Origin of the sequence: Bacillus sp. RAR_M1_44 (assembly GCF_020165935.1) — a bacterium.
Lineage (GTDB): Bacteria > Bacillota > Bacilli > Bacillales > Bacillaceae > Bacillus > Bacillus altitudinis.
The window spans coordinates 1,776,336-1,834,006 of sequence record NZ_JAIUKX010000001.1; the positions used below are offsets into that span (position 1 = coordinate 1,776,336).

General features: G+C 41.6%; 54 protein-coding genes, 1 pseudogene and 1 riboswitch (2 of these 56 cut by a window edge). Of the genes and pseudogenes, 16 read left to right on the top strand and 39 right to left on the bottom strand.

From position 1 onward, the window contains the following. From licT to LCD34_RS09515, 9 genes are all read right to left on the bottom strand, one after another. Positions 1-678: the 5' portion of a BglG family transcription antiterminator LicT gene (licT, locus tag LCD34_RS09475; protein ID WP_017358647.1), read on the bottom strand. The gene continues 156 nt to the left of window position 1, outside the view; 678 of the gene's 834 nt are visible here — the first part of the coding sequence; its start codon is at positions 676-678; the stop codon falls past the left edge of the window. A gap of 224 nt (positions 679-902) precedes the next feature. Next, positions 903-1,718: a YwqG family protein gene (locus tag LCD34_RS09480; protein ID WP_224558839.1), complete on the bottom strand. Its 816-nt coding sequence runs from the start codon at positions 1,716-1,718 to the stop codon at positions 903-905. A gap of 173 nt (positions 1,719-1,891) precedes the next feature. Continuing rightward, entirely contained in the window at positions 1,892-2,731 is an 840-nt protein-coding gene (locus LCD34_RS19645; RefSeq protein ID WP_224558840.1) for a methyl-accepting chemotaxis protein, read from the bottom strand. 149 nt (positions 2,732-2,880) lie between these two features. After that, positions 2,881-3,615 carry an energy-coupling factor transporter transmembrane component T family protein gene (locus tag LCD34_RS09490; protein ID WP_045033732.1) on the bottom strand — a complete coding sequence of 245 codons (735 nt, stop codon included), beginning with the start codon at positions 3,613-3,615 and terminating at the stop codon, positions 2,881-2,883. Further along, a complete protein-coding gene (locus tag LCD34_RS09495; RefSeq protein WP_224558841.1) occupies positions 3,605-5,203 on the bottom strand; it encodes an ABC transporter ATP-binding protein in 1,599 nt (532 codons plus the stop codon). The genes LCD34_RS09490 and LCD34_RS09495 overlap by 11 nt, the downstream gene beginning before the upstream one ends. Continuing rightward, on the bottom strand, positions 5,178-5,777 hold the full coding sequence (locus tag LCD34_RS09500) for an ECF transporter S component (protein ID WP_019743666.1): 600 nt from the start codon (positions 5,775-5,777) through the stop codon (positions 5,178-5,180). The genes LCD34_RS09495 and LCD34_RS09500 overlap by 26 nt, the downstream gene beginning before the upstream one ends. Next, a complete protein-coding gene (gene tenA / locus LCD34_RS09505) occupies positions 5,774-6,460 on the bottom strand; it encodes a thiaminase II (RefSeq protein WP_224558842.1) in 687 nt (228 codons plus the stop codon). The genes LCD34_RS09500 and tenA overlap by 4 nt, the downstream gene beginning before the upstream one ends. Before the next feature lie 87 nt (positions 6,461-6,547). Beyond that, positions 6,548-6,651: riboswitch (TPP riboswitch) on the bottom strand. A gap of 56 nt (positions 6,652-6,707) precedes the next feature. Continuing rightward, entirely contained in the window at positions 6,708-7,835 is a 1,128-nt protein-coding gene (locus tag LCD34_RS09510; protein ID WP_025208237.1) for a hypothetical protein, read from the bottom strand. Between the two features lie 141 nt (positions 7,836-7,976). Continuing rightward, a complete protein-coding gene (locus LCD34_RS09515; RefSeq protein WP_017358640.1) occupies positions 7,977-8,633 on the bottom strand; it encodes a type 1 glutamine amidotransferase domain-containing protein in 657 nt (218 codons plus the stop codon). Positions 8,634-8,860: 227 nt separating this feature from the next. On the opposite strand from LCD34_RS09515, the pseudogene LCD34_RS09520 reads away from it, so the two are divergent. After that, a pseudogene (locus LCD34_RS09520) lies at positions 8,861-9,052 on the top strand (hypothetical protein); the annotation flags it as partial. 143 nt (positions 9,053-9,195) lie between these two features. Here LCD34_RS09520 and LCD34_RS09525 read toward each other — a convergent pair. From LCD34_RS09525 to LCD34_RS09575, 11 genes are all read right to left on the bottom strand, one after another. Then, the gene (locus LCD34_RS09525; RefSeq protein ID WP_007498006.1) at positions 9,196-9,567 is read right to left on the bottom strand and encodes a DUF1304 domain-containing protein; all 372 of its coding nucleotides are present in this window, start codon (positions 9,565-9,567) and stop codon (positions 9,196-9,198) included. Next, the gene (locus LCD34_RS09530) at positions 9,564-9,827 is read right to left on the bottom strand and encodes an ORF6C domain-containing protein (RefSeq protein ID WP_008345710.1); all 264 of its coding nucleotides are present in this window, start codon (positions 9,825-9,827) and stop codon (positions 9,564-9,566) included. Before LCD34_RS09530 ends, LCD34_RS09525 begins: the two co-directional genes overlap by 4 nt. A 207-nt stretch (positions 9,828-10,034) precedes the next feature. Further along, the gene (locus tag LCD34_RS09535; RefSeq protein WP_050826756.1) at positions 10,035-12,416 is read right to left on the bottom strand and encodes an immune inhibitor A domain-containing protein; all 2,382 of its coding nucleotides are present in this window, start codon (positions 12,414-12,416) and stop codon (positions 10,035-10,037) included. A 189-nt stretch (positions 12,417-12,605) separates the two neighbouring features. Then, on the bottom strand, positions 12,606-12,899 hold the full coding sequence (locus LCD34_RS09540) for a putative quinol monooxygenase (RefSeq protein WP_008345714.1): 294 nt from the start codon (positions 12,897-12,899) through the stop codon (positions 12,606-12,608). A 25-nt stretch (positions 12,900-12,924) separates the two neighbouring features. Next, the gene (locus tag LCD34_RS09545; protein WP_008345716.1) at positions 12,925-13,563 is read right to left on the bottom strand and encodes a nitroreductase family protein; all 639 of its coding nucleotides are present in this window, start codon (positions 13,561-13,563) and stop codon (positions 12,925-12,927) included. Between the two features lie 14 nt (positions 13,564-13,577). After that, positions 13,578-14,021, bottom strand: a complete 444-nt coding sequence (locus LCD34_RS09550; RefSeq protein ID WP_008345718.1) for a MarR family transcriptional regulator — start codon at positions 14,019-14,021, stop codon at positions 13,578-13,580. 547 nt (positions 14,022-14,568) lie between these two features. Further along, positions 14,569-15,870: a pyrimidine-nucleoside phosphorylase gene (locus tag LCD34_RS09555; protein WP_017358633.1), complete on the bottom strand. Its 1,302-nt coding sequence runs from the start codon at positions 15,868-15,870 to the stop codon at positions 14,569-14,571. 24 nt (positions 15,871-15,894) lie between these two features. Continuing rightward, positions 15,895-17,076, bottom strand: coding sequence for a NupC/NupG family nucleoside CNT transporter (locus tag LCD34_RS09560; RefSeq protein ID WP_017358632.1), 1,182 nt, complete (start codon positions 17,074-17,076; stop codon positions 15,895-15,897). Positions 17,077-17,243: 167 nt separating this feature from the next. After that, entirely contained in the window at positions 17,244-17,915 is a 672-nt protein-coding gene (deoC, locus tag LCD34_RS09565) for a deoxyribose-phosphate aldolase (RefSeq protein ID WP_017358631.1), read from the bottom strand. A gap of 84 nt (positions 17,916-17,999) precedes the next feature. Further along, on the bottom strand, positions 18,000-18,944 hold the full coding sequence (locus LCD34_RS09570) for a sugar-binding transcriptional regulator (protein WP_048002487.1): 945 nt from the start codon (positions 18,942-18,944) through the stop codon (positions 18,000-18,002). 60 nt (positions 18,945-19,004) lie between these two features. Next, a complete protein-coding gene (locus LCD34_RS09575) occupies positions 19,005-19,880 on the bottom strand; it encodes an aldose 1-epimerase family protein (RefSeq protein WP_224558843.1) in 876 nt (291 codons plus the stop codon). A gap of 239 nt (positions 19,881-20,119) precedes the next feature. Between LCD34_RS09575 and LCD34_RS09580 the strand changes: the two genes are divergently transcribed. After that, positions 20,120-21,943 carry an acyltransferase family protein gene (locus LCD34_RS09580; RefSeq protein ID WP_017358628.1) on the top strand — a complete coding sequence of 608 codons (1,824 nt, stop codon included), beginning with the start codon at positions 20,120-20,122 and terminating at the stop codon, positions 21,941-21,943. Positions 21,944-22,072: 129 nt separating this feature from the next. Here LCD34_RS09580 and LCD34_RS09585 read toward each other — a convergent pair whose 3' ends face one another. The 3 genes from LCD34_RS09585 to LCD34_RS09595 all read right to left on the bottom strand — a co-directional run bounded on the left by LCD34_RS09585 (position 22,073) and on the right by LCD34_RS09595 (position 25,339). After that, the gene (locus LCD34_RS09585; RefSeq protein ID WP_046526804.1) at positions 22,073-23,344 is read right to left on the bottom strand and encodes an MFS transporter; all 1,272 of its coding nucleotides are present in this window, start codon (positions 23,342-23,344) and stop codon (positions 22,073-22,075) included. Positions 23,345-23,537: 193 nt separating this feature from the next. After that, on the bottom strand, positions 23,538-24,635 hold the full coding sequence (locus tag LCD34_RS09590) for a saccharopine dehydrogenase family protein (protein ID WP_224558844.1): 1,098 nt from the start codon (positions 24,633-24,635) through the stop codon (positions 23,538-23,540). Next, a complete protein-coding gene (locus tag LCD34_RS09595) occupies positions 24,632-25,339 on the bottom strand; it encodes a class I SAM-dependent methyltransferase (protein WP_224558845.1) in 708 nt (235 codons plus the stop codon). Before LCD34_RS09595 ends, LCD34_RS09590 begins: the two co-directional genes overlap by 4 nt. Positions 25,340-25,464: 125 nt before the next feature. Here LCD34_RS09595 and LCD34_RS09600 point away from each other — a divergent pair, with 125 nt between their 5' ends. Next, a complete protein-coding gene (locus LCD34_RS09600; RefSeq protein WP_099496958.1) occupies positions 25,465-26,472 on the top strand; it encodes a helix-turn-helix transcriptional regulator in 1,008 nt (335 codons plus the stop codon). A gap of 35 nt (positions 26,473-26,507) precedes the next feature. Here the strand turns inward: LCD34_RS09600 and yidA are convergent, their stop codons facing one another. Then, entirely contained in the window at positions 26,508-27,320 is an 813-nt protein-coding gene (yidA, locus tag LCD34_RS09605) for a sugar-phosphatase (RefSeq protein ID WP_007498032.1), read from the bottom strand. Between the two features lie 311 nt (positions 27,321-27,631). Between yidA and LCD34_RS09610 the strand changes: the two genes are divergently transcribed. Beyond that, positions 27,632-27,991 carry a MerR family transcriptional regulator gene (locus tag LCD34_RS09610; protein ID WP_007498034.1) on the top strand — a complete coding sequence of 120 codons (360 nt, stop codon included), beginning with the start codon at positions 27,632-27,634 and terminating at the stop codon, positions 27,989-27,991. A 144-nt stretch (positions 27,992-28,135) separates the two neighbouring features. Further along, complete coding sequence (locus LCD34_RS09615) at positions 28,136-29,119, top strand: Gfo/Idh/MocA family protein (RefSeq protein ID WP_181891615.1); 984 nt, start codon at positions 28,136-28,138, stop codon at positions 29,117-29,119. Positions 29,120-29,162: 43 nt separating this feature from the next. Here LCD34_RS09615 and LCD34_RS09620 read toward each other — a convergent pair whose 3' ends face one another. Next, the gene (locus LCD34_RS09620) at positions 29,163-30,677 is read right to left on the bottom strand and encodes a PAS domain-containing methyl-accepting chemotaxis protein (RefSeq protein WP_060781575.1); all 1,515 of its coding nucleotides are present in this window, start codon (positions 30,675-30,677) and stop codon (positions 29,163-29,165) included. Positions 30,678-30,995: 318 nt separating this feature from the next. Between LCD34_RS09620 and LCD34_RS09625 the strand changes: the two genes are divergently transcribed. Beyond that, positions 30,996-32,333, top strand: coding sequence for an amino acid permease (locus LCD34_RS09625; RefSeq protein ID WP_017368372.1), 1,338 nt, complete (start codon positions 30,996-30,998; stop codon positions 32,331-32,333). A gap of 219 nt (positions 32,334-32,552) precedes the next feature. On the opposite strand, the gene LCD34_RS09630 is transcribed toward LCD34_RS09625, so the two are convergent. The 10 genes from LCD34_RS09630 to LCD34_RS09675 form a co-directional block, all read right to left on the bottom strand. Next, a complete protein-coding gene (locus tag LCD34_RS09630; RefSeq protein ID WP_058213431.1) occupies positions 32,553-33,653 on the bottom strand; it encodes a DNA alkylation repair protein in 1,101 nt (366 codons plus the stop codon). A gap of 108 nt (positions 33,654-33,761) precedes the next feature. Beyond that, positions 33,762-35,090, bottom strand: a complete 1,329-nt coding sequence (locus LCD34_RS09635; protein WP_008347326.1) for a GntP family permease — start codon at positions 35,088-35,090, stop codon at positions 33,762-33,764. A 24-nt stretch (positions 35,091-35,114) separates the two neighbouring features. Beyond that, positions 35,115-36,659 (bottom strand): gluconokinase, encoded by a 1,545-nt coding sequence (gntK, locus tag LCD34_RS09640; RefSeq protein WP_224558846.1) that lies wholly within the window; start codon positions 36,657-36,659, stop codon positions 35,115-35,117. A 185-nt stretch (positions 36,660-36,844) separates the two neighbouring features. Further along, positions 36,845-37,678 (bottom strand): MurR/RpiR family transcriptional regulator, encoded by an 834-nt coding sequence (locus tag LCD34_RS09645; protein ID WP_034646848.1) that lies wholly within the window; start codon positions 37,676-37,678, stop codon positions 36,845-36,847. Positions 37,679-37,794: 116 nt separating this feature from the next. After that, entirely contained in the window at positions 37,795-38,730 is a 936-nt protein-coding gene (locus LCD34_RS09650) for a nucleoside hydrolase (protein WP_224558847.1), read from the bottom strand. Between the two features lie 93 nt (positions 38,731-38,823). Next, positions 38,824-39,306 (bottom strand): DUF1433 domain-containing protein, encoded by a 483-nt coding sequence (locus LCD34_RS09655; RefSeq protein ID WP_025208255.1) that lies wholly within the window; start codon positions 39,304-39,306, stop codon positions 38,824-38,826. 44 nt (positions 39,307-39,350) lie between these two features. Continuing rightward, positions 39,351-39,830, bottom strand: a complete 480-nt coding sequence (locus LCD34_RS09660; RefSeq protein ID WP_024720433.1) for a DUF1433 domain-containing protein — start codon at positions 39,828-39,830, stop codon at positions 39,351-39,353. An 81-nt stretch (positions 39,831-39,911) separates the two neighbouring features. Then, positions 39,912-40,397, bottom strand: a complete 486-nt coding sequence (locus LCD34_RS09665) for a DUF1433 domain-containing protein (RefSeq protein ID WP_224558848.1) — start codon at positions 40,395-40,397, stop codon at positions 39,912-39,914. 63 nt (positions 40,398-40,460) lie between these two features. Next, positions 40,461-40,940, bottom strand: a complete 480-nt coding sequence (locus LCD34_RS09670; RefSeq protein WP_024720435.1) for a hypothetical protein — start codon at positions 40,938-40,940, stop codon at positions 40,461-40,463. A gap of 83 nt (positions 40,941-41,023) precedes the next feature. Then, entirely contained in the window at positions 41,024-41,530 is a 507-nt protein-coding gene (locus LCD34_RS09675; protein WP_024720436.1) for a DUF1433 domain-containing protein, read from the bottom strand. Between the two features lie 130 nt (positions 41,531-41,660). Between LCD34_RS09675 and LCD34_RS09680 the strand changes: the two genes are divergently transcribed. The 3 genes from LCD34_RS09680 (at position 41,661) to LCD34_RS09690 (ending at position 45,327) form a co-directional block, all read left to right on the top strand. Beyond that, positions 41,661-43,145, top strand: coding sequence for a lipase family protein (locus LCD34_RS09680; RefSeq protein ID WP_263490689.1), 1,485 nt, complete (start codon positions 41,661-41,663; stop codon positions 43,143-43,145). A gap of 12 nt (positions 43,146-43,157) precedes the next feature. Then, on the top strand, positions 43,158-43,568 hold the full coding sequence (locus LCD34_RS09685; RefSeq protein ID WP_224558850.1) for a hypothetical protein: 411 nt from the start codon (positions 43,158-43,160) through the stop codon (positions 43,566-43,568). 82 nt (positions 43,569-43,650) lie between these two features. Continuing rightward, positions 43,651-45,327, top strand: a complete 1,677-nt coding sequence (locus LCD34_RS09690; RefSeq protein WP_041092640.1) for a hypothetical protein — start codon at positions 43,651-43,653, stop codon at positions 45,325-45,327. Positions 45,328-45,343: 16 nt separating this feature from the next. Here LCD34_RS09690 and LCD34_RS09695 read toward each other — a convergent pair whose 3' ends face one another. Then, on the bottom strand, positions 45,344-46,243 hold the full coding sequence (locus LCD34_RS09695) for a LysR family transcriptional regulator (protein WP_017359912.1): 900 nt from the start codon (positions 46,241-46,243) through the stop codon (positions 45,344-45,346). Positions 46,244-46,415: 172 nt separating this feature from the next. Between LCD34_RS09695 and LCD34_RS09700 the strand changes: the two genes are divergently transcribed. From LCD34_RS09700 to LCD34_RS09730, 7 genes are all read left to right on the top strand, one after another. After that, on the top strand, positions 46,416-47,411 hold the full coding sequence (locus tag LCD34_RS09700; protein ID WP_007497269.1) for a LacI family DNA-binding transcriptional regulator: 996 nt from the start codon (positions 46,416-46,418) through the stop codon (positions 47,409-47,411). Between the two features lie 172 nt (positions 47,412-47,583). Further along, the gene (locus LCD34_RS09705; RefSeq protein WP_008347347.1) at positions 47,584-48,849 is read left to right on the top strand and encodes an extracellular solute-binding protein; all 1,266 of its coding nucleotides are present in this window, start codon (positions 47,584-47,586) and stop codon (positions 48,847-48,849) included. Between the two features lie 145 nt (positions 48,850-48,994). Next, positions 48,995-50,233, top strand: coding sequence for a carbohydrate ABC transporter permease (locus LCD34_RS09710; protein WP_007497272.1), 1,239 nt, complete (start codon positions 48,995-48,997; stop codon positions 50,231-50,233). 1 nt (position 50,234) lies between these two features. After that, positions 50,235-51,077, top strand: a complete 843-nt coding sequence (locus LCD34_RS09715) for a sugar ABC transporter permease (RefSeq protein ID WP_007497274.1) — start codon at positions 50,235-50,237, stop codon at positions 51,075-51,077. 11 nt (positions 51,078-51,088) lie between these two features. Next, on the top strand, positions 51,089-52,297 hold the full coding sequence (locus LCD34_RS09720) for an arabinogalactan endo-beta-1,4-galactanase (RefSeq protein WP_025208263.1): 1,209 nt from the start codon (positions 51,089-51,091) through the stop codon (positions 52,295-52,297). A 23-nt stretch (positions 52,298-52,320) separates the two neighbouring features. Beyond that, positions 52,321-54,387, top strand: coding sequence for a beta-galactosidase (locus LCD34_RS09725; protein WP_224558851.1), 2,067 nt, complete (start codon positions 52,321-52,323; stop codon positions 54,385-54,387). A 294-nt stretch (positions 54,388-54,681) separates the two neighbouring features. Continuing rightward, positions 54,682-56,010: a CitMHS family transporter gene (locus LCD34_RS09730; RefSeq protein WP_046344821.1), complete on the top strand. Its 1,329-nt coding sequence runs from the start codon at positions 54,682-54,684 to the stop codon at positions 56,008-56,010. Positions 56,011-56,054: 44 nt separating this feature from the next. Here the strand turns inward: LCD34_RS09730 and LCD34_RS09735 are convergent, their stop codons facing one another. The 3 genes in view from LCD34_RS09735 to LCD34_RS09745 are tightly spaced (at most 26 nt apart) and all read right to left on the bottom strand, a layout consistent with a single transcriptional unit that may run on beyond the window. Beyond that, positions 56,055-56,483, bottom strand: coding sequence for a DUF4064 domain-containing protein (locus tag LCD34_RS09735; protein WP_007497283.1), 429 nt, complete (start codon positions 56,481-56,483; stop codon positions 56,055-56,057). Between the two features lie 26 nt (positions 56,484-56,509). Next, a complete protein-coding gene (locus tag LCD34_RS09740; protein WP_224558852.1) occupies positions 56,510-57,460 on the bottom strand; it encodes an ABC transporter permease subunit in 951 nt (316 codons plus the stop codon). Beyond that, on the bottom strand, positions 57,457-57,671 hold the 3' portion of the coding sequence (locus LCD34_RS09745) for an ABC transporter ATP-binding protein (RefSeq protein ID WP_008347360.1). 715 nt of this gene lie beyond the right edge of the window; the window shows 215 of its 930 coding nt (coding positions 716-930); its start codon lies beyond the right edge, outside the window — the gene reads right to left on this strand; it ends in the stop codon at positions 57,457-57,459. Before LCD34_RS09745 ends, LCD34_RS09740 begins: the two co-directional genes overlap by 4 nt.

Below are 57,671 nucleotides of genomic sequence, written 5' to 3' on the forward strand. Positions count from 1 at the left end.
CTCATTTTGATTTTCCATTTGTGTTTCGTTAAACAGACGCTGTCCAAAAAACTTCAAATGCGTGACAAAACGGAAATAATTTAATGATTCTTCGTCCAAATCAATTTGGAAATGATACTTTACGATGTTCAAAATATCTTGAATCAGTTTTGTAATTTGAATGACATTCGGCATTTCCTCATTCAGTTCTGCATTGACAATATGCATCGCAATAAAGCCTGCTTCATCCTCGGGTAGGTGGATGTTGAGCTTGTCCTGTATGATCCGAATCGCTTCTACACCACACATGAATTCCTCTTTGTACAGCCGTTTGATTTCCCAAAGCAAGGCATTTTTTATGTCCATTCCTTTTTGATGACGTTCAATAGCAAAGGTAATATGATCCGTTAATGTGACATAGATGCTGTCATTTAAATTTTTGTTAAGGGTCGTTCTCGCGTAATCGATAATTGCCTCACACACTTGCATATACTCGATCGGAATATCATAAAGCAGGGTTTTGAATTTTTCTGATATATCTTTATTTTGAATGGAAAATACTTTTTCGATACGTTCTTCGTCAATTGGGTCTCCGCTTTTCTTTTGAAACGCAATCCCTCTGCCCATAATGACCAGCTCATGCTGCTCGTCATCATACGCACTGACCACATTATTGTTGATTACTTTCGAAATGATCAATTGATCCCCCCCAGTACATTCCGCTTTTTCGAGCATTTCATTGTTGATTGATATGTCATTTTATTATTATTTTCAAAAAAGAGGACTTTAAGATGATTTTACATTTTTTTTTGATACGGTCAACTAGAAAGAATGACATATTACCTCTCAGAAATGACGATTTAGGGGCAAAAAGGCTAAAAATAGACAAAAAACACTCTTCAAAAAGAGTGTTTTTTACAAAATTAGGAGCAATCCCAATTATAGACGACATTTTCGAAATGTTTTCGTTTGAGGTCTTCTGGTTTGATAAAAAAGTTAGCAATGCCGCAATCTCCCCACAACATGTCCACTTCATCATCTGAGTCAATTTGCAATAATAGCACACTATGTTCTTGGTCTACATAGGTACGCGGGTCTTCTTGTGTAAAACCTGGGTATCCGCCTACTTTGTGGCCAAAGCCACTTGCTGTCTCATAAAATTCATCTAGTAAAGTATCTGCTTCATCACCATCAATACCAACAGCATCTTCGAATAGATCCCAGCTTTGCTTTCCTGTGACTTTTTCAAAGCGGAAATCTCCTACACTGATCGTTTCGCTTGATAATTCACCTGTAATCGCACCTTCCTTCGTAACTGGAAAATAAAAATCGTCAGGAATTTTCACGAATGAAAAATCAGTCAATAAGTCTTCTTCAGCTAAGAAAGGTTCCTCAATAAATTTGATCCGAAAATCTTTTTGCTCTGTTTTATGGTCAATATTCATCCCATAAAGATCATCATGTACAGAAATAAACACTTGCAAAAGTCCTGTTTCTGGGTAATCTTTCAGCTTTGGCAGCTGGCCGAAATTGATTTGTGCCAGCAGCTTCATAGGATGGCCTTCTCCATCAACGGGATATTCGTCGTTTTTTGGGAAATAAGGATCACCTGATATTTTGCTGTCATATGGTCCTGTTTTTCCTTGTTTTATCTGTAATTGAATCAGTGGTTTTTCAGTTTGATCTAACAATGGACGGTAAGGCGCAAGTACTTCTTGCAGCTTTGCTGATTGTGTCAAGATGGGCTTCCTCCTTATGTATAGGTCTAATGATCAAAACAGGTCTCTCTTTTTCTATCATACAGAAGTGTAACTTCCCTGTCAGTGAAAAACCGGTCAATATCATGACAAAAAACTCACTCCAACACGTTAAAAAACCTCCGATACGGCTGGAGGTTTTGTGATTCGTTTATTTATTTCACTTGATAATTCACTAAGTCTGTTGCCAATGATTTCATCGTTTCGTTCGTTTCGTGCAGCCCCTCAATAATTTTTGTGAAAGTGCCAACGAGTTCTGCTTGATGTTCAGATGAAGCCACGATTTGTGCTATTTCTTCTTCCATTCCTTTGATAGAGCCTTGCACATCTTTTAGCGCTGTTTCAATATCAGTCGTTGCTTGCTTCGCGTGAGTAGACAGCTTTCTCACTTCCGTAGCAACCACCCCAAAGCCTGCACCTGCTTCACCGACTCTTGCAGCCTCAATGGATGCATTGAGTCCAAGTAAGTTCGTTTGATCAGAGATACCTTTGATGAGATTAGACACTTGATTGATTTTAGAGGAATTTTCGACAGTGGTTTTTGTATTTTGTAGAATTTGTTCACTTGTCGCTTGTAGTTCCTCTGAATGTGCAGCCACTTGCTGTACCATCGCGACCAGTTTTTCGGAAGCATCGTTACTTTCCGTCATAATGTGTTCTAATCGTTGTTGATTCGTTTGGTCATATGCTACACAGAAGGCAGCGATTACTTGACCATTGTCATCTTTAATCGGGACGGCGACGATGTCCATAGGAATTCCGTACACCTCTTTAGGAATCTGGATAAATGATGGCTCTCTCCCATTTTTCAACATCGAAAAGTTTTGGAACCCGGGAGCTACAACGTCCCCTGCTTTAAACCCTAAGTCAATGTTCCCGTGCTGCTGATAATAAAGAACCTTCTCTTTCCCTAATACAGAAAAGGTTAGCTGCTCTCTCATAGCTAGTCCAACGATTGGTAAAGCGTCTATTATGTTATTAATTCTCTGTGACATTCGCTCACGTTCATCCTCTCTTTTTCTCAGTACACTCTCTTTATCGGTTCTTTATATGATCTATTACAGCCTGCAATGTGTACTAATATCAACCAAATGACCTAAGACATATAAAACAGCCACATTCTATCAAGAGAATGTGGCTGTTTTTAAAAAAAGAACATGCATATCAACACACTGATGACGATGAAAAAAAGATACATGCAGTCGATCCATGAAGTGCTGATGACATGATAATATGTTCTCTCCCTCGTCCCTGTGAAGCCTCTTGCTTCCATCGCAATGGCTAGTCGTTCAGATTTCCGTACGCCTTGCGTGAAAAGGGGGAGTGCATAACGTATAAAGGCTTTCCAGCTGTTTTTTTGCTTGTAACCTCTAATTTTATGTGCAGCCTTCATTTGCTTCAATTCACTTTGAAACAACGGGATAAACCGGAAGCCTGCCAGCATCCCATATGCCCATTTGGGTGACATTCGGCATTGATGGATTAAGCTCATCATAAAGGCCGTCAAATCAGTTGTTGATGTAAAAAGGAGACCAAATGTCACAAACCCAAGCATTCTAAAAGAAATGGTCAGCCCATTTCTTAAACTCTCCTCCGTGATATGAAACCATGCCCACTTCCAAACTGTATGATCTCCCTTGCCAAAGGCCGCCATCATCCAAAACACGAGAATGAAAAAGAGCAGATAAGGTACAAGTCTGGTGATGAGGTATTTCAAATTCCAGCCGCCTAGGACAAGTCCAATTCCAAGTGCAAACAGCCAGATGATGAACGTCGTTTTAGGATCAGAAATAGCCATCAGACAGCACATCGCAAGGAGATGGGCGAGTAATTTCATGACTGGATTTACAGTGGATAGAAAGGAGTGATTACTTTGCAATCGTCATCACTTCCTTTCTTTCAGCCATATAGCGATAATGTAACGGCACTCTCAGCTCACACGAAGTGACAAGTTCCTGATGAGAAAATAAATCAAAAGGCGAACCATCATATACATGCTCCCCTTGATGAAAAACAAGCACCTGATCAGCGCACTCATCGACGAGTTCCATATCATGTGTGACCATGATAATGGTGGTGCCTTGTCGTTGCCGTTCTTTTAAACGCCGGATTAACTCCCTCGCCGTTTTCTCATCCTGCCCGAAGGTCGGCTCATCTAAAATGAGAACATCCTGATCAAAAAGAAGCATCGTGGCAACACTTAATCTTCTTTTTTGTCCTAAACTTAAGGTGAAAGGATGCACGTCTCTATGCTTCTCTAGGCCGAACTCTGCCAATAGCTGATTCGTTTTTTCTTGCACCACAGGCTCTGGCCAATTTCGCTGTCTCCCACCAAATGCGATTTCATCAAACACTGTGTCCTGTATAAATTGAAGTTCTGGATTTTGAAATACAAAGCCGGCTTTTTCATATAATGTTCGGTCAGACCACTTTTTCAGGTGTTTTCCTTTTAAAAAAATGTGACCTTTCTTTATTGGTTCTAAACGGATGACATGTTTAAGAAACGTACTTTTTCCGCTGCCATTTTCACCAATGATCGCAACCCAATCTCCTGCTTTTATATCAAGGTGCAGGTCATCTATAATGCTTTTTTTCCCGTAGCTTAATTGTAGATGATCTGTGCGAATAATGATCTCTCGATTTGTTGATGACAATTTCTCATGACGTTCTTTTCTCGCCTCAAAGGTTTGCAAGAGTGTTTGACTCAGTGGATGAAATGAATCTTGTACGATAGTGGACCATTTCTCGGGAAATATTTTCGGACGCCAAATGCCGGCTTCTTTCATTTCTCCCTCAAATGTGTTCATCACGTCTTTTGGCGTTCCATCTGCTATAATACAGCCTTGATGATCTAATAAGATCACCCGATCCATCCACTCGATGACACCGTCTAACACATGCTCCACAAAAATCATCGTCTGATTCTGTTCAGCCGAAAGCTGCTGAAGCAATTGAAATATCTCCATTCTTCCTGCTGGGTCAAGCTGTGCTGTCGGTTCATCAAAGAACAGGACATCTGGCTCTAATGCTAGTAAACAAGCAAGCGCCAACCGCTGTTTCATTCCGCCTGATAAAGTATGAATATCTGTATTTGGGTCGACATCCAGCTGTACCTTTTTCATGAGATGTTGAATCATGTCATCCATTTGTTCTCGAGGGACAGATCGATTCTCTAAGCTAAACGCAATTTCTTCATTGACTCGGTGCATACAAAACTGCGAATCTGGGTCTTGAAACATGACACCAGTATGCCTTTGCCGCATCACTTCTCCCTGTACTTCAGCTTCCATATGCTCTGGAATAATGCCAGCAAGCACAGAAATCAGCGTAGATTTCCCGCTTCCACTTGGTCCTAATATCAGCACCTTTTCCCCCTTTTGAATAGAAAGAGATACTTGATGAAGAACGGGATTCGGCTGTTCATAAAAACGGACAGTGAGATTACTGCACGCGAGAAATGAATCCATGCTGGTCACCCTTACTTCGTTTTTCTTTCATGATGGCATATTGATTCAGCACACCCGTTTTAGATAAAGCATCCACCACAACCTTTGCCAAGCAACCGCCGAGTAACATACCGCTGATGACTTGAGTGACAAGAGTCATGAGTAACACTTGAGGCGTGTAATAGCCGAATCCATTGGCAATGAGGCTATATGCCATTGCCCCTACTGCTGCAAAGGCACCAGACAACATGAGTGTCCACATGCGATATCGCTTATAGCCAAATAGAGCGAAGGCGATTTCTGCTCCAAGTCCTTGGCATACACCAATCAAAAGCGCAGAAAGACCGAAGTGGCTGCCTGTCAGTAATTCCACGGCAGCGGCAGCTGTTTCTGCGATGAGGGCAGCGCCTGGCTTTTGGATAATGTAAGCAACGATTGGACTAGCAATGACCCAAATTCCGAACATGATGTTGCCTCCTGCTGGACCGACAAGGGCTGTAATCGGTAAATAAAGAGTCGACCACCCTAAATAGATGACTCCGCATGCCACTGATAAAATGACAGCAAGAACGACTTCTTTCATCTTCCATGTCATGAAGAATGCACCTCCATTTGGACAGGCCACTCTTCGACAGTAAAGGCCATGTCCCAGAATTTATACTCAAGCTGACAGCTTAAGATGAAGTGCTGTTTCATTTTCTTCTTTTCCTTCTCACTTGCTTCTTCCGCCCACTGATCAAGCCGTTTGCAAAGCTCCACTGTAACAGAGTCCGTTAACCCGCCATAAAACGTGATCCACTCATAGAATGGATGGGCAGGATCGGGCTCTACATCTCTGAGCATTCGTTTGCCTATTTCCCAATAGGTCCAAGGGCAAGGGAGCAAAACCGCAATGATTTCTCCTAGCGTCCCTTCCTCGGCGACTTGCAGCATGTGATGAATATAGTGATGAGCACTTGGCGCCAAAGACGCACCTTGAAGTTCATCATAAGCGACACCTACCACCCGGCAAAGGTTTTGATGAGGATGTGTCTCACTATCAAGGACAAAAGCCATTTGTTGATGGAAAAAGGTAATGTCCTCTCTGTCTGTACATCTGCTAATGGCTGCCGCATAAATTTTAATAAAGGCATTTAAATATTCTGCATCCTGTTTGACATAATGAATGATCTGTTCCTTTTCGAGTTCTCCTGCTGCGAGTCCTCTCACAAACGGATGCTGATAAATCGCTTCAAATAATGGTTCTGCTTCTTGCCTTAATTGGGTTGAAAATGTCATAAAAAAAGCCTCCTCTTTTTCAGTTGAATAAATGAAAAAGCCACCCCAAATGGAGCGGCCTTCTTATCGATTCAATCATGAATAAGACAAGGTCCAGCTCCACTTCCCTCCGCTAGTACAAACTAGATCAGGTTCAAAGGGTCCAAGATTTTCTCTTGTCTCAGTCATACATGACTCCCCTAGTGGACTTTTGTCATTTAATTATCTTTACTCTACACATGTGGCGATTTGATGTCAACTGCCGATCTTAATTCAATGTATTGATCGTTGGCAGCTTCTCGATCCCTGCTGCATAGTAGAAATTAAGGACACTGAAGAAATCAATTGGCTTTCCTGTCTTTATATCAACAGCCAAAATATGATCGCCATAATTGGTCAGATCATCAATGTCTAAACGCCTTGGCGTTGTCTTTCCGAGAGTATCAACAAAGCTGCTATGGTAGTACTGCCCACTAGCAAACGATGATTCATGATACATAAATAATGTCTCCACATCTAAGTAGACAAGAATGGCCTCAGAGGAACTCGCGTATGGAGCAGAGTACGATACTGGTGCCGAAATACTTTTCACTTTTACACTGTCAACAGAATGCGTTCTCTGTTGATATTTTCCATCATATGAGAAATAAAATACACGCTCCCATTTATAATCGGCGGTCTTAGATTGTTTGTTATACACTTTTGTACCATTTGCGAAAACATCCCCATTGGCATACGAAGCAACAAAGTATTGCAATGTTGATGACAGGGATTCAGCACCTGTGAAATTTGGTGGGTTTTTTGCATTCACCTGTAATGTATATGAGTCTCCAAAGTCTCCACCGCTAGTAATACCAAACGCATAATCACCCGCTGGTAAATTGCTTAACGCAAGCAGACTGCCTGCTGGTTGAATCAGATCCGTTGGATAAGCTTGTCCTTCTTCATAATCAATAACAAATAACTGAACGAAATAATCAGCATTTGGAGAGGTAATCCTGCTGATGAGCGCCTGAGGGGACGATGTACTTAAGAACCATAAATCAACTGGATCTTCCTCGTTTAAAACTGCCGATTGATTAATGGCTAGTCCATCAATAGAGCGAACGGCAGACGTGCGCATCTTTCCATCTGCAGCCGCTTTTCGTTTAATACTTATTCCCTTTTTCTTATCTACTTTAAATGATTTTTTTACTTCCTTCTGTTGAACCGCAGTCCCTTTATCCTGCTTTTCAAACGACTCTTGCACTTGCTGAATGGCTTTTTCAGTCAGTGGCGATACTTTTTCACTTGATTTTGGTGCATCTTCTGCTTTGATTGCTGGTGAAAATAAACCTGTTGTGACCAATAAAATAGACAGTAAGGCGGCGGTGATTTTGACATAAAATGCTCTCACAGGAACATCCCCTTTTCCCTAATTTGGGTTTTTTACCCTGTGATTATTTTACCATTTTTCTAATACTTGTTTTGGACTTTTTTAGGAAATTTTTATAACAAAAAACCAGCCGTATGAGTCACGACTGGTTTTTTTGATGATTTATGCAATGGTTTTGACAAATAAGCGTGCTGTTTCTGCACTTGATCCTGGATTTTGTCCAGTAATGATTTGTCCATCTACAACAGCGAATGGCGCAAATGCATCGCCTTTTTCAAATGCTGCCCCTTGCTCGCGAAGTTTTGTTTCCAATAAAAATGGAACTTTAGATGTCAGCTGAACAGCATCCTCTTCCTCATTTGTGAATCCTGTTATTTTCTTGCCGTCGATAAATGATTTTCCATCACGATCCTTCACATCAACAAAGGCAGAAACGCCATGGCAAACTGCCCCAACGGCTCCATTTTTGTCTGAAATCGCTAAGATCGCATCGGCAACCAATTGATTGGATGCAAAGTCGATCATTGGGCCATGTCCTCCAGCAAAGAAAATGCCATCATACTCAGCTGGGTTTACATCTGTCAGTGCCTTTGTGTCTTGAAGTAATTCATACACATCTTGATATTGTGCTGGAACTCCTTCAGGAATTGAATTTTTATCGATCGGTACTGTTCCACCTTTTATTGAAACAATTTGCACGTTGAGTCCATTTTCTTTAAAAATATGAAATGGCTCGGCCAATTCTTCTAGCCATAAGCCTGTTGGGTGTCCGTTCATTTCTGAGCTGCTTGTTGATACTAATAAAACGTTCTTGCTCAACTTTATCATCCTTTCTATTTATCATGTGGCTATTTTATATTTTGCACAATTAAATATCAAGCAATCAGACTTGGATACAACTCTTTATGTTATACCCGATTTTTTAAAAAATATAGCCTCACTTCAAATCTAATCATTCTGTCACATTCTATTGACAGGGAATTTCATGTAAAATTGTGATGAAATGATATAATATGAGAAACAATTGACAGACCTCTTGCGCTAGAGGGAATTTAAAAGGAGTGGAAAAAGAGATGAAAACCTATTCGATTGTGATGATTATCATCACGCTCTGTATCATATTGGCTGTCTTTTTAATGAATCTTACGGGCGTCATGTATGGAAAAATCATATTGGCTGTCGCTGTTGCCCTTTGTCTTACGTCCATTATTCGTTTGATGGGAATGCGTAAAAGATAAAAGCCGCCCTCTGGGGCGGCTTTACTGTGTAGACAAACCCTCGCATTCGGTGTCAGTCCTGCGCTTCGGTGCTCACCAATGTCAAATTCGCTCCGATGCTCGTCCTTCCTAAACTGCAAAGGTTTTCTATCACGCTGATAGGATTATATAGCCAGGATAAGTGCAATTAATGCAAGAAAAGCTGGTAACCCTTGTTTGATGATAATCGATTTATTAGACGTCACACCGCCAAATACTGCTGCGATGAACACACAAAGAACGAAAAATAGCTGAATCATATATCCTACGGTATTCGAACCAAGAATGAGCCCCCAAATGAGTCCAGCAGCTAGAAAGCCATTGTATAGCCCTTGATTAGCAAACATCACTTTCACATTTGGATCCTTTTGTAAGTGTTCAGGCAGATTGAAAGATCTTTTCGCCATTTTTGATTCCATAAAAAACATTTCTAGTAACATGATGACAATGTGCTCTAAAGCGACAATTCCTACTAAAATCATTGCTAAAATATTCAATTTAGTGAATTCCTTTCTGATAGACGGTCTCGTATTTGTATTTTGTCCGTGTATAAATCAAAGTCTTGGATTAGCTCTAACGCCTCATGAAAACGACTTTGTGGAATGTCTTTCATTTTTCTTACACCAAATTCCTTTTTAATAAAAGCCATGATGGTATTAATATGAAGCTTACCGTGGCCATCATACTCTAAATGGCTGCAAAAAGTCTGCATCGTCCCTCGAATCACCTTTAATTGCTTGGCAGTGACACAACTCATTGGTAACGCTCATCCTTTCTTGGTTTTTTAACAACTAAAAAGAACATTGAATGAAAGAAAAACCTTCCAATCTCTATTATATAATGGTTTCATTCGGATATCAAAATAAAAAAGAACAAACATTCGATCAAAGACGAGTCATACGCTAAAAATCCATGTCTTAACGTATCAAAAAGCCGGATTCATGGATAGAATCCGGCTTTTTGTTTAGTTGCTTTTAGAAATTAATACCTTTCCAACAGAACGGTCCTTACTTTGTCCGACGACTTTAAAGGATAGGCCGTATGTTGGCACATCACGTCCTGCATCCGGGTTATTTGGATTCACATAGTTCTTTTTATCACTAAATGTACGCGTTGGGCGGATATAGCGATCCTCTAAGGTTAAGCCTGTTGTCGCTGTATAATCAATATTCAGCTTGGTGCTTGGATTCAAAGAGAATGCTGCATCATGTACTTGGAAACCTGTCGCTGCAATAGAGCCGTCACTCCATTTCAACACTTGTTGATCTGCATCTACGACTCCAAGGAAGCCGTTCCCTGGATGTTTTCCAACCCAGTTATCACTGTACGATTGATCGACGTACCACACGACCAAACCGTTATTATAGCTCATCAGACTTGCTCCTCGTTTGATATGCTTTAAGCCTTTATCGACATCAGCATAAGAGCGCCATTCTAGTAAATAATACTGAGCGGCATATTGTTTTCCATTAGATTGAGAGAATCCATTAAAAGTGAACGTGGACGTTCCCTCGGCATCATCTGACCACACTTTTGATCCATCTACTGTAATCTTTAGATCATCTACAAATAAACCTGGCAGTGAATATCCTGCATCGGTTGTATAGCGGAATTGCAGATCGATCTTCTTCCCTGCATAAGCAGAAAGATCAAAGGATGCATCTACCCAGCCATCTGATTTTCCATCGATGCCATTGCCTTCATTCGCTCCTGCCTCATTTCGATCATTCGTAATATTACCAGCAATGGTTGTCCATTTGTCTGTCCCAGTTTCACGAACTTCTACATACGCATAGTCATAATCTTCTTCGATATCGTACCATGCTTTAAACGTAAGCTCGGCTTTGCTTCCCTTCGACAAATCAATCCCTGATGTCGTCATGGTAGCATTCAAATTGTCACCTGTTCCGCTGAAGTATGAATATTGCCCTTGTGCAGGCTGAGTGACCACAATCTCTTTATCTGGCAAATCGACTCGAACCGCATCATGGTTGGTTCCTTTTGTTGCTGCTTCATCGATTAAAACTGTTTTGCTTTTTGTTAATGTCTTACCATCAATGGTTTTTCCAGAAAGCCAGTTGCCGCCATGCAAGTTTTGAAGCATTTCTTTTGCATATGGACTAAAACCTGTTGGTTCCGTACCAGGTACTTTACCTGCCCAGCTTCCGCTTGACATGATAGACCAATAAGAAACGGGCTCTCCTCTGCCTGTGTATTGTGTATCGTATTCATCAGGCAGACCAAGATCATGTCCAAATTCATGTGTGAACACGCCTGCTGCGCCATCTTCAGGCTCAATCGTATAATCTAGAGCGCCTAACTTTCCGCCTTGACCCACTTCTGATTCAGTGTTTGGAATCTCAAATACATCACCAAGTGACCAGCGATGCGACCAAATCGCGTCAGAGCCAAGCTGTCCGCCGCCAGCTTCTTCACCTACGCCAGCGTGTACAACCATGAGGTGGTCAATGATACCGTCCGGCTCATTATAAACACCGTCCCCATCCATATCATAGCGGTCCCATTGATCATATTCACCAAGGTCAATGTTTGGATCCTTTGCCGCTGCTTCGAGGGCTTCTTTCACCAATTCGCGCGGTCTGCCGTCACTGCCTGATTCGTCTGGTACGTTCCCGCCATAATATGCTGCTTCATGCTTGGCTGTATACCATCCAGCTACTGTTCCACTAATCGTGTAGCTTCCACCGGACTGCTTTTCATAATACTGCTTCATAGATACTTTTCTTTTACCATCTGGACCGATGTAGCCATTTTTTCCGAAAAGCATATCTTGGTAATGCTGCTGATCGTACTTGTCATAGTACATATCAGTCTCTTCTTTTTTAATACTATTATGCTTATAATCTTTAAAATCTACTAATAAGACCAAAACTTTATCATTACGGACGTCGCCTTTATATTTTTCCTTTTTCACCGGCTTTACTTGATTGCCTTCTTTTCCTTTATGCTTCTTTAACTTTTTCTTTTTGGCTAGTTTATTATGTACATTTTGTTTGTATTCTTTTAGGAATTCAGGTTCTTCTGTTAAGGTACTTGCGCTTTGTTTCATCGCTGCTTCTTCTTTTTTCTTTAAGTAGTTCTTTAATGCTTTTTGGGTTTCTGCCTCATTGGCATTCTTTTTGATCTTTCCTTGTTTTTTCAAGGCTTTGATGAGGCGGTCTTCATTGACAACACTTGCGTCGAATGGAATACCTGAATAATGACCACCATCTGAGGATGTTGACTTTTCTGAGGTGTGGGCAGATAGAGGGGTGCTGAAAGCTGTCAATGTGCCTAAACTGAGGACAGCTGTTAGTGCGATGCTCGTCCATTTCCCTTTTTTCATATTGGTTCCTCCCTAATTTGGTAATAAATAATATCTAATTCTAGCATATTCCAATATACTTAAGTCGAAAAACATTTTATTTTCAGAAACTTTGTGGAAAATGCACAATACGAGATTGAAATAGGTGGAACGAATTGTCGAAAATAAAAGAACCCTAGGCTATAAATGCCTAGGGTGTTTGTTGTTTTTCTATGAAAGCTGCTCTCCTTGATATGCAACAACATCAAGTGGAGCGGCTAAAAATTCTTTTGCCTTTGCGACGAAAGCTTGGAAATGTGCACTTGCATTATGGCTTTGAACCGCTGCTTCATCTTTCCACACTTCTACCATTAAAAAGGTGTTTTCTTTCTCTGTATCCTTGAAAAGCTTGTAGGACACATTGCCTGCTTCTTCCTGTGAAGCTTTCATTAAACCGTTGATTTCTTCTAGAAATACGTTTTCTTTCTCTGGATGAATGGTCATCCCTGCATGAATAATAATCATATGATCGTCTCCCTTTTTTTAAAAATTATTTCCACTCTGTGATGCGATCGATCGGTAAACGGTAAGAAGCATAACCTTCGTCAGCCGCTTTCCCAATGGATAGAAGCATAACTGGTACATAGCGCTCTTTATCCCAGCCGAATGTTTCAGCGATGACTTCTTTGTCATATCCGCCAATTGGGTTTGTATCATAGCCATGCGCACGAGCAGCAAGCATCAGTTGCATTGACACAAGTCCACCGTCAATTAAGATCGTTTCACGATTCACTTGCTCTGGAAGAGCTTCAAAATGTGCAGTTAATGCAGCAATTTGTCTTTCTTTTACTTCCTGCGGCATGTAGCCATTTTCTACTGCTTTTGAATAAATTTCTTCTAAGTATTCATTGTTTTTCATATCTGCAAACACAGCGATGACAGCTGATGATGTAGCTACTTGTGTTTGGTTGAATTTTGCGAGTGGTGCAAGCTTTTCTTTTCCTTCTGGGCTGTCAATGACCATGAAGCGCCAAGGCTGAGCATTCACTGATGATGGTGCTGTTGTTGCCTCTTCTAAAATCTCCGTCATTTCTTCTTTGCTAATTTTCACTGCTGGATCATAGTTACGAATGGAGCGGCGTCCTTTCATAATTTCCATAAAATCGTTTGTTTTTAATGTTGTAGCCATGTTGAAACACTCCTTTAGGTTGTTTGAATCTTTTCGATGTTTTGTTGTATTCGGATGAGCACATCAGTGAGAAGCTTTCGTTCTTCGTCACTTACGTTTTCAAGCATTTCTGAGATAAATCGTTCTTTTTCTTTTTTAGAAGCTTCGATTCTTGTTCTGCCTTCTTCTGTCAGACGAACAAGCGTGACTCGATTATCTTCTGGCTTTCTTCTGCGCGTGACCATTCCTTTTGTTTCTAACTGTTTTAAGTGACGCGTCACAGCCGCACTATCAATATTTACTTTTTTCTGCAAATCGGACTGGCTGATTTCGTCTGCTTGAAATAACAGTGATAGCAACTCTAGTCTTGATTGGCTGATGCCCGTGCATGCTTCGAACTTCACGCCCATCATACGGTTCACACACTGCAAACGATATAATACCTCTGCTTCTTCAGAGCAAAATGCAGTCAATGCCATCCCCTCTTTTCTATTCAGATCAATTAGTTGATATATCAATCATTGACTCGTCAACTAATATACACCCATTGTTTCATGATTGCAAGAGGTTTGTTTCATAAAGTGAAATTTTTTATTTCAATCAAAAAAGACGAGCTTTTGCTCGTCTCAGACCGTAGACAAAGGGCTAAAATGTAGCTTATTTTAGCCCTTTGTCTTCTTTTCAGCGTGAAAGAAAACCTTTGCAGTCTAGGAAGGACGAGCAATGGAGCGGAACGAATTTGACATTCGTGAGCACCAGCGCGCAGGACTGACACCGAATGCGAGGGTTTGTCTTCACGCTGGGACGAGCTTTTGCTCGTCTTAAGAACTTGGTGTTGTTGTTGGTCCCACATAGTAGCTGATAAATCCAATGATCATCAAGACTACAAAAATAAAGAGAATGAGTTTGAGCATTCTCATGGTTTATCCCCTCCCATTCATCTAACTTATCATATCTAGAAGAAGCGCTACCTAAAATTTACATAAAAAAAGACAAAAGCGATTCATCACTTTTGTCTTTTTCTCTTTATTCTGTAATCACTGTATGAATCAAAGTCGGAGCATCGGCATGGTCATCAATGCGGATGTTGTCATAAATTTTCTCCATGACATTCGCAACATCTTCACGATTTGCATGCAGCGTCACGAGAGATTCGCCTTTTTCTACACGATCGCCTACTTTTTTGTTGAGCATGATGCCAACAGATAGGTCGATATCGTCTTCTTTTGTTGCACGTCCTGCTCCAAGAATCATTGCTGCAACACCGATTTCGTCTGCGACGATTTCAGCGATCACACCTGATTCTTTTGCCGGCACTTCGATTTGATAAGGTGCTTGTGGCAATTTTTCCGGTTGATCTACAATCGAGCCGTCTCCACCTTGGTTTTCTAAAAATTCCTTGAATTTCTCAAGTGCTTTGCCGTTTTTCATGACTTCAATTAGCTTTTCTCTTGCTTCATCAAGTGTCTCTGCTTTTTTCGCAAGAACGACCATTTGACTTCCTAATGTGAGCACAAGCTCGTTTAAGTCTTCAGGGCCTTCGCCTTTAAGCGTGTCAATCGCCTCTTTCACTTCAAGGGAATTTCCAATCGCTAATCCTAGCGGCTGAGACATGTCTGAGATGACAGCCATCGTTTGTCTGCCAACATTATTTCCGATACGAACCATTGCTTTTGCAAGCTTCTCAGAGTCTTCAGGTGTTTTCATGAAAGCACCTGCACCTGTTTTCACATCTAATACGATTGCATCTGCGCCTGCAGCGATTTTCTTACTCATAATCGAGCTTGCAATGAGCGGGATTGAGTTAACAGTTCCTGTTACATCACGAAGGGCATACAGTTTTTTATCAGCAGGTGTCAGGTTGCCTGATTGTCCAATGACCGCTACTTTATGACGATTCACCAGTTCGATGAACTCGTCTTTTGTAATTTCAACGTGGAAGCCTTTGACTGCCTCTAACTTGTCGACTGTTCCACCCGTATGTCCAAGACCACGCCCAGACATTTTTGCAACAGGTACATCAAGTGCTGCAACAAGAGGAGCGAGTACAAGCGTTGTTGTATCGCCTACACCGCCTGTTGAATGCTTGTCTACTTTAATACCTTCGATAGCAGACAGGTCAATCGTGTCCCCTGAGTTTGCCATAGCGAGTGTTAAATCTGCACGTTCTTGATCCGTCATATCTTGGAAGAAAATCGCCATCGCCAAGGCACTTGCTTGGTAGTCAGGAATTGTTCCGTCCGTATAACCTTTGACAAAGAAAGAAATTTCCTCTGAAGATAATTCTTTTCCGTCACGTTTTTTCGCAATGATATCTACCATTCTCATTGTTTTCACCATTCCTTTTTTAGTTTAGTAAATCAAACCGACAACGCCTGCTGTTAAGAAGCTGACGAGTGTTGCACCGAATAACAGCTTTAATCCAAAGCGTGCGACAACGTTTCCTTGTTTTTCATTTAAGCCTTTCACTGCTCCAGCAATGATACCGATAGACGAGAAGTTCGCAAATGACACAAGGAATACAGAAATGATCGCTTCTGTACGAGCAGTGAAATGAAGACCGTCGCCAGATAGAGCAAGCATCGCTACAAATTCGTTAGATACCATTTTGGTCGCCATAATACTTCCTGCTTGTACCGCTTCACTCCAAGGTACACCAACAAGGAAAGCAAATGGTGCAAACACATATCCAAGTACATCTTGGAAAGAAACACCGATGGCAGCTGTGAAAATACCATTAATCATCGCAATTAATGCAACGAATCCAATCAACATCGCAGCCACAACAATGGCTACTTTGAAACCATCCATAATGTATTCGCCGAGCATTTCGAAGAAAGATTGTCTTTCTTCTTCTACGACTTCAAGCATGTCTTCGTCTTTAGACACTTCATATGGATTGATGATAGACGCAATAATAAATCCACCAAATAGGTTCAGCACAAGTGCTGTAACAACGTACTCCGGTTTAATCATTTGCATATACGCACCGACAATGGACATTGATACAGTCGACATCGCAGATGCACACAATGTATAAAGACGCTGTTGAGGTAATAATCCAAGCTGCTTCTTAATGGAAATGAACACTTCGGATTGACCTAAAATCGCTGACGCTACGGCGTTGTAAGATTCTAGTTTCCCCATTCCATTGACTTTACTAAGCAAATACCCAATTCCGCGTACGATCAGCGGAAGGATACGCCAATGCTGCAGGATACCAATCAAGGCAGAAATGAAGACGATCGGCAGCAAGACATTGATAAAGAAAGTTGACGCATTATCATTCATTAAACCGCCAAATACGAAGTTGATCCCTTCACCAGCATAGCCTAGAAGCATTTGGAATCCTTTTGCAAAGCCCCCGACTAGGAAGTTCCCAACACCTGTATTGAGCAGAATATAACCTAAAATAAATTGCAGTACAATCATGACAATGACTGGACGGAATTTCACTCGCTTTTTCCCGTTACTTGCCAGCCATGCAATGGCGAGAATCACCAGCAAACCGATAATACCAATGACGTATTTCATGTTTTTCCTCCTTGAATGAATTCGTTTACATTAATGTGCTTGTATGGAACAAACCCTATTTCGCAAACAAATTGCGGAAGAAAATCCCAGAAATGAGACCCTTCCGCATATGACTTTTTCATCATCTAATGAGTCATGATTGTTATCCTACCATAGGATCGTATGAATTAATAGTCTTTAGAAGGAGCTGATTGATCCCCTTTAATAATGGAAACGCCTGCACTGGCACCAATACGGGTTGCGCCTGCAGCTGTCATCGCTTCTACGTCTTCTTTTGTTCTCACGCCGCCTGATGCTTTGACACCGATGTCAGGTCCAACTGTTTTACGCATTAATGCGATGTCCTCAGCTGTTGCACCGCCTGTACTAAATCCAGTCGATGTTTTGACGAAATCAGCGCCAGCTTTTACAGAAAGTTCACAAGCTTGTACTTTCTCTTCATCCGTGAGTAGACAAGTTTCAATGATGACTTTCACTAAGGCTTTGCCTTTTGCTGCGTCTACAACGGCACGAATATCTTGTTCAACTGCATCATATTCGCCATCTTTCAATGCCGCAATATTGATGACCATGTCCACTTCAGTTGCACCGTTTTCAATGGCATCCTTTGTTTCAAATGCTTTCACTGCTGTTGTGTTTGCACCTAACGGGAAACCGATGACTGTACATACATCAACGCCTGTTCCTTCTAGTTCTTTCGCCGCAAGAGATACCCAAGTTGGGTTCACACAAACGGAAGCAAATTGATATGTCTTTGCTTCTTCTAGTAACTGCATGATCGCAGCTTTAGATGTATCTGGTTTTAGTGCTGTATGATCAATGAGCTTTGCTATTGTCATGATTCACACTTCCTTTTAAATATGATACTTTCATCTTAAATGACTATTGAACAATTGTAAATATAGTTATGAAATTTTGTTCATCTATTTTGTGACATTTAAAAGAGCTCTTGCTGTGTGCTGATCGATCATCAATACGTTCGCATATTTTCCTCTCAGCGCCCCATGGATAGAGGCAACCTTTCGATGTCCACCAGCAACAAGAATGGAGCGCTCTTTTGTTCTCAAATCATCCAGCTCCACACCGATTGTGCGATTATTAATCGCTTCACTGCAAATGCGTCCTTCTTGATCATAAAAACGCGAACAGATATCTCCGACACTGGATGTCTTGAGCAGCGCCTTTTCTTCTTCACGGAAATAACCGAGTCTAAACAAAAGCGCCTCATCTCTTACCGTCCCAACAGTAAACACAGCGATATTTGCCTGTTTGCCCATTTCAATAATGCGCTGAATATGTCTGTCCTGTTCGACCATCTCTTTAACGGCGGCACTATCGAACACAACAGGCAGTGGCAAATAGCGTGGTGCCGTTTGAAAAGCTGATGCAAACAGCTGAATCGTTTCCGCAGAATATGTATTCACATGTGAATGGCTGATTCCACCTTTCAGCTGAACCACTTCTACCCCTTTTACCTGTTTAGGTTGCATCTTTTGAGCAATTTGATACATCGTGGTGCCCCAGCTCACTCCAACGATATCGCCGTCTTTCACCGTATTTTGAAGATAATCTGCACCAAACCGGCTCAAGTAATCCGTAATCGTTGGATAATCGTCCTTTGGCGAAAATACCACATGAGCCTCGAGCAGATCATATTTTTCTTTCAGCAATAAGGACAGCTCATTTAAATCCTCAAATGGGTCCATCACTGTAATTTGGACGTACCCTTTTTCCTTCGCATACTGAAGCAGACGAGACACCGTTGGCCTCGACAGGTCAAGCTGCTTGGCGATTTCCTGCTGACTGTAATCAGATAAGTAATAGAGCCTTGCTGCTTCAATACTTAATTGCTGTTTGTCCCGATCCATTCGTACGCCTCCTTTTTTCCTCTATCATAACAAATTGTTCACTTCACCATGCACAAATGTTCATTTAAAGAAAATGGTGTAAGCTGCGTGAAAGGTCTCTTGCTTCTCTAAGGTTTGAATGCCGAATTTCTCCTTATACTGCCCGTTTGTCCCTTCCATATCAGCGATCCCATACCAAGGCTCAATACAAACAAAAGGAGCCATTGTTCCCTTTTCTTGATCATATGGAGACCAAATACCAACGAACGGAAAACCACTGAGATCGACCTCAACGCCGTGACCTGCTTGAGAAGTCAATGATACTTGCTCAATATGACTAAAGATCATTGCATCGTTCTGAAAAAGTTCTGGGCGAAGTTGAATCGACTCAAACTCAACACCTTTCTTCTTCTCTCTCACAAGTGAATCATGAAGTTCATATTGAATTGGATCATGTTCGGTGGAAGGGATCAATGTGAGTGAATAATCAGCTGTCTGCTCGCCTTCAACAAGCGGGACATGAAATGCCGGATGCCCACCAATCGAGAAATACATCGTGCCATCTCCTTCATGAACAATTTCCCAGGAAATCGTTAGTCCATTTTCCGACAGTGCATAACTGATGCGCGCTGTAAATTCATACGGATATTGTGACGTGTGACGGCCATTTGATTGATATTGAAAAATCACCTGATCTTTTGCTTCTTCAAATAGTTCAAAATCAACATCACGCAAAAATCCATGCTGCGAGAGTTGATACGTTTGATCGTCTATCTTGTATTGATCATCCTTCAACCGTCCGACAATCGGAAATAAGACGGGCGACACCCTGCCCCAATAAGCAGGGTCACCAGACCACATATATTGACGTCCACTTTCTTTATGAAGCACCTCTCTCACCTCGGCACCTATCTCATTGATTTGAACCAATAACAGATCATTTTCAATCGTTCTCATTCAACACATCCCCTTTCCTTCTTCTTTTATTATGACAGGGATTTTCGGTTTGAGTATAAAAATAAGAATCCCTCAAGCCTTAGAATAATTCTTCATATAAAAAAATTTTAAAAAAGACAGAAATTCGCCAACAAAATGTAATGCTGATTCGTCTAATCTTATATAAAATAAAAGAATCGTTGTTCTTTTGGAGTGACAACAAAAAAGACGCGTTTGACATTGATGGGGGATTCTTTTTCATGAACAGCAAGGAAAACCGTTTACGTTACATATTAGGATTAGATGGGCTGAGAGCTGTTGCCGTATTGGCGGTCATTGCTTATCACTTACATATTGAACCCGCAAGCGGCGGGTTTCTTGGCGTTGATTTGTTTTTTGTGATTTCTGGTTACTTGATTACAACCATCTTGCTGCATAAGCAGGATTTGGGCTATCAAGAGCTTCTGCCTTTTTGGATGGGCCGCATCAGAAGGCTGCTTCCAGCTGCCTACGTCATGATTTTTTTAATCGTCAGCTGGTGCGCCATTGCTGGTTCAAATGCATTAATGTCCATTCGTGGCGATGCCTTATCGTCCTTTTTTTATGTGAGTAACTGGTGGTATATTTTTCATCAGCTCTCTTACTTTGACAGCTTCAATGCTGTATCTCCACTAAAAAATTTATGGTCTTTGGCGATTGAAGAGCAATTTTATCTCATTTGGCCTGTACTGTTGATTGCTGGACTGAAATGGGTGAAAAATAGATCCCATCTTCCTATGATCACCTTTGGTCTGGCACTTGTATCTGCGTTATGGATGGCCATTCTCTATTCACCGGATACTGACCCAAGCAGGATCTATTATGGAACAGACACACGTGCGTTTGCACTCCTCATCGGGTGCAGTCTTGCATTTGTCTGGCCCATGCACAGACTTTCCAGCAGAAAGTTACTTCCTGTCGGCAGACGTATGTTACAAATAGCCGGATTCGGTTCGATGGTCATTTTCCTCTTATGTGTTTATGCAGTCGACGAATTTGACGGCTTTCTCTACCAAGGCGGTATGCTTTTATTCTGTTTGAATGCAGCGATCTTAATTGCGTGTGTCTGCCATCCTGCCAGTCTTATTGGGAAATGGCTGTCTTTTCAACCACTCGTTTGGCTCGGAAAGCGGTCTTATGGCATCTACTTATGGCATTATCCAATTATCGTGCTGACCACACCGGTCATTGAGATTGGACAGCCTTCCATAGGACGTGTCACATTGCAGCTCATCGCAATTCTACTCATATCAGAGGCTTCCTATCGTTTGATCGAACAGCCGATTCGTAAACTCGGGTTTAGACACTATTTTGCCTCTTGGTCGATTTGGAAAACAGGAATCAAGCAATGGTCTATGTCCAACAAAGTGTTTCTTGGGATTGCCGCAGTCCTTTTGATTTTATTTACCATTGGCATGTCTAGCTCGTCTCATACATCCCCACATGCCAAGGAAGTAACACAAATTAAGACAGCGCCCCAAAAGGCAGGCGGTCAGACAGAATCAAAAGTGAAGAAAAAGAAAGACAAACATGAGAAAAAAGCAGCGGATCCTAAACAATTTAACCAAGTTCTTGCCATTGGTGATTCCGTCATGTTAGACATTGCTTCAAATTTAGAAAAGGCCTATGAACCCATCACCATTGACGCAAGGGTCGGAAGGCAAATGAACGAAGCCATCCGCATCGCCCCTCAATATGCTTCTTTTAACAAGGCTGATGCCGCTGTTATTATTGAGCTTGGCACAAATGGTTATTTTACAGAGGGGACTTTGACCTCATTCATTCAACATTTCTCGAAGGCTCATATTTTTCTTGTGAACACTCGCGTTCCAAGATCTTGGGAAAATGATGTGAATGCAGTCATTGAGCGTGTGGCCAATCAACATCACAATGTGAGCTTAGTCGATTGGCATTCAGCCGCTACCGGACAGCCATCCTATTTTCAGCCAGATGGTGTTCACCTTTCCACAAAAGGCTCTGACACATTGACTGAGCTCATTAAAGCCAGTATCAAGAAAAAAGGAGATGTGTCCTCAGCATCATAAGAAAGCTAGCATCCTGTGAAGACATGTGTGCAGTTGCTCTGTGTATTTTGATAGAAGATTCAAAAAAAGACATGATTTCCAATGATTGGAGGCATGTCTTTTTTTGTGATGGATGAGCACGGAGCTGCATTATGTTTTACTTTTAAAAGACCAAACGATGACAGGGATGAGAATTAACGATAAAATTCCTCCGCTTAAAGATAATGTAGCATAACTCGTATTCGCCACGACCATTCCTGAAAGGGCACCGCCAGAAGCACCTGCTAACGCAACAAAAACATCGAGTGTTCCTTGGGTTTTTGCCCGGGTTGATGGATCTGTAGAATCCACTATTTGAGCAGTACCACTAATTAAACCAAAGTTCCATCCCAATCCAAGTAAAGACAAAGCAATGATTAATAGAATCATTGAATCACTTGGTGCGAATGCTGCTAATAAACCAGCAAGTAACAATGTGATGCCCGACGCTATGCTCATAGCTGTTCGTCCTAGTTTATCTACAAGTACACCCGTGATAGGTGAAGGAAGATACATGGCCCCTATATGAAAACCAATCACAATGCCCACTTCGGCTAATCCATGGCCATGATGCTGCATATGCACCGGTGTCATGGTCATGAGTGCCACCATGACAATCTGAGTTAAAATCATCACTGTGGCACCTACTGTAAGCCCTTTTTTATCTGTTTTTTTATCAGCAGCATCTGCTTTATTTCCATGACCATGTTCTGCTTTGTAAGTTGCTATTCTTCGGGCAATGTCTAATGGATCAGGACGCAACAGAATAAAAAGGACAAGACCAGCTACAATAAATGCTACTGCTGATAAAATAAAAGGACCGGCAAGTGCTGGAACACCAATGGACACTGCAAATTTACCCATCACTTCAACTAAATTCGGACCTGCTACTGCTCCAAATGTTGTCATGACCATTGTTGTACTAATGGCAGTTGCACGCTGTTTAGAATTCGCTAAGTCCGTCCCAGCATAACGCGCTTGTAAGTTCGTGGATGTTCCTGCTCCGTAAATGAAGAGCGATGCAAATAATAAAATGACACTATTCATCATAGCTGCCAGCACAACGCCAATTGCTCCGAGCCCTCCAGCAACAAAACCTGTCGATAAACCGATGCGTCGTCCATAACGTTGCGAAAGCTTTCCTACAATGAAAGCTGACCCAGCTGACCCCAAAGTAAATAAAGCGATTGGGACTCCTGCATAGGCTTCAGTTCCAAGCATTTGTTGCGCTAAAATGGCACCTACCGTAATTCCTGCAGCTATTCCAGCCCCTCCAAATATTTGCGATAGACTGACAACGAACAATACTCGTCTATATAAATTTTTCAATTTTTGGGGTGAATCTATATAATTCTTCACTACATCTTGTTCTGTATCTAACACTTGTAAACACCCACTTGAGATTTATTTGCCCAATGTAACCATTATATCAACTCCGACTACAATCCTTGATTAAATCTCTTCCACCTCTCGGCCATTTACATGGCGAGCAAGCTATTGTTTTCGGATCATGAATAAAGCGCCCACATGACTGACCTGTACTTTTGAGCTGATGCGTATCTTTTGTCGTTTTCTTTTATGCCGTTAAAGGGCTGGCTCTCAATGCTAATGCGTGCTTTTCGTTCGTTTTTTGATCCACCAACGCAAAATCACCATTCTCATACGCTAATGAAAATAATTCTTCGATATGAAAGACACCTGCCTGAAACTGCTTGCTCAATACATGCAGTGCCACAGCACTGGCGACTTGAGCCGTTGCTTGAGACTCATCGCGACCTTTTATTCCAAGCGCTGCTTGATGAATTTCGTTACCCTTCAATCCTACCGCTTCCACTTTCACTGCATATTGATCTGTACCCATTTGAGCAGATTGAATCAGTGAAATGGCTCGTTCCTTGATTTTCGGCATCGTGAGAAGGGACGTCATTCCGAGTTTCCTTGTGAGAGCAAATGCACGTGTCGCCGCGCGAGAATCAAAACAGAGCCTTGTTGTCACAGAAGGCACATGGAGCGTCGAAGGCAATGTTTGCTGGTCAGAGAAAGGAAACTGATAGGCTTGCCGCTTTCCAAGCGTTTTGCCAAAATCAATGCGTTTCCCTCCAGTAAAACTTTTGACTTTCTTTCGCTGATGATTCTTCGTCAGCTCATAATCCGTATGCACATGATCAAGCGTCCATTCAATAGCCGCTTTTCCATGCTGGTCACCTAGCCCAAGCATGATACTAATATCAATTTGCTCCACAGAGGTCAGAATAGATGCCGCCTTCGCTGCAAGCAAATTGGTGAGACCAGGTGCAAGACCTACGCTCAGCACAGCCGTTGCGTTCAATTGCTGTTGATGGACCTTTGCTAGCTTCTCAATATAGGCTCCTTTTGCTGAAATATCGAGATAATCAATACCTGACCGTAAGCATGTTTCAGCAAATGACGTGTCATCTTGATCAAGACACATGATCACGAGTTTCGTTTCATCCATCCAGTCCGTATCCACTGGTTGTCTTACGTCTATCTGAAATGGACGTACACGCCCATTCGTTTGGCGTGAAAATTGTTCAGCCTTCTCATAACTTCGGCCAGCCGCAAAGACTTGCCCTGGATACACGTCACTTAATTGAAGACATATTTGCTGCCCCACATGTCCATAGCCGCCTATCACTATCACTTTTGACCTCATTTTCCAACCTCCTTTCTATTGCCTCTTTTACAAACAATCCCTTTGATCATGCCAGCTTGAAAATAAGGTCTGATGTCTTGAAATCCTGCTTCGGTTAATTGTGCTGTCATCTTTTCTTCAGACACGGGATATGTTGTGACACCCAGCCTTTCTCGGAAGGACGTAAACACTTCCTTTTCCAAGCCTTGACGCTTCATGAAGAGAGAAAGCGTATGAAGCTCCTGCTGAAATGCAGGCGTTTCTGGATCTCCTTGAATAAACGCCAGCACGAGCGGTGCCCCTGGCTGAAGCCGGCGGGCGATCTCCTGTAAAAAGGGCAGCTGATCTTTTACAAAATGAATGACAAGCAAACTTACTGCTGCATCGTACAACTTTTCAACCGGCACTTTGTCCAAGGCCATCTCATACCATGTGACGCGTTCTTGCATATGAAGCTGTGCCACTCTGCGCTTGGCCATATCAAGCATGGTTGGAGATGGATCAACCCCTATGATATGCCAGTCTTTATTTCTTTGAAGCATGTTGATGATCTCTTCGCCCCCACCTGCTCCGACTGTTAACATGCGAGAAGCCGCTCCCATTAATTCGATTTCTACTCTATCCACTGTCAGCTCATGCAAAAGATGATAGCCCGGTACTTTATGTGCAATTGTCGCTGCATAGGATTCAGCAACAGGATCATGCCAATGTTGATTTACACTCATATGTCTTCTCCTCCAGTTTCCGCTTTGCTTCGTTCCCTTTACACTAACGGTATGTTATCTTCATTGTAAGAAGATAGATGAGAAAAAACGATCCCTAAAAGTGGGGATATTGAGGAGGAGATCAAATGAACAATCCAGCCGCTCATTTTCAGCAGCTGAGAAAAAGCATTCGAGATGAACTTGCTGCTATCTGTGATTTTGATGCTGCCTGTATCACAACCATTGATCCAGCTACTCTCCTCTCGACGGGTTCTTTTACAGATGAACCGATTGAAGCCATACATAACGAGCTGTTTCAAAATGAATATTTAAAAAAAGATGTGCACCAGCATGAAGATCTAGCGAAAGGTCCTGTCCACGCTGCCAGTCTCGTCCAAAGCGGAGAATACATCAATAGTGGTCGATACCAGCACATTTTGTTGCCTAACGGATGGGCAGATGAATTGCGGGCAGCCCTTGTGATTCAAGGTGAATGCTGGGGAATCGCCAGCCTTTATCGGAAAAAGGAGAAGGAACCTTTTCATGAACAAGATATACAAGCGGTTAGTCGCCAAACACCAGCACTCGCAGCCAAGCTGAGAGATGAACTTTTTAAAAGAAGAGAAACGGAAGAAGATGAAACGGCGGAACACCAAGGCTTCCTCATTCTTTCACACGATTACCATCTTCTTTATGGAAATGAAACCGGTCTTCATTGGCTCCACACCTTCCAAACCTTTGAGCAAATTCATGACGGTGCCATCATGCCCCGTCCGTTTAGAGCATTAGGTGCTAAGCTTTTATATGGCGGCGGTGACCAAACAGCGGTCAGCATCACCAGAATGCCGACAGGGCGTTTTCTCTCTCTTCAAGCATTTCGTTTAGCACAAGCAGCCGGGCAGGAAGAGGCTGTCATGATTCATATTAAACGAGCTCAAACAAGTGACATCCTTCCTTATATAGCGAAAACATATCGGCTAACAGAAAGAGAAATGAACGTCCTTGACTGCTTAATAAAAGGACAATCCACAAAAGAAATTGCCAGTACGTTATTTATCTCGCCTCATACGGTGCATGATCATGTAAAGGCGATGCTCGAAAAAACAAATTTGAACAGCAGACGTATGCTTGTTTACTTTTTCTCACACATATAAAAAAGCGGCTACCTCATTGGTAGACCGCTCTTTCTTTATTTTCCGATGACTCGCTCATGCAAGATATGTGCGACTCCTGCTTCGTTATTGGATTTTGTCACAACATCCGCAACTGCTTTGACATCTTCAATGGCATTTCCCATCGCAACGCCACAGCCCGCAAATTCTAGCATCGACACGTCGTTCCCATTGTCACCAATCGCCATCACTTCTTCACGAGAAATTCCCAGTTCATGCGCTAGAAGCTTCACGGCATTCCCTTTGCTCACATCAGGATGGAGAATTTCTAGGAAGAAATCTGTGCTTTTTACCATCATGTACTGATCCTTCACTTCAGATGGAATGGCTTGTATCGTCTTTTCCAAACGTTCCGGCTGATCAATATACATCATCTTCGGAAGTCTCATGGATGGGTCTGCCTCTTCGACAGGTAAATACTTAAGCGGCAATTTCGTTAAATACGATTCAAGTACCGTGTATTCACTAATATCCCGATTTGGTGTGTATAGATGAGCCGAATCGAAATAATGCATAGGTGTATCCAGCTGACGGCTCAGTTCATATAAAGAAGTCAAATCATCATAGGATAAAGTTAATTCTGATACGACTTCATTTGTATGGCTGTTTTGTACAAGCGCTCCATTATAGGCGATGACATAATCCCCCTCTTGATCAAGCTGCAGCTCTTTTAAATAGCGATGCACCCCGCCAATCGGCCGGCCTGTACATAAAACAATTTTAACGCCTTCTGCCTTCGCCTGTTGAATGGCTTCAAACACCTCATCCGGCACCATATGCTGATCATTTAATAACGTACCATCCATATCAATTGCGACTAATTTATACATTCACTGCTCCCCTTTTCTCAGCAAAACGTGCTGTCACTATTTTGAGTGATCATCTACATGATCACATGCTGTTCATCATACTATGTACCTATTTCAGCCTATCGTTTTTTTCTCACACTGTCTACTTGTTCATATCTGTAACAAAAAATCACTTCATCCTCATCTATTATAACCTATTCTATGAAATCCGCTGTGAATAGGACAGACCTGTCATTTTAACAGTATGAAAAGGAACAAATGTTCATCGGAGAATATTTTGAAACTAGCAAATCTAATTGTATGATGGATAGCAAAGAAAGGAGGTGCAGGGAATGATTACATTTACGAGAGGAAAATTGTCAAAAATGTCTGGTGTACATATTGAAACCATTCGTTTTTATGAAAATGAGGGTGTGCTCCCCGAGCCTAAGAGAGCACATAACGGCTATCGTTTATATGATAAAAAATATGTACTCATGCTATCCTTTATCACTGAAGCAAGAAAGCTAGATTTCTCACTCAAAGAAATTCGAGAAATTATCACGTCACTATTCGAGAAACAGTCGAAAACAGAAGCGGAACAGCTGCTCGAACAAAAAGTAGAAGATATTCAAAAATCCATTCAAGAGTTAAAAAAGAGGAAGGCGGCCATTCAATTGTTAACAAAACAAACATTAGCTAACATTAGTTAATTGTAAGGGCTGCCAAAGATGTGCCGGTATTTTTTACTGGCACCCCTCTGCGACTAGCTGTTAAGTACACGTTGTATGAAAACATCAGGTATACTAGAGACAGCTTGACGTGACATCAATCGTATGGAAGGGGTTATGAATAGAATGAGAATAGCAACCATTGGAACAGGTGTGATTGTGGAAGGTTTCCTCCAGGCAATTGAACAGCTTGAAGGTGCTTCTTGCCACGCTGTCTATTCAAGAAAGGAAGCCACGGCAAAGAAACTCGCAGATCAATTTGGGGTGCAAACGACTTATACGGATTTAACCGCTATGTTAGAAGATCCCCACATAGAAGCGGTATATATCGCATCACCCAATCGTTTACATAGCGAGCATGCCACGGCTGCTTTGAAACACGGAAAACATGTGATTTGCGAAAAGCCTTTTACCTCTAATGTGAAAGAGCTAGAAGCCTTAATCGCTCTCGCAAAGGAAAAGCAGCTCTTCCTATTTGAAGCCATTACAACCGTTCATATGCCCAACTATCATTTAATCAAAAAACACCTTCATCAATTAGGCAGAATCAAACTCGTTCAATGCAACTATAGTCAATATTCAAGTAAATATAATCAACTGCTCGCCGGGGAAACGCCGAATGTCTTTAACCCAGAGTTTTCTGGCGGTGCCCTCATGGATATTAACATTTACAATGTTCATTTCATTATGAATCTATTTGGTTCACCGAAAGACGTTCGTTACCAGGCCAACCGCCATCCAAACGGCATCGACACATCTGGTGTTTTAACTTTTACTTACAATGATTTCATCGCCACAAGTGTTGGCAGCAAAGATACAAGCAGTATGAATTTCGCTTTGATTCAAGGGGAAAAAGGGTTCCTGCATGTGAAAAATGGTGCGAATGGCTGTGAGGAAGTGTTGCTGCATATAGGAGACCAAGTCACTTCACTCAATGCACAAACCAATTCAAACCGCCTGTTTTATGAAGCGGAAGCATTTCAGCATATCATTGAAACCGGAAATGACGAAAAGTGTTATGAATGGCTTGATGACAGTCTTTCTGTCATGAAGGTTCTTGAAGCCGCTAGGAAAGACGCCGATATTGTTTTCCCAGCGGATCATGCTTAAATAAAAAAACCGCCTTCTGATGAAAAGGCGGTTTTTTGTGACATTAGATACTCTTTGAATATGCCACCAGACGCTGAGACATATGATTCACTTCATCAACTGAAGCGTTCACTTGCTCTGTTAAAGCAGCCTGTGTTTGCGTAAGAGCTGTCATATTGGAGATATTTTCAAGAATTTGATCGATTTGTGTTTTCATTTCAGTTAAACTAGATTCGATATTTTCTGTCGCATTGGCACTATGAAGCGCTAGCTTACGTACTTCATCGGCAACGACTGAGAAACCGCGGCCCTGCTCGCCTGCTCTTGCTGCTTCAATTGCGGCATTCAAACCAAGCAGATTCGTTTGGTTTGCCACTTCTTTGATTAAGTCTGAAATGTTCTTCGTCTCATCTGCACTGTTTTTCGCCAAATTAGCAGCAGACGTTGACTGCTCTTGGGCGACAGCAAGCTCTTGTGCTTGGTTTGTCACAGAACTGATGCCAGATACCATTTCACTAATAGAACTTGAAAGCTGCTCTACTTGGGAAGCCATTTCATTGGCTGTTTTTTCTTTATTTTTTTCTAACGTAATATCACGAATCGTTCCTGCGACACGTAAAGGGACACCCTTCTCATCACGAATGGTTTCACCGCCCGCATGATACCAGCGATACTCGCCATTTTTACTCTGCAATCTATAATCAATGTCAAATGGTGTGCGCCCAGAATGGTCATTTAAGTGATCCGCAAAGGCTTGGAGAGCCGACTCTTTATCTTCAGGATGCAAACGATCACTCCAGCTGCTCAATACGTTCGGGAAATCTTTTTCATCTGTAAAACCAAGCGTTTTTCTAAACTGCGGAGACCACCAGAATTCATTGTTTGGATTGACAGAATCGCCAGCCTCTACAACCATATCCCAAGGCGCTTCCACAAGCGCACGGTTGATCAAGTCATATCTTGTCACGAATGCTTGCAGCTCTTCTTCTTTCAATTTCTGATCATGAATATCAAAAAGAGCCCCTGCCACACGAAGAGGTACCCCATTTCGATCTCGAATCGTCGTTCCAGTTGCTTTGAACCAGCGATACTCGCCATTTTTCAACTTCAGACGATACTCGATATCATACGGTGTACGGCCAGAATGATCCAATAAATGCGTAGAGAATGCATTCAAGGTGTATTCCTGCTCATCTGGATGAATTCGAGATGCCCAGCTGTCTAAGACATTAGGAAAATCGTTTTCATTTTGAAAACCTAGCATTCTGCGGAAATCATCTGTCCATGTGAATTCGTTTTTTGGATTCACAGGATCTCCTGCTACAACCGTCATATCCCATAGACCCACTTTAATCGCTTTTGTCACTAAATTCATACGCATATGAATATCTTCTTGCGCTTCTTGCATCTTTTGCAACGCTTCATTTATTTGAGCCACTGCTTCTATTGTTTGACTAGAAGAGAATGCAGCAGTATCAATTCTGGCTGAAAAATCTCCCTTCTCAATTCGTTCAACTAATTGACTACTTTCACTAAGAAGGGCCCCCGACGATGAATCACTTGCTTTTCTCATAAACATCTTCAATAACTCCTTTCATTCTTCCATACTTTTTTGAAATATTTTACAGTTATAAATAATTTTTTATTAGGACTTTAGTAATACAAAAGATATATCGACAAAAACTGAAAATTGTTTATGTCAGAATGAAGGCAAATGATCATTTTTTCACGAAGTTTCAGATTTTGGGGATGGGTCATGGAAAGGATTTATGGAAGAAAACGGCTCATTTGATAGAATCAACCGCCTATTTTGTCTGAAAAATCTCTTTTTTTATATTGACACTGACCGCTCGAAAAAAGAAAATGGAACATAAGCATTTTAAAAAAGGAGAACGTCATGAGCGCGAATCAGGAACAACACGAATTAAAAAAGCTTTTATCGCCGCGTCATATTCGCATGATTGCGATGGGCGGGGTCATTGGTACAGGAATCTTTAAAGGAAGTGCCGATACAATCGGCTTAGCAGGTCCTGGAGTTATCTTTTCCTATGTATTTGCTGGATTGCTTCTTCTCATTGTCATGGCGGCTTTAGCTGAAATGGCCATCGTCTACCCGGGGAATAACCTTCGCGACCTCATACAGATTGCGCTTGGTCAACGTTTTTCATTTGTTGTCGGATGGGTTTACTGTTTTATGTGGCTCACTGTATGTGTCATTGAAATCATTGCAGCGGGGAGTTTGCTTCAATATTGGATGCCAAACGTACCATTATGGTCTTTATGTTTACTTTGCTCGCTCTTAGTCATCGGAATTAATTTAAATAATGTAAAATACTTTGGTGAAATTGAGTTTTGGTTCGCTGGAATGAAGATTTTCGTTATTATTGTGTTTATTATTCTCGGTGCTGCATTATTATTTGGAATCATTCCGAGTGAACAAAGCACGCCTGTTCTCACCAATTACCAAAACTTTGTCCCGAACGGATGGGGCGCTGTTTTTGCTTCATTATTAGTGGTGATCTTCTCATATGGAGGCTCTGAATTGATCGGGCTGACCATTACAGAAACAAAGGATGCAGAAAAGGTGTTACCTAGTGTTGTCAAAAGTATGATGTGGCGTATCATCTTGTTTTACACACTGCCGATTTTGATTATTTGCGGACTCATTCCTTGGAATCAAATTGATCCGAATAACAGTCCTTTTGTCCAAGTCTTTTCAGCAGCTGGCATGCAGGGGGCATCTCACTTCATTAATTTCGTCTTAATTACAGCCGTTCTATCTGCCGCCAACTCTGGTATTTACGGCACGACGAGAATGATTCATTCTCTATCTAAATCAGACGGCGGTCCAAAAAAGCTGGCACAGGTCAACAAAAGAGGTGTACCTATTTTAAGTTTATGGGTGACCGTTCTGTTTCTTTTAATCGGAACATTCTTTGCTTACTTGTACCCAGATCAAATTTTCAGCTATATGCTGGCTATTCCTGGTTTTGCGGTTTCTCTTATTTGGATCAGCATCTGTCTGGCTCATTTGAAACTGCGTCCAAGATATCCGCAGGAGCCGTATTTCAAAGTATGGTTATTTCCGTATTTCACTTTATTTGCTGGTCTTGTACTCAGTGTCAGTTTTGTTCTGTTCCTATTCAGACCAGAGAACTTACCTAGCTCGATTATCAGTATCGGTTTCTTAGCAGCCGCCATCATTGCTTCATTTTTAATGAAAAAGAAAGCTTAGAAACGCAAGTAAAAACCCGCCTCAGTGGCGGGTATCAAATTGTTGACAAAGGGCTAAAATGAACTTGATTTTAGCCCTTTGTCTTCTTTTTAGCGTGATAGAAAACCTTTGCAGTCTAGGAAGGACGAGTACTGGCGCGGAGCGAATTTGACATTCGTGAGCACCAGCGCGCAGGAATGACACCGAATGCGAGGGTTTGTCTACACGCTGAAACCCGCCTCAGTGGCGGGTTTTTTCATGAGCAGCTGCTGTGACTTCGAAATCGACAGACGCTTTAGGGATGCCGTTGATGATGATGGTTAATGTATGAATGCCCTCATAGTGCTTTCTCGTTGTCATATTTTGAAACGACTGTGACCGGACAAATTCTCTATACAGCGCCGATCCTGTTTCAAATTCTGTGATTTTAAATACCTTTTGATTGCGTGTACCACGAGCTTTCACGTAATCAATGGCATACTCTACGCGCAGCTTTAATGGCTTATCAACCTGAAGAATAAAATGAAAGGTCAGCTTCTCTCCAATACATACGGGGTCTTGCGTTACCTTCAAATCCGTTACTTGGATAGACGGATCATCTCCATAGCCAAATAAAGCCATGATATCTGGATCGCCTTTTTTCAATAACGTACGGGATGCATGTTTGACAATCCAGTTTGTATGTTCATTGGTTCCATACCAGCTTTTGACCATTTGCTTCATGAGGTCTGGCTGAATTGCAGAAATATCATTTAAATGATTCGCTACACTTTTTTGCACATACTTGGCCGAATCTGACTTCAAATTTTCTAAAATGGGCAGCGTGACAGAAGGGTCCTTTTTCAGCGCAGGGACGGATAATCCCCACGGCAAACGAGGCCTGCATCCTTCACTAGCGAGACGGCGAATATGTTCATTTTGATCCTGTGACCACACAAGCATCTGCGCCAGCATTTTCTCTTGATCTTGTATGAGAAAAGGTCGAACGGCAAATTCAGCAGTGGAAAACGGTGTAAAGAATTCAAGTGCTTTGATCGAGATATCCCAATAGTCAACACCATATGTCTCGACATAGTCTGGAAATACGAGCGCACTGAGCCCTGTAAAATGCGGTGCTGTCTGACGCAGTACATCGATTGCCTTCTCATAATTCTCAGGCAGACAGGCGTGCATCGATTCAGTTACTCTTCTCATTCGTCCTTTTAACTCCAGCTGTTCCCAATCCTCTTGAAACACGAGCTGCTGAAAGTGATCAGCATCAAATACAGTTGACGCTTGCGCCAGTTTTTCTGCTAAATGTTGAATAAATGGTTCATTATATACATGTTTTAAAGGTTCGATCGTGTCCGCCTCCCATAGCTCAATATCATTATTTTATCCTAAATTGTCAAAAGCGGCATAACAACAAGCTAAAACAGCCCAATTCCGAAGAATTGAGCTGTTGTCCCGTTATATAAACATATTAATAATCATAATAAATGCAATGGCGCTAACGGAAATGATGGTCTCCATAGCCGTCCATGTCAAGAACGTCTCTTTGATGGTCATACCAAAATACTCTTTGATCAGCCAAAAACCAGAGTCATTGACATGAGACAAAATCAGTGAACCCGCTCCTGTTGCTAAAACAAGCAGCTCTCTGCTCACATCCGGCATGGATGCAGCGATTGGGGCTACAATTCCGGCCGCTGTCATCATGGATACTGTAGCTGATCCTGTTGCCACACGAATAACCGCAGCAATCAGCCAGCTAAGTAAAATCGGTGAGATTGGGGAGTGTTTGGCTAAATCAGCAATATAATCCCCAACGCCTGAATCGATCAGTACATTATTGAACGCTCCGCCTGCACCAATCACAAGCAGAATGGAAGCGATCGGTCCCAAACAATCGTTACTGAATGACAGCACTCGGTCACGGCTCATCCCTTGTATAAAGCCAAGACTAAAGAAAGAATACACTGTCGCAATCAATAAAGCTGTTATGGGATCTCCAATGTACTTGAACATCTGATACCACATACTATCCTCTGGCAAAATAATGTCCGCCAACGTGGCAAGCAACATAAGAATGACCGGCACCAAAATGGTAAACATCGTATTCGCAAAACCAGGAAGCTTCCGATCAGCATGTCGTTCCGTGAATTGCTTTCTGAGCAGCTCTGGAACTGGTTTATGTATTCGCTTTCCAATCCACTTACCATACAACGGTCCAGCAATAATAGCTGTTGGCAAACCGACGATGATTGAAAAGAAAATCGTTTTCCCCACGTTGGCATGATAGATGCCTACTGCTGCCATTGCAGCTGGATGAGGCGGGACTAACCCATGCACAACAGACAAGCCTGCGATTAATGAAATCCCAATCGTCACAAGCGAAATGCCCGTTTCAATCGCAATGGTAAAGAGTAAAGGAATGAGAAGAACAAATCCGACCTGGAAAAAGACAGGTATCCCCACGATAAAGGCTACAAACATCATCGCCCAATGCACATTCTTCGTCCCAAAACGACTGATGAGTGTTTGAGCGATCCGCTCAGCGCCCCCTGACTCGGCCATCATTTTCCCAAGCATGGTCCCAAGCGCTAGCACTATCGCCAGTAATGATAACGTGTTCCCTAATCCCGTTTTAATCGATTGAATGATTTCCTGTAAATCCATTCCTGTAGCAAAACCTACTAGCATAGAGGTAATAATCAAACTCACAAACGGATTCAACTTAGCGACTGTAATGAGAATGAGTAAAAGGACAATCGCCGCAATCACAATGAATAAAAGCATGTTCTCCCACCTTTTCCCCGATGTTTAACGATTTTGTTTTAATTGCAACGCACTAATGACATCAAATTCATCCTTCAGTTTGTCATAGAGACGCTCATATAAATAAAATAGCTCTATGTATGTTTCGTTGTTCTTCATATTTGGTTCATGGCGGGCAGAAATACGAATCCATTCCTGCACCTCTTCTATTTCTTCCATATGACCTAAACTATGAAGTGCAAGGACAGCCGCCCCAAGTGCGGAAGCCTCATAGCTTTCTGGAACGAGCACTTCTCTACCCATCGTATCTGCCAAAATCTGTCGCCATAGAGGGGATCTCGCAAATCCACCAGAAGCCCTGACATCCTTCGCTGGACCTGTTAAATCTCTTAGTGCCACACCGATCGAGAATACACTCATAATGACGCCTTCTAACACGGCTCTAATAAAGTGCTCGCGCTTATGCTGAAGACCAATCCCAAAGAACGTGCCTCTTGCGTTTGGATTCCAATAAGGTGCTCGCTCACCTGTTAAAAATGGTAGAAACAGCAGTCCTTCTGAGCCAGCTGGAACCTTTTCTGCAATATCAATCATCAGATCGTAAGGGTCTACACCTAGACGCTTTGCTACCTCCACCTCTGACGCCCCAAATTCATCCTTCAGCCATCTCAGCATAATCCCGCCGTTATTGGTCGGCCCTCCGACCACCCAATGCTTGTCCGTCAATGCATAGCAAAATGTTCTTGATTGCTCATCTGTAATTGGCTGATCTACGACTGTACGTACTGCACCACTTGTCCCAATCGTGACTGCTACCTCACCTTTGCCAATCGCACCAACACCAAGATTCGCTAATACACCGTCATTTGCGCCCACAACAAATGGTGTATCTTCTTCAATGCCCATTCGCAGCGCAATTTCTGGCTGAAGATCACGCAGCTGATGCGTCGTTGGAACAAGTTCAGACAACTGATTCACCTGAATTCCTGCAATGCGTAGTGCCTCCTCGTCCCATTGAAGCGTTTCCAATCGGAACAGTCCTGTTGCTGATGCGATTGAATAATCGACCACATACTGACCGAAGAAATGATAAAGAACATACTCTTTGATGGAAATGAATTTTGCTGCCTGATTGAAGACGTCAGGTGTCATTTCCTTGATCCATCGTATTTTTGAAAGAGGTGACATTGGATGGATCGGTGTTCCGGTTCTTTTATAAATTTGAAAGCCATCTAAGTCCGTTATGATTCGTTTCGCTTGTTCTGCACTTCTGTTATCAGCCCAAATGATACTGTTTGTTAATGCTTTTCCATTCTCATCCATGACGATTAAGGAATGCATCGCCGTACTAATCCCCACACCTATGAGGTTTTTTGCATCAAATGCTGCTTTCGTCAATGCGCCTCTTACACTCGCAATCACAGCATCTAAAATATGTTCAGGGTTCTGCTCAACCCATGCTGGCTGGGGGTGAATGAGGTCATAAGGAACAGAATGCTTTGATATGACTTTCCCTTGTGGTCCAAATAGAACCGCCTTTGTACTTGTTGTTCCAATATCCAAACCAATTACCGCCTGGTTTCCCTTCATCTGTATCACGCCCAATCATTGATTTGAAATAAAGTGTCGTGGTGCCGGTGTACCTGATAAATCCCATTATAGGAATATTTTTTTCGACATTCAACGACCAAAAAGAAAATAATTTTCATTTAAAACCTTAGAATCGTTACCACAACAGCATTTTTCACTAATAGAAAAATTTATTTTTGAAACCATTACACTCTTTTTTGAGAAATGGTTTCTCTCATTTGCTTTAAGTTTGTTAATGTTTCCTGCTGCCTTAAATGTGCAAGCGCAAAATATAGCACATCAATCACAGTAAGCTGGGCAAGCCTAGCAGACATCGCTTCTGTTCGGAAAGCCGTTTCTTGCGTTGATGTATACAGCGTGACATCTGCAAGCTGACTCAATGGAGAACGCTGATAGCTTGTAATGCCAATAGTTTTCGCTCCTTTTTCCTTAGCTGTTTTCATCGCATCCAGTAAATCCTTATTTCGACCAGAATGAGATATACCAAGCACTGTGCTCTTTTGATCAAGCAGACCTGCCGACATCGCTTGAAAGTGAGAATCTGTATGAACAATACAGTTGATGCCTGTTCTCATAAATTTGTGAAAAGCATCTGTGGCGATGAGGCCAGACCCACCGCTGCCATAAAACTCTAAGCGCTCTGCTTCATGGATTAATTGTACGGCTTTTTCTACATCTTCTGGATTCAACAATTGAAAACTATCCTTTAATGCAGTGATGTTCGCCTGAAATACCTTTTGCATAAAAACGGCAGTATCATCGTCAAGACTCATCTCCTCATCTACATAATCAGGCTTCGTTTGGTCTATTTCCTGGGCAATAGCAATCTTCAAATCTTGATACCCCTCAAATCCAAGCCTTTTACAAAGACGAAAAATCGTTGCCTCTGAGCTCGCTGTCTTTTTGGCAAGCTCGACAATCGACAAATGGATGATGTCGCGGGGCTCACTCGTAATGTGCTCAGCAATTGCTTTCAGTTTTGGCGGCAATCCTCTGCTTGCTGCCCTTATCTTATCCATACTACTTAAACTGACAGAAGCCAATTGACTTCACTCCTTCCTCATTCATGTGAGCGCATACATTTCCTCATGTTCCCATCTTATAAAAAAGAAGCCTGTTTGCACAGACTTCTTTTTTAAGAATTCAAGACTTTGATCATTAAATCAAAAAACCCTTCAGCATCTACATCCATACACACTTGAAGATTACGATCTTTTCCCCATTGATGCTGAAAATCACATATCATTTGACCATCGCAGAACTCACTCTTCGTCTCCACTTCTACATGAAAAGGCTGTGTATTCACAAGTTGTTTATCAATTGCAAGACTTACAGCAAGCGGATCATGCATGGCACATGCCCACACCCCATTCCGCTCAAAATAGCGCTGGTGGTAAATGCTTGTGCTCTCTCTGATATAAATGGCTAACGTTTCATTTTGAATGGCATCAATTCTCTCATCCGTTAACAAGACCTGTCTTGTGACATCAAGCCCTACTTGAGTCAATGAAGGGAAACCAGCCTCCAGCACCAATTTCGCCGCTTCTGGATCTGCATATGTATTAAATTCCGCAACCGGTGTGACATTTCCCTGTCCCTGCACGACACCCCCCATAAAAATGACTTCTTTCACATGATGAATCAGCTCAGGGCATTTTTTTACCGCAAGGGCTAAATTCGTTAACGGCCCTGTCAACACGAGCGTAACCTGCTTCGAATACTTCAGCACTTGGTCAATGATAAAATCAGGCGCAAAACCTTCATCCGCGGTCTTCTTAGGCCGGGCGTCCTTTAAAGCGCCGCCAATTCCATCCTCCCCATGCACCCGATGTTCATAATGAGGGGCTCTCAAAAGAGGCGTCGCTGCACCTTTGATGACAGGGATTTCCTCTGCCTCAACCAGCTCAAGCACTTTACACGTATTCAACGTAGCCGCTTCAACAGACACATTCCCGCACACCGTTGTGATCCCCAACATATCAAATCGCTTACTTTTCACTGCAAGCAAAATACCAATCGCATCATCAATTCCAGTGTCTACATCCAAGATCAATTTCTTTTTATTTGCCATGTTTGAAAGCTCTCCCTTGTTTGTAAGTGTTGTTAGGGGAATGATAGCATATTTTGAAATTGATTTAGGGAATCAATCGGCTTTGTCGACTTGTTATTTCACTTTTTCTCCAATGTCTTTCAAATATTGTTCGCGTTCTTTTTTAGATAAACTATTTAAATAGTCTTCTTTCACTTGAGGATCAAAATCATCCCAGTTCTCAAAACGATCTCCTAGTTCTCCTGAATAACTCATTGAACCGATTTCTTTTGTTCTATACTTTAATGAAGCGGAGAACTCGTACTTTTCTGGCTCATCATTTATATATCCTCTAATTACGATGTAGCCCATAGGATTAATAGTTACCCTCTTCTTAAACGTTATGGTCTTAATAAAGTGATGGATGTCTTCTTTGCGTAAACATTCTTCTATTTTAGGCTTCATTTTTTCTGCAAGCTCTTCTGCTTTTTCTTGATCGCTCTTTTCTTTTACCACATCATTTGGTTTACTTTGCTTATTGTGCTGAGTGATTAACGAAGTCACTGAGACAATGATGATAACGACCAAAACAGATACAAGTTTTATTGTGTTTTTCATGTCTACCGTTGCCACCTTCTTAATAATGAAAAATTAACTTTTTGTTATTTATCCCCAATATCCTTGAGGTACTGTTCACGTTCTTTTTCAGAGAGTCGTTTAAGATAGTTTTCCTTTATTTCAGGCTCATCTTTATATTTATCCCAGTCTTTAAAGCGATATGATAAATCAGGAGAATGACTCATCGAACCTATTTCATTAGATTTGTATATTAATGATGCAGAAAAATGATATTTTTCTGCATCGTTATTTATATATCCATCAACTGTGACATAACCCATAGGGCTTATAGATACATTTTTTTTAAATGTGATGCTTTTAATAAAATTGTGAATATCTTTTTCATGTAAATATTCTTCAATTTTTGGTTTCATCTTTTCTGCGAATTCTTCGGCCTTTTCTTGATCGCTTTTCTCTTGCACTACTTCATCTGAAAAACTCTGATGAATGTACTCTACAACAAACACAGTTACGGAGATGACGGCGACCACAATTATGATAGAAAATTTCATGATATTTTTCATAAAAAGCAAAACTCCTTGATGAACTTTAATCAGCTGACTATTGAATTTGACAAAATAAAAACAGGTAGGCTAGTACCTGTTTTACTCTTTTTCTCCAATGTCTCTCAGATACTGTTCACGTTCCTCCTTAGTAAAACTTTTAAGGTAATTTTCTTTCACTTCCGGCTCATCTTTATATTCTTCCCAATCTATAAAGCGGTCTGATAAATCAGGGTCATAACTCATTGAACCGATTTTTTTAGCTCTATATTGTAAAGAAGCTGAGAAATCGTACTTTTCCGGTTCATCATTTACATAACCATCAATCGTAATATCTCCCATTGGGTTAATGGTCACATCTTTTTCAAACGTGATGGTTTTGATAAAGTTATGAATATCTCTTTTGTGTAAGTGCTCTTCAATCTTGGGTTTCATCTTCTCTGCAAGTTCTTCCGCTTTTGCTTGATCACTCTTTTCCTTGACCGCATTATTAGATTGAATATGCTTGTTGATCTCAACGATTAACGAAGTCACTGCGACAAGGATGACTACAAACAATACAGATAAAAGCTTTATTGTGTTTTTCATGTCTACCGTTGCCACCTTCTTAATAATGAACAATAAAAAACAGGTAGGTGATTACCTGTTTTATTATTTTTCTCCAATATCTTTAAGATACTGTTCACGTTCTTTTTCGGAGAGTCTTTTAAGATAGTTTTCCTTTAGTTCAGGTTCATCTTTGAATTTATCCCAGTCTTTAAATCGATAAGATAATTCAGGAGAAAAAGTCATGGTACCTACTTCCTTAGATCGATATTCTAATGATGCAGAGAAATCATACTTTTCTGGGCTACCATTAATATGCCCTCTAATTATTATATAACCCATTGGATTAACGTTTACTCTTTTATCAAACGTAATGGTTTTAATAAAGTTGTGAATATCTATTTTATGTAAACGTTCTTCTACTTTCGGTTTCATTTCTTCTGCGAATTCTTCTGCTTGTTCTAAATCGTTCTTCTCTTTCACTACTTCATCAGAAAAACTCTGATGAATGAACTCTACAATGAACACAGTTATTGAGATGACGGTAACCACAATGATGATAGAAAATTTCAATGTATTTCTCATGAAAAGCAAAAACTCCTTAATATACTTTTAATCAGTCTACCAATGAAATTGACAAAATAAAAACAGGGAGACAAGTCCCTGTTTTACTCTTTTTCTCCAATGTCTTTGAGATATTGCTCTCTTTCTTTTTCAGAGAGTCGTTTAAGATAGTTTTCCTTTAATTCTGGTTCATCTTTAAATTTATCCCAATCTTTAAAACGATATGACAACTCAGGATCATAACTCATTGAACCTATTTTTTTAGCTCTATATTGTAAAGAAGCTGAAAATCCGTACTTCTCCGGTTCATTATTTATATAGCCATCGATTATAATATCCCCCATAGGATTGATGGTCACATCTTTTTCAAACGTTATGGTTTTAATAAATTTATGAATATCTCTTTTGTGCAAGTGCTCTTCAACCTTAGGTTTCATCTTCTCTGCAAAATCTTCTGCTATTTCTTGATCACTCTTTTCTCTTTCTTCCACGATATTTTTTCCTCCTGCATCGTTTGTTTCTTTTTTCTTATCAAAGTTTAGAATAATTAACATCACCGAGATAACTACGACGAGAACTAGAACACATATAATTTTAATTGTGTTTTTCATTTATACAATATCCACCTTTTATTGATATAATACTTGCTCTTTTTTGTATAATAAGCCATGTATTTATAATAGATATTTATACCAACCTATAATATAATTAACATAGATAAATATAACAGGAGTGTTATTATTGCCCATTAAATCAAATCAATTTAAGCTTACTGACGAAGATTATAAAGAAATATCATCAAAATCTTATGCAATTAAAAACTATAAGCACTCTCAAGAGATAGAAATTAGTAATGGTCAAATAATGTATGTTGTTGACCACCAAGAAACAAAAAAAGGTCTTAACTCACTAACCCTTGTATCAGAAGAAGATTTTGAGCGCTCCGATGGAGGAAAAGACCTCACCAAAATCAAAAACGCCGTCATCGCCTACCGCGGGTCAGAACCGATTGGCGCAGGCCAATATAAAGATACCATTAAAAAACATGGAAAAAAAGAGTCAGATGATCTTCTTTCTACCATTTTGACAATGCTGCCTCCTTTTAGCCAGTCAGAGACGTCAAAGAAAGTGACGACGAAGATGACGACAGGGACAACGACCTATACAAATGAGATTGTACAAGATTGGTTGATTTCAGATACGAAGTATTTGATTAAAAATATCCCTTTTGAACACGGCGCAGAGAATCAAATGGTGCAAGCGGACCGGTATGCGAAAGAGATCCATAAGAAAATGCCGAATGCGAAGATGTATGTGACAGGGCATTCACTTGGCGGGTCAAATGCTTCTTATGTTCTTGTCAAAAATGATTTTATTAAAGGCGGGGTCACCTTTGAGAATCCGAATATTTACCCAAATCTATCGGATGGTCTGCAAGCCAAAGCATTAAAAGGTGATTACCGCAATAGATTAACAGAATATATCAATCTCAATGACGGGCTATCTCTCTTAAATCGTCATACGACAGAAATCGGTCGTGTGAAAGTGATGTATGATGCCGCTTTACCTGAAGGCGTCGATTACACTGAGGACTCCTCAAAAGCCGTCCAATTTATGAAAAATCTCCTCAATCGGGCAATGAGTGTGAATCCTTCACTTGATGCGAATTTATTTCTTGAAGCCCTCGCCGGCAGCCATGGCTTAGACCGGTATTCCTTTTCGTCAGATGGCTCCGTTCAAACCATTGATGATATGTTGAGAAAAAACCCTTCTCTCACTGCCGCCATGTTACATCAATTGAGCCAATCAAATGTTCACCCGCAAAGTGTGGTAGCGATTTTAATCAAGTCGCATGTTCTTATGAACACAGGTCGTGCATTCTCCACATATGCCGAGCACCATATGCAGCAAATCATTCGTAAAATTGAGAAACTCGATGACAAAGTGGATCAATCGGTGGAACGCGTTCGTTCAAGATACAAACAAATTGTCGGTTTTGGTTCGTATGACCAGCTGACGGCTTCAGATGTGGATGCTGTCATTCGCCACTTAAAAACAGAGGGTCTTGAAAATGAGTTCTATTCGGTCAAAAAGTATGATGCAGCGATTGATCATGCGATGGATATGAAAAGGTGGATGGACTCAATATCAGATGATATGAGCCAGCTAGGAAAACAATACCACGATGCAGATACAACCCTTGCCAAGAATATGGGGATTTCTTAAGGAGTACGACAAATGGAATTTTCAAAGAAACAACCAACAGACGCAGATCGTTTTTTGCAGAGAGTCACAGATACGCATACATCTAGCTCCATCTTCTCTCAAGCAAACTTTAACACGGAAGACATGACACCAGCAGAGCTAGCTGCTTTGAAGGCAAAGATCAAAGAAGAACAGAAAACAGCGCTGATTAGAGCCATCCGGCATCAACTTCAAAATGAATTTGCAGAGGATCGCCAAGAAGCCAAAAAAATAGTAGATCTGATTGATGACCTTCTGATTAACGTGTACAAACATCAAAGGAACATCCAAACCCATATGTCAGGTGAAGCCATTGACGCCTTAATCGAAAAAATCGAAAAAAGACTCACATTTTTTGAGCTGAAAGAAGATGTTCAATCCACCATCGACTCGATCGGCATTTAAATGAACCTTCTATCCGGTGAATCTTTTCCCTGTCTCACTCGTATATACTAAAAGAGTGATTGATTTGAAAGGAGATCTGTTTGTGGGATATATGTTGTTATTTTCGGTTGTGATCGGTCTTGTCTTGACCCTTTTGCTCACACCACTCAGGTTGATCGTTAGAAAGAAAGGGACCGAACAACAGGTGCCCCTTATGTGGATTGCAGGACTTGCCCTGCTGTTCATCATCGGGATTTTCGGCTTCTACTACATCACCAATTTAGACCGCAACCCATCATCACTGTGGCTCATTGGACTTGTTGTGACAGCAGCAGGTGCCTTTTTATCAGTGGGATTGGAGCGGAAGATCAAGGGCGTTTTATTTCTCATATTATTGTTGCTCGGTGTTTATATGGCAACCGCTTTTCTATTCAATGCAAATGAGAAATTCGACGTGTCTAAGATGGATCAAAAAGTCGAAATCAAAGCGTTTGATGAGACAGAAACACCTGCGAGTGTACCACCGCAATTTGCTCGCAATAAGATGAAGAAATCGTTCGGACAGGTGCCAAACACGAGCTACTACGAGCTTGGCAGCTTGCAAATTCAGAAGGTCAATGGTGAGTATGTGTATATCGCACCCGTCGAGTTCTCCGATTTCTTTAAATGGATTCGTTCTGGTAGCACACCAGGTTACTTTACATTAAGTGCGACCGACTCATCTGCCAATCCAAAGTTTGTGAAAACCGAGATGGTCTATACGCCTTCTTCCTATTTCAATAAGGAAATTGAGCGGCATATCCGTCTTCAGTATCCAGATTTGATTTTCTATGGAGATACGCAGCTCGAGATCAATGATGATGGCAAGCCTTATTACATCCAAACATTTGGAGATTTCATCTCTGCACGAAACGGGTTTAAAGCTTCAGGTGTGGTTGTTGTGGATGCCAAAACGGGTGAAACGAAGAAATATTCCTTAGACAAAGTACCAGCCTTTATTGATGGCGCTGTTTCGCCAGAGGCCGTCAGTCTGCAAAATAGTTACTTCGGCAACTATGTTCATGGTTTCTGGAACAGTATGTTTGGAAAATCAGATGTGAAACTGCCTTCAGACGAGGGAACGGAAGCCAATGTAAGTCCAGTGTTTGATTCAAAAGGGGATATGTATTACTTCACAGATTTCACCAGTCCAAAAGAGGGCGTTGATTCCATGCTCGGGTATGCACTGACAAATGCCCGAACAGGAAAAGCCACGTATTATACGGGTAATCTTGAAGAATCCTACATGGATTCACAGGGAGCTTTGCAAATTATTGAGAAACGATTTATCGAGAAGAAATGGAAGGGCCGCATGCCGATTCTTTATAATTTCTACGGGGAAGCCAGCTGGCTTACACCTGTTCTTGATTCAAACGGGTTCCTGCAAAACTACTTTATTGTTTCGGCAGCCAATCCTGAGATCGCCGCATACGCTTCTACACCAAACGAAGCACTAAGAGCCTATAAAACAGCTCTTCAAAAAGGCGGCGGTACCGTCAATAGTTCATCAAAGCAAGAAAAGAAAGAGTCAACAGGCAAAGTGAAGAGGGTGTATAAGGAAAAGACCGGTGATTATACAACCGTCACCTTCTTACTAGACGATGGGAAAAACTACACCATGTCATCTGAAAAAGAGCCTCTTATTATTTATTTAAAAGAAGGCGATCAAGTCACCATGAAGTACACAGATACAGGTGAGATTTTCCTACCAGTCGATGAAATCAACATCAAAGGATTATAAAAAAAAGACGTTTCTCCTACTGCGGAGAAGCGTCTTTTCTCTCTTTTCTCAACAACTCAACAAGCAATTCCTTATTCTTATTCCCACCTGTCATCGGGGATTCGACATAGGAAAATGTCCGTTTAAAGTCCATTCCCCTCACAGAAATGACAGCCAATTCTCCGCCAATGCTGCCCCGCTGGAGCACATATTTAGATAAAACAGACAGCCCCATTCCATGAATGACAGCTTCTTTAATCGCTTGATTGCTGCTAAATGTCACAAAGGTCCGCGCTTTCAGTCCATTTGATTTCAGGACGTGCTGTAAGTATTCTCCTGTTCCAGATCCTTCTTCTCTTGTGATCCATGTTTCATTTTGCAATTGATCAATGGTGACATCCTTTTTCTTTGCAAACGGATGGTCTAATGGGGCAACGATATACAGTTCATCCTCTAGGAACGTTTCTACAGAGAGTTCTTTGTCATTGGTTTGTCCTTCAATCAGTCCGATGTCGACATGGAACAACCGAACATGTCTAGCGATCGCCTCTGTATTATCAATGACTACCTCAATATCAACATGCGGATAAAGCTGATGAAATTGTGCCAAAATTTGCGGCAGCACATACTCCCCAATGGTAAAACTCGCTCCAATCGTGAGCTTCCCTCGTGCCAGATGATGATGCTCATAAATATCCTGCTTCGCCTGTTCATATAAACGAATGATTTGTTTTGATCGATGGTACAGCATATCCCCAGTTGGCGTCACCGTTAATTGCTTTGGCGAACGATTGAGCAGAACCGTCTGAAATTCCTGCTCCAAATTCTTAATGTGAAGACTGACACTCGGTTGAGAAATCCGTAGCTTCTGAGCTGCTTTTGTAAAGTTTTTCTCTTCTACCACTGTCACAAATGTCTTCAGTGCATCATAATACATCTGTCCCTCTCCTATCAGAAATCTTAATCCTACATCTTCAATACATATATCTTACTAATTCCTTTCGAGATCGTAAAGAACAGTCTAAACGCAATCAATTTAATAAAAATATTTACTAATTTTTTTAAAGACTCTATACTGAAAGGAGATATTTTCTATAGGAGGTGCTGACTTGGCAGCTAAAATAAAGGACATTGCGGAAAAAGCCGGATTATCCATCGCCACCGTGTCTCGCGTACTGAACCAAGATCCCAACCTATCGGTTACGGATCAAACACGTGAGAGAGTATACGCGGCAGCAGAAGCTTTGTCCTATCAAAAAAAGACATTCAAACATTCACTAAAAAAAATTGCCTTTCTCTATTGGATGACCGAAAAAGAAGAGCTTGAAGATATTTATTTTAAATCCATTCGTCTAGGCATCGAGGAACTCACCAATACCCGAAGCTTAAATGTTACCGCTTACAACCCATCTGATGGTCTTCATTCTATTGATCCTTCTACAGAAGGCATCATCGCCATCGGTCGATTTAAAAAAACTGAGCTGGATCAATTATATGCGATCACAAAACATATCGTCTTTATTGATACATCACCAGATGAAGACCGCTTTGATTCTGTAAAACCAAACCTGAAACGAATTGTAGAAAAGATTATTGATTCTTTTATCGAAAAACAGCACACATCCATCGGATTTATTGGCGGGACAGATCTTGATCTCAATACAAATAGACGTATTCCAGATATTCGTGAAACGACCTTCCGCCAGTACATGACAGCACACAACAAACTGGATGAACAATTGGTCTATATCGGTCACCACTTCTCTGTAGATGAAGGCTATTCATTGATGATGAAGGCGATCGACGAGCTCGGCGATCACCTGCCAACCGCTTTTTGTGTCGCAAGTGATCCTCTTGCGATAGGCTGTTTACAAGCATTAAATGAACGCGGTTTTTCTTTACCAAATCGAGTGAGTGTCTTTAGTATCAACGATATTCACGTCTCTCAATATGTGTCACCACCGCTCACAACTTATCACATCCATACCTCTTTACTTTGCGAGACAGCTGTCGATTTACTTTTAGAAAGACTGGTTGATGGCAGAACATTACCAAAAACCGTGCTGATTGCCTCAGATCCTGTCTTTCGTAAAAGCACGATATAAACAGCTGGAAGCCCTGCCATATATGGCGGGCTTCTTTTCTCTTTATTTCAGTAAAAAATTTTACTTAATAAATTTAATAAAATGTGTTTACTTTTTTTACTCAAGTTGATATTCTCACATTAAGAAAGCGTTTTCTTATCATCTGTGAAAAAAGAACGAGAGGGGATTACGAATGAAAAAGGGAAAATGGGCGACATTATCGGCAGTCGTTGGTACTGCTGTGCTGCTACTGTCAGCATGCGGACCAGGAGATGACAATTCAAGCGGTACACAGCCGGCATCTACAGGTACAAAGACCTTGCTAGTGTGGGAGGATGTCAAAAAGTCTGATGGGATTCAAGACGCCGTCAAAGAATTTGAAAAACAAAACGACGTGAAAGTCAAAGTAGTCGAAAAAGCATATGCCGACCAAATTGAAGCGCTTCGTCTTGATGGCGCAGCCGGCACTGGTCCAGATGTCATCACCATGCCTCACGACCAAATTGGATCAGCTGTCACAGAGGGATTGTTACAAGAAATCAAACCAGATCAAAAAGTGATCAATTCCTTCACAGACGAATCGATTCAATCACAAACGGTAGATGGTAAGCTGTATGGCCTGCCAAAATCCGTTGAAACCACTGTGCTTTTCTATAACAAAGACCTTGTGAAAAAGGCACCAACGACACTCGATGGCTGGTATGACCTTTCGAAAAAGCTGACAAAGGACGGGAAATACGGTTTTGTTGCGAAGTGGGATGAAATTTATTACGCACAAAGTGTATTAGGCGGTTCAGGCGGCTATATTTTCAAACAGAAAAACGATGGGTCTTATGACGTCAATGATATTGGTCTTAATAACGATGGTGCCATTGAAGGCGGAAAATACATTCAGACATTCTTTAGCGAAGGACTTTTCCCGAAAGGCATCATTGGTGAGCAAGGAATCAATGTCCTCAATTCCTTATTCACTGAGAAAAAGGCAGCGGCTGTGATTTCTGGTCCATGGTCATTTGGTCCTTATAAAGAAGCGGGTATCGACTATGGCGTGACGGAACTGCCAACACTCCCTAACGGAAAACATATGAGCTCGTTCTTAGGTGTAAAGAGCTACAACGTCTCCTCTTATTCTAAAAATAAAGAACTTGCCGAGAAATTTGTTGAGTTTATCACGAACGAAAAAAATTCGAAAAAGCGCTTTGAAGTCACAGAGGAAATTCCACCAGTGAAAAAGCTGATGAAAGACCCAGTCATTACTGAAAACGCAAATGCGGATGCTGTTTCAAAGCAAACGAAATATGCCACGCTGACACCGAACAATCCAGAAATGGCAGAGGTGTGGAAGCCGATTGACAGTGCATTAGGACTGATTGCGACTGGCCGTACCGATGTGAAAAAAGCATTTGATGATGCGGTCAAACAAATCGACTCGCAAATTAAAGCGAATCACTCCAAATAAACATCAAGCGCAGGTAGCTGTTCATCTATCATGCTGCCTGCACTTGATCTAATTTCATATGAAGTAGGTGTTAGACGTGACGGGTAACCTTGAACTAGACCGCACACACATAGTGGAATCAAAGACACACCGGAGACGGGCGCTAATGTTCTCTCTTATACCCGGGATGGGGCAAATATACAACAAACAGTATGGCAAAGGGGCACTCTTTTTCCTGTTTGGCGTTTCTTTTCTAGTAGTGTTTTATGATTTATTCAATATTGGCTTCTGGGGGCTGTTCACACTTGGTACGATGCTGCCTCGTGACAACTCTGTTTTCCTTTTAGCAAAAGGAATTATTGCACTTTTAACAGCTGGATTTGGCATCGGTTTTTATGTACTCATGATACGAGATGCATTTATGAACGGAAAGAAACGTGATCAAGGGGTTCCGCTTCATTCCATCCGTGCTCAATACCATCAGCTCATCGACCAAGGCTTTCCTTATTTAATGAGCACTCCTGCTTTCTTTTTACTTCTATTCTCTGTTGTCTTTCCTATTATGTTCAGCTTTGCGCTGGCCTTTACAAACTATGATTTATACCACTCGCCTCCTGCCAATCTCATTGATTGGGTAGGCATCAAAAACTTTCAAAATATCTTTTCAATCGATATTTGGAGAGACACATTCATTGATGTACTAGGCTGGACGGTCGTATGGACGTTGGCTGCATCGACCCTTCAATGTGCTGTCGGCATTTTCCTAGCGGTTCTGCTCAATCAAAAAGATTTAAAAGGAAAACGGTTTTTCAGAACGATTTTGATTCTGCCGTGGGCTGTTCCAGGATTTGTGACCATTTTGGTGTTTGCTGGATTGTTTAACGACACGTTTGGTGCGATTAACAATACCCTTTTTGCATCGATTGGAATTGATCCAAAACCATGGCTGACAGATCCATTTTGGAGCAAAATCGCTCTTATTGCGATGCAGACTTGGCTTGGTTTTCCTTTTGTGTTCATTATGACAACTGGCGTTTTGCAGGCCATTCCTGAAGATTTATACGAGGCTGCAACCATTGATGGGGCAAATTTCTTTCAGAAATTCCGTTCCATTACATTACCGCTTGTCCTCTATTCAATTGCACCTATATTAATCACGCAATATACGTTTAACTTTAACAACTTTAATATCATCTACTTATTTAATGGCGGAGGACCGCCTGTGGCTGGCTCAACTGCTGGGGGAACGGACATCTTGGTTTCTTGGATTTACAAACTGACGATGCAGTCTTCTCAATATGCACTCGCTGCCGCTGTTACGATCTTACTGTCAATCTTCGTCATTGCCATTGCACTTTGGCAGTTTAAGAGAACGAATTCATTCAAAGAGGAGGACATGATGTGATATGGGATCAAAACAAAATAAGCTCATTCGTCTGAGTATCACTTATTTCATCCTTTTCATCGCCTCCGTATGTATTCTATATCCACTCCTTTGGACGATCGGCGCTTCCTTTAATCCTGGGAATAGCCTGATGAGCACAAGCATGTTTCCGAAGAATCCAACGTTCAGCCACTTTACAGAACTCTTCTTCGGTCAGGGAGCACTTTATGCAAAATGGTATTGGAACTCAATGAAAATCAGTATTGCGACTATGCTCTTAACGTTGATCCTTGTCAGCTTTACAGGTTATGCCTTTTCTAGGTTCCGATTCAAAGGACGGAAAAATGGGCTGATGCTCTTTTTGCTGCTACAAATGATTCCTCAATTTTCAGCGCTGATTGCCATTTTTGTATTGGCACAAATGCTTGGACTCATTAACAGCCACCTCGCATTGATTTTGATTTATGCAGGGGGACAAATTCCGATGAATACGTATTTAATGAAAGGCTATCTTGATGCGATTCCAAAGGATCTCGATGAATCAGCCAGAATGGATGGCGCAGGGCATTTCAGGATTTTCATCCAAATTATTATGCCGCTTGCCAAGCCGATTTTAGCCGTTGTTGCCATCAACTCATTTACAGGACCACTGGGTGATTTCATCATATCCAGTGTCATTGTCCGCTCACCCGAAATGTATACGCTCCCAATTGGTCTATACAATCTTGTATCAGACAAAATGGGTGCCAGCTACACGACCTTTGCAGCCGGGGCTTTACTCATTGCGATTCCAGTTGCTTTATTGTTTCTTGTTTTACAAAAACAATTTGTATCCGGCCTCACACAAGGCGGGACAAAAGGATAAGGGGAGATTTGATGAAGAAATGGTTGCTTGTCACTGTTGTCGTTTTCTTTCTGATGGGGTTAGGTATTCTGCCTGAAGCAAAGGCTGATACGATTTCGGTGAAACCGATCAATGGATTGCAAGGTGATTTCATCAAAGGAGCCGATATCTCCATGCTCGCAGAAGTGGAGCGAAGCGGCGGCAAATACTACAACCAAAACTGGCAGCAGGTTGATCCGCTCAAGCTATTAAAAGAGAAAGGTGTCAACTATGTGCGCATCAGACTCTGGAACCATCCATACGACAACCAAGGCCGTGCCTATAACGGCGGGACTAACGATTTAAATACCGCCATTGCTCTATCGAAACGTGCAAAAGCACAAAACATGAAAGTGCTGCTTGATTTTCACTACAGTGATTTCTGGACCGATCCCGGTAAACAGTTCAAACCGAAAGCTTGGACCAATCTCTCCCAAAGCGATTTAGAAAAAGCGGTTGGCACTTACACAAACGATGTGCTCAAAGCGATGAAAGCACAAAACGCCCTGCCAAATATGGTACAGGTCGGGAATGAATTGAATTCAGGTATGCTTTGGCCCAACGGAAAGAGCTGGGGTGAAGGCGGCGGTGAATTTGACCGGCTCGCTGCTTTGCTAAAAGCGGGAACAAATGCTGTCCGCTCTGTCGATTCAAACATCAAAGTCATGCTTCATCTTGCACATGGAGGGGACAATGGTGCATCTCGCTGGTGGTTTGATGAAATCACCAAACGAGGCGTTTCGTTCGATACGATCGGTTTATCTTACTACCCGTATTGGGACGGGGGATTTAGCGGTCTTACTAACAACATGAATGATATTAGCGCCCGCTATAACAAAGATGTCATCGTGGTAGAAACCGCCTACGGCTTTACAACAGCAAATGGTGACAATCTCGATAACTCATTTAACCAAGATTCAGTCAATACGGCCGGTTATCCAGCATCACCACAGGGGCAGGCATCTTTTATACGAGATCTATCAGAAAAAATTTCACAAGTGAAAAACAATCGCGGTAAAGGGTTCTTTTATTGGGAGCCGCTTTGGATTCCAGCAAAAGGTGCTCCGTGGTCTAGTCAATACGGGCTCGCTTATATTCAAACAACCGGCACAGTCGGGAATGCTTGGGAAAATCAGGCCATGTTCGATTTCAACGGAAAAGCCCTGCCTTCTCTTGATGTATTTAAACAAATGACACCGTAATTAAACAGATAGGACGTGACAAAATGGGAAAGCGTTACCCACTCGTTCACCCAAATGTGAAAGGCTTTTTGCATGGTGGCGACTATAATCCTGATCAATGGCTTCATATGCCGGAGATCATTGACGAAGATTTTCGATTAATGAAGCTTGCACACTGTCAAACATTCTCTATCAACATTTTCGCTTGGAGCAAGCTCGAGCCAAAAGAAGGGGAATATGATTTTGCCTGGCTGGATGATATCATGGACCGCTTGGCAGCGCAGGGAGCTCACGCCATTCTCGCCACGCCAAGCGGAGCAAGACCTGCTTGGCTCTCGCAAACATATCCAGAAGTCTTACGCGTTGAAGCAAACCGCCAGCGCAACTTACACGGACTTCGCCATAATCATTGCTTCACCTCACCGGTTTATCGAGAAAAAACGAATACACTCAATCGTTTGCTTGCTGAACGCTACAAGGACCATCCAGCGCTGATTATGTGGCACATTTCAAATGAATACGGCGGTGAATGTCATTGTGATCTTTGCCAAGAAGCATTTAGAGACTATTTGAAAGACAAATACAACCATGACCTTGAAGCTTTGAATCAAGCATGGTGGACGGGATTTTGGAGCCACACCTTTACCGATTGGTCACAAATCGAGTCACCTGCACCGCACGGGGAGCACATGATTCATGGCATGAACCTAGACTGGAAGCGTTTTGTTACAGCGCAAACGATCAATTTTTATCAAAATGAAATTGAACCGCTACGAGAATTAACACCTCATGTACCAGTAACCACCAATTTTATGGGCGACTATCCGCATATGCGTCCATTCCTTGGACTGGATTATCATCAATTTGCAAAAGAAGTCGACGTGATCTCATGGGATAGCTATCCAGCATGGCATAGCGGCAGAGAAACCACTGCAGAATTAGCGTCAAACGTCGCCTTCGTTCACGATTTGTATCGTTCATTAAAGGGCGGTCAGCCGTTTCTTGTGATGGAAAGCACACCAAGCCTCGTGAACTGGCATGAAGTGAATAAGGTGAAGCATAAAGGAATGGCACACCTCTCTGCCATGCAAGCGATTGCCCACGGGTCCGACTCCGTCCTTTATTTCCAGTGGAGACAAGGCCGAGGCGCCTCTGAAAAATTCCACGGCGCTGTTGTGGATCATTCAGGACATGAACACACGCGTGTGTTTCAAGAAGTCGCTGATTTAGGAAAACAGCTGGAGCAGCTTCAGCCGATTGCAGGTACATCCGTTCAACCAGAAGTAGCCATCATATATGATTGGGAAAACCATTGGGCAATTGATGATGCGCAAGGCTTAAATAATACCAACAAACGCTATGTAGAGGCTTGCCAAACTCACTATCGCAGTTTCTGGAAAAAGGGCATCCCTGTTGATATTGTCGGGATGGAAAAGGATTTCTCATCCTATCGAGTGCTTGTGGGGCCAATGCTCTACATGATCAAACCAGGCGTGGCAGAAAAAATCGAAGCATTTGTCAAAGAGGGCGGCATTTTTGTGGCAACATACTGGAGCGGCATGGTCGATGAAAACGACCTCTGTTTCCTCGGTGGTTTCCCTGGCCCTCTCCGCCAAGTACTTGGTGTTTGGGCGGAAGAGATCAACACATTAATGCCAGATGAACACGTCTTAATGACCACAGGAAATGGACGCACTTATCATGTCGGGCAATATTGCGAATCCATTCACCCAGAATCAGCCTCTGTGTTAGGGCATTTTGAGAATGGCTGCTATGAAGGACAGCCCGCCCTTACTGTTCGTCCATTTGGCAAAGGGAAAGCATACTATATGGCTTCTGAAAATGAACAAGCGTTTTATGATGATTTTTACGAAGATCTCATCACAGGAATAGGCATCCAACCGATCCTATCCTCTTCGATTCCAGAGGGCGTCAGTGTCCAGAAACGAACAGATGGATCGCAGGACTTTGTGTTTATGATGAATTTTACAGAACAGCAACAGAACATTTCACTAGATTCAGCGGAAAGCTATGAAAATATGCTGACTGGACAGCATACATCTCAACGGTTACAACTGAATCCTTACGAATATGTTATTTTGAAAAAATAGTGTGAAAGAAGCGTCCATCCACAGGACGCTTTTTACTTTCAAGTGAATCTAAATACCTATAAAACATCTCCAGGCAGTAGATTATCAATAGAAGTATTATTTTTTATCTAAATTTTTTGACATATTGAACACCGCACCATGATTGGCCCCACCATCCTTTTTTACCATTGTATAGGTATGAAAGCGGTTGCCTAATACTCATATTTTTGATACTCTTTTTTTCAATGCAAATGTGGGATTGCATTGGTAAAAAAACAAACAAATGTAAACGGTTTATTGTAGGGGGAGGGGCTTATGTTAACGTTTGTTGGATTGTTGATTATTTTAACGATTGTTGTTTTGCTGATTTGGGGGAAAGCAAGTCCAATTGTCGCCATGGTCATGGTGCCTTTAATAGGGGCACTCATCGCAGGATTTGGTATCAATGACATTCAAACTTTCTTTGAACAAGGGATTATCAAAGTTTTGCCAGTGGCGACCATGTTTATCTTCGCCATTTTATTTTTTGGCATTTTACAAGATACAGGGTTCTTTGAACCTGTAATTAAAGCGTTAATCAAGCTGACAAAAGGGAATGTTGTCACAGTTGCGATGGGAACTGCCTTGATTGGGGTCATCGCACACTTAGACGGAGCAGGCGCTACAACCTTTTTATTAACTGTACCTGCACTGCTTCCGCTTTATAAAAAATTACATATGAGTCCTTATTTATTGCTATTGTTAATCGGAACGAGTGCTGGATTAACAAATATGATTCCATGGGCTGGCCCCACAGGACGGGCAGCTAGTGTCCTAAATATGGACCCATCTGAACTGTGGGTACCGCTTATTCCCATTCAGCTGATCGGGGTCGTGCTCGTATTAGGAATGGCATTCATTTTAGGAAAAAGAGAAGAAAAACGAATTCGGGTGAAAATCGCGGCAAATGAAGTAGCTGCTGTCCAATTAGAAGGCGCCGATTGGGATCGTGCTATTCAATCGATCAGCGAAACAGGCGATGCGTCTTTAAAGCGTTATCACTTAATGTGGGTCAACCTCATTCTATTTTTAGCTGTTGTTGTCCTTCTCGTGCTAAACGTGATTCCTGCTAGTTATATGTTTATGATTGGTCTTTCACTAGCACTTCTGATTAACTTTCCAAATGTAAATGTACAAATGGAGCGAATTAAGGCGCATGCTCCAAGTGCACTAATGATGGCAGCTGTAATTTTCTCCGCAGGTTCTTTTTTAGGAATTCTTGAAGGAACGGGCATGCTGAAGGCGATTGCAGTGGACAGTATTCACATTTTGCCAGCTTTCTTACTGCCATTTTTACATATCATTGTAGGGATATTTGGGGTTCCGCTTGATATGCTGACAAGTACGGATGCTTATTATTATGCACTTCTGCCGATTGTCGAATCGATTACATCAGAGGTTGGTGTGTCAGGGACATCTGCAGCATACGCCATGATGATTGGAAATATCATCGGCACCTTTGTCAGCCCCCTTGCACCTGCTGTATGGCTCGCCATCGGTCTTGCAGGGGTCGATATGGGGAAACATATCCGCTACTCCTTCTTTTGGATGTGGGGATTCAGTATCGTTTTACTCATCATCGCCAAACTGATTGGCATCATATAAAAAAGAAAGACATGCGCAAACCAGCGCATGTCTTTTTCTTTGAATTATGAAGGATATTCACTCGTGTGAATGTCTGTTTTCGGTTTTCTAATTAGTGACATCAATCCAACGATCAGCAACAAGATCATCGGAACGAAAGCAAGACCAACAGTTCCAATTAAAAGAGTCACAGCCGAAACCAAGAAAAGAATACCAGAAAGCACGGCACGGCGGTCTGTTTTCAAAACAATCACACCAACAAGGGCTAAGACAGCCGCAATTGCGGAAACAACCATAAACTGAACGCCAAAGGCATGAACCGATGCCTCGAGTGTTTCAACTGGCAAGGCGCTGCCTTCCTCTTGTAAAATTTCATTCATTTCTTCATAAAATGCTGGGTCCACAGAGAGCATCAATGCCCCAAAACCAACACCAATTACGTTGAGGACAATACTGATAATCCCCATAATTTTTTCACCTTTACGCTTAATCATTGATAGAAACCTCCTAAAAAGTTAAATTAACCTGTTTTTACTTCTCGCTTTTGGAAGACGATTAAAGCAACCGCCAAGAAGATAGCCCAATAAATGACTAGGACCGTTAGTGAGAAACCTAGGGACATGTCTTCGATAAAAGTAGGTGTTTCTGCGAAATACTGTGCAGGATCGTTGGCAAACAATAAATATTTCGCCCAATCAAAGAAGAACATCAAAATGCTTGTGATGGATGCTCCCACAACATAGGCTAATACACTAATCGCTATGGAAATGGCCTCACTTCTAAACACCGTTGAGATGGCAAAAGAAAGTGTCCCTAATACAACAAACATAGCACAATGCGCCAAATAATAAGAGACCATATTTGCAAACTGAGACCGTTCAATGACTTCACCATTTTGATAAGCCAAATACACATAATCATGGTTTAGTCCAAAGAATATCGCACCTAAGATAAAGGATAAGATAAATAGGACAGCGATCAAGAAAAGTGAATATAGTTGAACGGTAAAGTATTTAGACAAAAGAACCTTCAACCTGGATGGCGGACGAATCAGTAATAATTTAATTGTACCATGCTTATATTCAGCCGAAACAATTGTGGCTGCAATAATAATCACAAATACACCGACCAGCTGAAGCAAATTAGCATTTGTTTTCACATAAGTCCATGCATTTTTACCGAATTGATCGGCTGGAGGTAAATCATGTTTGATTCGATACTCATTGATCGCTATATCGGTTTCAAGGGATCTCTTATAAAAGCTTATATTATCCTCTTTCAATTCTTGCTTCTTTGCTTTATTGATTTCTTGCAACTCAGTTTTCCAATCACCGGATGCTTGATCTCCGTCATTTGTCTTAACAGCAAAAATCAACGTCGCAATCATACCTAAAACAAGAAGCCCAACCATAATCCAAGTACCCACACGATAACTGATTTTCATCCACTCGTTTTGAATGAGGCGAATCATACGTCTGCCTCCTTTTTACCTGTTAAGCTTAAGAACTTATCTTCTAAGGTTTGTTTTTCTATTTTGATTTCGTACAAATGAATAGAAGCCTCGCTCAAATGACGAATCAATTGTGGCATCTTCTCTTCTAGGATGGAAAAGAATAAGTACTGCTCCTCTTCTCTAACTGTGATGCCTTCCTCAAATGCTTCAATGAGCTTTTGAGCTTCTT

Bases quoted from the DNA above. Each gene is read 5' to 3' on its own strand.
- LCD34_RS19645 (WP_224558840.1), bottom strand. From the start codon at position 2,731: ATGTCACAGAGAATTAATAACATAATAGACGCTTTACCAATCGTTGGA.
- LCD34_RS09495 (WP_224558841.1), bottom strand. From the start codon at position 5,203: ATGGATTCATTTCTCGCGTGCAGTAATCTCACTGTCCGTTTTTATGAA.
- LCD34_RS09500 (WP_019743666.1), bottom strand. From the start codon at position 5,777: ATGACATGGAAGATGAAAGAAGTCGTTCTTGCTGTCATTTTATCAGTG.
- tenA (WP_224558842.1), bottom strand. From the start codon at position 6,460: ATGACATTTTCAACCCAATTAAGGCAAGAAGCAGAACCATTATTTGAA.
- LCD34_RS09530 (WP_008345710.1), bottom strand. From the start codon at position 9,827: ATGAGTTGTGTCACTGCCAAGCAATTAAAGGTGATTCGAGGGACGATG.
- LCD34_RS09535 (WP_050826756.1), bottom strand. From the start codon at position 12,416: ATGAAAAAAGGGAAATGGACGAGCATCGCACTAACAGCTGTCCTCAGT.
- LCD34_RS09540 (WP_008345714.1), bottom strand. From the start codon at position 12,899: ATGATTATTATTCATGCAGGGATGACCATTCATCCAGAGAAAGAAAAC.
- LCD34_RS09545 (WP_008345716.1), bottom strand. From the start codon at position 13,563: ATGGCTACAACATTAAAAACAAACGATTTTATGGAAATTATGAAAGGA.
- LCD34_RS09550 (WP_008345718.1), bottom strand. From the start codon at position 14,021: ATGGCATTGACTGCATTTTGCTCTGAAGAAGCAGAGGTATTATATCGT.
- LCD34_RS09555 (WP_017358633.1), bottom strand. From the start codon at position 15,870: ATGAGAATGGTAGATATCATTGCGAAAAAACGTGACGGAAAAGAATTA.
- LCD34_RS09560 (WP_017358632.1), bottom strand. From the start codon at position 17,076: ATGAAATACGTCATTGGTATTATCGGTTTGCTGGTGATTCTCGCCATT.
- deoC (WP_017358631.1), bottom strand. From the start codon at position 17,915: ATGACAATAGCAAAGCTCATTGATCATACAGCACTAAAACCAGATACA.
- LCD34_RS09570 (WP_048002487.1), bottom strand. From the start codon at position 18,944: ATGGATCGGGACAAACAGCAATTAAGTATTGAAGCAGCAAGGCTCTAT.
- LCD34_RS09575 (WP_224558843.1), bottom strand. From the start codon at position 19,880: ATGAGAACGATTGAAAATGATCTGTTATTGGTTCAAATCAATGAGATA.
- LCD34_RS09580 (WP_017358628.1), top strand. From the start codon at position 20,120: ATGAACAGCAAGGAAAACCGTTTACGTTACATATTAGGATTAGATGGG.
- LCD34_RS09590 (WP_224558844.1), bottom strand. From the start codon at position 24,635: ATGAGGTCAAAAGTGATAGTGATAGGCGGCTATGGACATGTGGGGCAG.
- LCD34_RS09595 (WP_224558845.1), bottom strand. From the start codon at position 25,339: ATGAGTGTAAATCAACATTGGCATGATCCTGTTGCTGAATCCTATGCA.
- LCD34_RS09600 (WP_099496958.1), top strand. From the start codon at position 25,465: ATGAACAATCCAGCCGCTCATTTTCAGCAGCTGAGAAAAAGCATTCGA.
- yidA (WP_007498032.1), bottom strand. From the start codon at position 27,320: ATGTATAAATTAGTCGCAATTGATATGGATGGTACGTTATTAAATGAT.
- LCD34_RS09610 (WP_007498034.1), top strand. From the start codon at position 27,632: ATGATTACATTTACGAGAGGAAAATTGTCAAAAATGTCTGGTGTACAT.
- LCD34_RS09615 (WP_181891615.1), top strand. From the start codon at position 28,136: ATGAGAATAGCAACCATTGGAACAGGTGTGATTGTGGAAGGTTTCCTC.
- LCD34_RS09620 (WP_060781575.1), bottom strand. From the start codon at position 30,677: ATGTTTATGAGAAAAGCAAGTGATTCATCGTCGGGGGCCCTTCTTAGT.
- LCD34_RS09625 (WP_017368372.1), top strand. From the start codon at position 30,996: ATGAGCGCGAATCAGGAACAACACGAATTAAAAAAGCTTTTATCGCCG.
- LCD34_RS09635 (WP_008347326.1), bottom strand. From the start codon at position 35,090: ATGCTTTTATTCATTGTGATTGCGGCGATTGTCCTTTTACTCATTCTC.
- gntK (WP_224558846.1), bottom strand. From the start codon at position 36,659: ATGAAGGGAAACCAGGCGGTAATTGGTTTGGATATTGGAACAACAAGT.
- LCD34_RS09645 (WP_034646848.1), bottom strand. From the start codon at position 37,678: ATGGATAAGATAAGGGCAGCAAGCAGAGGATTGCCGCCAAAACTGAAA.
- LCD34_RS09650 (WP_224558847.1), bottom strand. From the start codon at position 38,730: ATGGCAAATAAAAAGAAATTGATCTTGGATGTAGACACTGGAATTGAT.
- LCD34_RS09655 (WP_025208255.1), bottom strand. From the start codon at position 39,306: ATGAAAAACACAATAAAACTTGTATCTGTTTTGGTCGTTATCATCATT.
- LCD34_RS09660 (WP_024720433.1), bottom strand. From the start codon at position 39,830: ATGAAAAATATCATGAAATTTTCTATCATAATTGTGGTCGCCGTCATC.
- LCD34_RS09665 (WP_224558848.1), bottom strand. From the start codon at position 40,397: ATGAAAAACACAATAAAGCTTTTATCTGTATTGTTTGTAGTCATCCTT.
- LCD34_RS09670 (WP_024720435.1), bottom strand. From the start codon at position 40,940: ATGAGAAATACATTGAAATTTTCTATCATCATTGTGGTTACCGTCATC.
- LCD34_RS09675 (WP_024720436.1), bottom strand. From the start codon at position 41,530: ATGAAAAACACAATTAAAATTATATGTGTTCTAGTTCTCGTCGTAGTT.
- LCD34_RS09685 (WP_224558850.1), top strand. From the start codon at position 43,158: ATGGAATTTTCAAAGAAACAACCAACAGACGCAGATCGTTTTTTGCAG.
- LCD34_RS09695 (WP_017359912.1), bottom strand. From the start codon at position 46,243: ATGTATTATGATGCACTGAAGACATTTGTGACAGTGGTAGAAGAGAAA.
- LCD34_RS09705 (WP_008347347.1), top strand. From the start codon at position 47,584: ATGAAAAAGGGAAAATGGGCGACATTATCGGCAGTCGTTGGTACTGCT.
- LCD34_RS09710 (WP_007497272.1), top strand. From the start codon at position 48,995: ATGTTCTCTCTTATACCCGGGATGGGGCAAATATACAACAAACAGTAT.
- LCD34_RS09715 (WP_007497274.1), top strand. From the start codon at position 50,235: ATGGGATCAAAACAAAATAAGCTCATTCGTCTGAGTATCACTTATTTC.
- LCD34_RS09720 (WP_025208263.1), top strand. From the start codon at position 51,089: ATGAAGAAATGGTTGCTTGTCACTGTTGTCGTTTTCTTTCTGATGGGG.
- LCD34_RS09725 (WP_224558851.1), top strand. From the start codon at position 52,321: ATGGGAAAGCGTTACCCACTCGTTCACCCAAATGTGAAAGGCTTTTTG.
- LCD34_RS09730 (WP_046344821.1), top strand. From the start codon at position 54,682: ATGTTAACGTTTGTTGGATTGTTGATTATTTTAACGATTGTTGTTTTG.
- LCD34_RS09735 (WP_007497283.1), bottom strand. From the start codon at position 56,483: ATGATTAAGCGTAAAGGTGAAAAAATTATGGGGATTATCAGTATTGTC.
- LCD34_RS09740 (WP_224558852.1), bottom strand. From the start codon at position 57,460: ATGATTCGCCTCATTCAAAACGAGTGGATGAAAATCAGTTATCGTGTG.